The 56,907-nt window shown below is 57.0% G+C and carries 56 protein-coding genes (2 of these 56 running past the window's edge); 27 read left to right on the top strand and 29 right to left on the bottom strand.

Annotated elements, in window-relative coordinates; genetic code table 11:
- The 7 genes from panF to msrP form a co-directional block, all read right to left on the bottom strand.
- Positions 1-486 carry the beginning of a sodium/pantothenate symporter gene (panF, locus tag AC6CWS_RS18300; protein ID WP_065882600.1) on the bottom strand. It extends 966 nt beyond the left edge of the window, so the window shows 486 of its 1,452 coding nt (coding positions 1-486); its start codon is at positions 484-486; its stop codon lies beyond the left edge, outside the window.
- Positions 476-718, bottom strand: coding sequence for a DUF997 family protein (locus AC6CWS_RS18295; protein ID WP_004206253.1), 243 nt, complete (start codon positions 716-718; stop codon positions 476-478). Before AC6CWS_RS18295 ends, panF begins: the two co-directional genes overlap by 11 nt.
- A 110-nt stretch (positions 719-828) precedes the next feature.
- Positions 829-2,178: an acetyl-CoA carboxylase biotin carboxylase subunit gene (gene accC, locus AC6CWS_RS18290; RefSeq protein ID WP_004174096.1), complete on the bottom strand. Its 1,350-nt coding sequence runs from the start codon at positions 2,176-2,178 to the stop codon at positions 829-831.
- Positions 2,179-2,188: 10 nt separating this feature from the next.
- Positions 2,189-2,656: an acetyl-CoA carboxylase biotin carboxyl carrier protein gene (gene accB / locus AC6CWS_RS18285; RefSeq protein ID WP_004206250.1), complete on the bottom strand. Its 468-nt coding sequence runs from the start codon at positions 2,654-2,656 to the stop codon at positions 2,189-2,191.
- A 22-nt stretch (positions 2,657-2,678) separates the two neighbouring features.
- Complete coding sequence (gene aroQ / locus AC6CWS_RS18280) at positions 2,679-3,131, bottom strand: type II 3-dehydroquinate dehydratase (protein ID WP_023291159.1); 453 nt, start codon at positions 3,129-3,131, stop codon at positions 2,679-2,681.
- 232 nt (positions 3,132-3,363) lie between these two features.
- The gene (gene msrQ, locus AC6CWS_RS18275) at positions 3,364-3,963 is read right to left on the bottom strand and encodes a protein-methionine-sulfoxide reductase heme-binding subunit MsrQ (RefSeq protein ID WP_023291158.1); all 600 of its coding nucleotides are present in this window, start codon (positions 3,961-3,963) and stop codon (positions 3,364-3,366) included.
- The gene (msrP, locus tag AC6CWS_RS18270; protein ID WP_032454192.1) at positions 3,963-4,964 is read right to left on the bottom strand and encodes a protein-methionine-sulfoxide reductase catalytic subunit MsrP; all 1,002 of its coding nucleotides are present in this window, start codon (positions 4,962-4,964) and stop codon (positions 3,963-3,965) included. The genes msrQ and msrP overlap by 1 nt, the downstream gene beginning before the upstream one ends.
- Before the next feature lie 230 nt (positions 4,965-5,194).
- On the opposite strand from msrP, the gene AC6CWS_RS18265 reads away from it, so the two are divergent.
- From AC6CWS_RS18265 to tldD, 9 genes are all read left to right on the top strand, one after another.
- Positions 5,195-5,386 carry a hypothetical protein gene (locus AC6CWS_RS18265; protein WP_032429221.1) on the top strand — a complete coding sequence of 64 codons (192 nt, stop codon included), beginning with the start codon at positions 5,195-5,197 and terminating at the stop codon, positions 5,384-5,386.
- A gap of 79 nt (positions 5,387-5,465) precedes the next feature.
- Positions 5,466-7,406, top strand: coding sequence for an RNase E specificity factor CsrD (csrD, locus tag AC6CWS_RS18260; protein ID WP_044524921.1), 1,941 nt, complete (start codon positions 5,466-5,468; stop codon positions 7,404-7,406).
- A gap of 305 nt (positions 7,407-7,711) precedes the next feature.
- A complete protein-coding gene (gene mreB, locus AC6CWS_RS18255; protein WP_002918653.1) occupies positions 7,712-8,755 on the top strand; it encodes a rod shape-determining protein MreB in 1,044 nt (347 codons plus the stop codon).
- 70 nt (positions 8,756-8,825) lie between these two features.
- Positions 8,826-9,818, top strand: coding sequence for a rod shape-determining protein MreC (gene mreC, locus AC6CWS_RS18250; protein WP_004206242.1), 993 nt, complete (start codon positions 8,826-8,828; stop codon positions 9,816-9,818).
- Entirely contained in the window at positions 9,818-10,306 is a 489-nt protein-coding gene (mreD, locus tag AC6CWS_RS18245) for a rod shape-determining protein MreD (protein ID WP_002918648.1), read from the top strand. Before mreC ends, mreD begins: the two co-directional genes overlap by 1 nt.
- Positions 10,307-10,313: 7 nt before the next feature.
- A complete protein-coding gene (locus AC6CWS_RS18240; RefSeq protein WP_023291155.1) occupies positions 10,314-10,895 on the top strand; it encodes a Maf family protein in 582 nt (193 codons plus the stop codon).
- A gap of 2 nt (positions 10,896-10,897) precedes the next feature.
- Complete coding sequence (rng, locus tag AC6CWS_RS18235) at positions 10,898-12,367, top strand: ribonuclease G (protein ID WP_004206239.1); 1,470 nt, start codon at positions 10,898-10,900, stop codon at positions 12,365-12,367.
- 37 nt (positions 12,368-12,404) lie between these two features.
- Positions 12,405-16,202 (top strand): AsmA2 domain-containing protein YhdP, encoded by a 3,798-nt coding sequence (gene yhdP, locus AC6CWS_RS18230; protein ID WP_102004656.1) that lies wholly within the window; start codon positions 12,405-12,407, stop codon positions 16,200-16,202.
- 88 nt (positions 16,203-16,290) lie between these two features.
- Positions 16,291-17,736: a metalloprotease TldD gene (gene tldD / locus AC6CWS_RS18225; protein WP_004206236.1), complete on the top strand. Its 1,446-nt coding sequence runs from the start codon at positions 16,291-16,293 to the stop codon at positions 17,734-17,736.
- Positions 17,737-17,771: 35 nt separating this feature from the next.
- Here tldD and aaeR read toward each other — a convergent pair whose 3' ends face one another.
- On the bottom strand, positions 17,772-18,701 hold the full coding sequence (gene aaeR / locus AC6CWS_RS18220; protein ID WP_002918641.1) for an HTH-type transcriptional activator AaeR: 930 nt from the start codon (positions 18,699-18,701) through the stop codon (positions 17,772-17,774).
- Between the two features lie 131 nt (positions 18,702-18,832).
- Between aaeR and aaeX the strand changes: the two genes are divergently transcribed.
- The 4 genes from aaeX to AC6CWS_RS18200 all read left to right on the top strand — a co-directional run bounded on the left by aaeX (position 18,833) and on the right by AC6CWS_RS18200 (position 22,304).
- Complete coding sequence (gene aaeX, locus AC6CWS_RS18215; RefSeq protein WP_002918640.1) at positions 18,833-19,036, top strand: p-hydroxybenzoic acid efflux pump operon protein AaeX; 204 nt, start codon at positions 18,833-18,835, stop codon at positions 19,034-19,036.
- Between the two features lie 7 nt (positions 19,037-19,043).
- A complete protein-coding gene (gene aaeA, locus AC6CWS_RS18210) occupies positions 19,044-19,976 on the top strand; it encodes a p-hydroxybenzoic acid efflux pump subunit AaeA (protein ID WP_023291152.1) in 933 nt (310 codons plus the stop codon).
- A gap of 5 nt (positions 19,977-19,981) precedes the next feature.
- Entirely contained in the window at positions 19,982-21,949 is a 1,968-nt protein-coding gene (gene aaeB, locus AC6CWS_RS18205) for a p-hydroxybenzoic acid efflux pump subunit AaeB (RefSeq protein WP_023291151.1), read from the top strand.
- 79 nt (positions 21,950-22,028) lie between these two features.
- On the top strand, positions 22,029-22,304 hold the full coding sequence (locus tag AC6CWS_RS18200) for a barstar family protein (RefSeq protein ID WP_002918629.1): 276 nt from the start codon (positions 22,029-22,031) through the stop codon (positions 22,302-22,304).
- Between the two features lie 50 nt (positions 22,305-22,354).
- Here the strand turns inward: AC6CWS_RS18200 and yhcN-B are convergent, their stop codons facing one another.
- The 3 genes from yhcN-B to argR all read right to left on the bottom strand — a co-directional run bounded on the left by yhcN-B (position 22,355) and on the right by argR (position 23,828).
- Positions 22,355-22,621 carry a DUF1471 family stress response protein YhcN-B gene (gene yhcN-B, locus AC6CWS_RS18195; RefSeq protein ID WP_002918627.1) on the bottom strand — a complete coding sequence of 89 codons (267 nt, stop codon included), beginning with the start codon at positions 22,619-22,621 and terminating at the stop codon, positions 22,355-22,357.
- A gap of 99 nt (positions 22,622-22,720) precedes the next feature.
- Complete coding sequence (gene yhcN, locus AC6CWS_RS18190; RefSeq protein WP_017899932.1) at positions 22,721-22,984, bottom strand: peroxide/acid stress response protein YhcN; 264 nt, start codon at positions 22,982-22,984, stop codon at positions 22,721-22,723.
- A 373-nt stretch (positions 22,985-23,357) separates the two neighbouring features.
- On the bottom strand, positions 23,358-23,828 hold the full coding sequence (gene argR, locus AC6CWS_RS18185) for a transcriptional regulator ArgR (RefSeq protein WP_002918625.1): 471 nt from the start codon (positions 23,826-23,828) through the stop codon (positions 23,358-23,360).
- A gap of 414 nt (positions 23,829-24,242) precedes the next feature.
- Here argR and mdh point away from each other — a divergent pair, with 414 nt between their 5' ends.
- Complete coding sequence (gene mdh / locus AC6CWS_RS18180; RefSeq protein WP_023291150.1) at positions 24,243-25,181, top strand: malate dehydrogenase; 939 nt, start codon at positions 24,243-24,245, stop codon at positions 25,179-25,181.
- A gap of 136 nt (positions 25,182-25,317) precedes the next feature.
- Here the strand turns inward: mdh and degS are convergent, their stop codons facing one another.
- The 3 genes from degS to zapG form a co-directional block, all read right to left on the bottom strand.
- Positions 25,318-26,376 (bottom strand): outer membrane-stress sensor serine endopeptidase DegS, encoded by a 1,059-nt coding sequence (gene degS, locus AC6CWS_RS18175; RefSeq protein WP_002918568.1) that lies wholly within the window; start codon positions 26,374-26,376, stop codon positions 25,318-25,320.
- Between the two features lie 87 nt (positions 26,377-26,463).
- The gene (gene degQ, locus AC6CWS_RS18170) at positions 26,464-27,831 is read right to left on the bottom strand and encodes a serine endoprotease DegQ (protein WP_017899931.1); all 1,368 of its coding nucleotides are present in this window, start codon (positions 27,829-27,831) and stop codon (positions 26,464-26,466) included.
- A gap of 174 nt (positions 27,832-28,005) precedes the next feature.
- The gene (gene zapG, locus AC6CWS_RS18165) at positions 28,006-28,404 is read right to left on the bottom strand and encodes a Z-ring associated protein ZapG (protein WP_012540461.1); all 399 of its coding nucleotides are present in this window, start codon (positions 28,402-28,404) and stop codon (positions 28,006-28,008) included.
- A 190-nt stretch (positions 28,405-28,594) separates the two neighbouring features.
- Between zapG and zapE the strand changes: the two genes are divergently transcribed.
- The 7 genes from zapE to AC6CWS_RS18130 all read left to right on the top strand — a co-directional run bounded on the left by zapE (position 28,595) and on the right by AC6CWS_RS18130 (position 33,101).
- Entirely contained in the window at positions 28,595-29,722 is a 1,128-nt protein-coding gene (zapE, locus tag AC6CWS_RS18160; protein ID WP_023291141.1) for a cell division protein ZapE, read from the top strand.
- A gap of 265 nt (positions 29,723-29,987) precedes the next feature.
- Positions 29,988-30,416, top strand: a complete 429-nt coding sequence (rplM, locus tag AC6CWS_RS18155; protein ID WP_002918559.1) for a 50S ribosomal protein L13 — start codon at positions 29,988-29,990, stop codon at positions 30,414-30,416.
- Between the two features lie 15 nt (positions 30,417-30,431).
- Positions 30,432-30,824, top strand: coding sequence for a 30S ribosomal protein S9 (rpsI, locus tag AC6CWS_RS18150; RefSeq protein ID WP_000829818.1), 393 nt, complete (start codon positions 30,432-30,434; stop codon positions 30,822-30,824).
- 57 nt (positions 30,825-30,881) lie between these two features.
- The gene (locus tag AC6CWS_RS18145) at positions 30,882-31,166 is read left to right on the top strand and encodes a hypothetical protein (RefSeq protein WP_136070768.1); all 285 of its coding nucleotides are present in this window, start codon (positions 30,882-30,884) and stop codon (positions 31,164-31,166) included.
- Positions 31,136-31,774, top strand: a complete 639-nt coding sequence (gene sspA / locus AC6CWS_RS18140) for a stringent starvation protein SspA (RefSeq protein WP_002918467.1) — start codon at positions 31,136-31,138, stop codon at positions 31,772-31,774. The genes AC6CWS_RS18145 and sspA overlap by 31 nt, the downstream gene beginning before the upstream one ends.
- A gap of 3 nt (positions 31,775-31,777) precedes the next feature.
- The gene (gene sspB, locus AC6CWS_RS18135; RefSeq protein WP_002918465.1) at positions 31,778-32,272 is read left to right on the top strand and encodes a ClpXP protease specificity-enhancing factor; all 495 of its coding nucleotides are present in this window, start codon (positions 31,778-31,780) and stop codon (positions 32,270-32,272) included.
- 124 nt (positions 32,273-32,396) lie between these two features.
- The gene (locus AC6CWS_RS18130) at positions 32,397-33,101 is read left to right on the top strand and encodes an N-acetylmannosamine-6-phosphate 2-epimerase (protein WP_050534396.1); all 705 of its coding nucleotides are present in this window, start codon (positions 32,397-32,399) and stop codon (positions 33,099-33,101) included.
- Between the two features lie 55 nt (positions 33,102-33,156).
- Here AC6CWS_RS18130 and gltD read toward each other — a convergent pair whose 3' ends face one another.
- A complete protein-coding gene (gene gltD, locus AC6CWS_RS18125; RefSeq protein WP_032454181.1) occupies positions 33,157-34,575 on the bottom strand; it encodes a glutamate synthase subunit GltD in 1,419 nt (472 codons plus the stop codon).
- A gap of 9 nt (positions 34,576-34,584) precedes the next feature.
- A complete protein-coding gene (gltB, locus tag AC6CWS_RS18120) occupies positions 34,585-39,045 on the bottom strand; it encodes a glutamate synthase large subunit (RefSeq protein WP_065882602.1) in 4,461 nt (1,486 codons plus the stop codon).
- 673 nt (positions 39,046-39,718) lie between these two features.
- On the opposite strand from gltB, the gene mnmL reads away from it, so the two are divergent.
- A complete protein-coding gene (mnmL, locus tag AC6CWS_RS18115; RefSeq protein ID WP_065882603.1) occupies positions 39,719-40,654 on the top strand; it encodes a tRNA modification radical SAM protein MnmL/YtqA in 936 nt (311 codons plus the stop codon).
- A gap of 52 nt (positions 40,655-40,706) precedes the next feature.
- Here mnmL and AC6CWS_RS18110 read toward each other — a convergent pair whose 3' ends face one another.
- Together AC6CWS_RS18110 and AC6CWS_RS18105 are read right to left on the bottom strand one after the other, a co-directional pair.
- Positions 40,707-41,990 carry an MFS transporter gene (locus tag AC6CWS_RS18110; RefSeq protein WP_023291136.1) on the bottom strand — a complete coding sequence of 428 codons (1,284 nt, stop codon included), beginning with the start codon at positions 41,988-41,990 and terminating at the stop codon, positions 40,707-40,709.
- A 76-nt stretch (positions 41,991-42,066) separates the two neighbouring features.
- Entirely contained in the window at positions 42,067-43,083 is a 1,017-nt protein-coding gene (locus AC6CWS_RS18105; RefSeq protein ID WP_023291135.1) for a Zn-dependent oxidoreductase, read from the bottom strand.
- Positions 43,084-43,380: 297 nt separating this feature from the next.
- On the opposite strand from AC6CWS_RS18105, the gene uxuA reads away from it, so the two are divergent.
- From uxuA to mtgA, 4 genes are all read left to right on the top strand, one after another.
- Entirely contained in the window at positions 43,381-44,445 is a 1,065-nt protein-coding gene (uxuA, locus tag AC6CWS_RS18100) for a mannonate dehydratase (RefSeq protein ID WP_044524869.1), read from the top strand.
- A gap of 148 nt (positions 44,446-44,593) precedes the next feature.
- On the top strand, positions 44,594-46,933 hold the full coding sequence (gene arcB, locus AC6CWS_RS18095; RefSeq protein ID WP_032454177.1) for an aerobic respiration two-component sensor histidine kinase ArcB: 2,340 nt from the start codon (positions 44,594-44,596) through the stop codon (positions 46,931-46,933).
- A gap of 233 nt (positions 46,934-47,166) precedes the next feature.
- A complete protein-coding gene (gene elbB / locus AC6CWS_RS18090; RefSeq protein WP_023291132.1) occupies positions 47,167-47,820 on the top strand; it encodes an isoprenoid biosynthesis glyoxalase ElbB in 654 nt (217 codons plus the stop codon).
- Positions 47,817-48,542 (top strand): monofunctional biosynthetic peptidoglycan transglycosylase, encoded by a 726-nt coding sequence (mtgA, locus tag AC6CWS_RS18085; protein WP_065882604.1) that lies wholly within the window; start codon positions 47,817-47,819, stop codon positions 48,540-48,542. The genes elbB and mtgA overlap by 4 nt, the downstream gene beginning before the upstream one ends.
- Before the next feature lie 63 nt (positions 48,543-48,605).
- Here mtgA and npr read toward each other — a convergent pair whose 3' ends face one another.
- The 11 genes from npr to AC6CWS_RS18030 form a co-directional block, all read right to left on the bottom strand.
- A complete protein-coding gene (npr, locus tag AC6CWS_RS18080) occupies positions 48,606-48,878 on the bottom strand; it encodes a PTS phosphocarrier protein NPr (RefSeq protein ID WP_002918431.1) in 273 nt (90 codons plus the stop codon).
- Positions 48,875-49,729 carry an RNase adapter RapZ gene (gene rapZ, locus AC6CWS_RS18075; protein WP_004206208.1) on the bottom strand — a complete coding sequence of 285 codons (855 nt, stop codon included), beginning with the start codon at positions 49,727-49,729 and terminating at the stop codon, positions 48,875-48,877. The genes npr and rapZ overlap by 4 nt, the downstream gene beginning before the upstream one ends.
- A gap of 45 nt (positions 49,730-49,774) precedes the next feature.
- Entirely contained in the window at positions 49,775-50,263 is a 489-nt protein-coding gene (gene ptsN / locus AC6CWS_RS18070) for a PTS IIA-like nitrogen regulatory protein PtsN (RefSeq protein WP_004144926.1), read from the bottom strand.
- A 70-nt stretch (positions 50,264-50,333) separates the two neighbouring features.
- Positions 50,334-50,621 (bottom strand): ribosome hibernation promoting factor, encoded by a 288-nt coding sequence (hpf, locus tag AC6CWS_RS18065; protein WP_004206206.1) that lies wholly within the window; start codon positions 50,619-50,621, stop codon positions 50,334-50,336.
- A gap of 22 nt (positions 50,622-50,643) precedes the next feature.
- Positions 50,644-52,077: an RNA polymerase factor sigma-54 gene (gene rpoN / locus AC6CWS_RS18060; RefSeq protein WP_004206204.1), complete on the bottom strand. Its 1,434-nt coding sequence runs from the start codon at positions 52,075-52,077 to the stop codon at positions 50,644-50,646.
- A 47-nt stretch (positions 52,078-52,124) separates the two neighbouring features.
- Positions 52,125-52,850, bottom strand: a complete 726-nt coding sequence (gene lptB, locus AC6CWS_RS18055) for an LPS export ABC transporter ATP-binding protein (RefSeq protein WP_004206203.1) — start codon at positions 52,848-52,850, stop codon at positions 52,125-52,127.
- Between the two features lie 6 nt (positions 52,851-52,856).
- A complete protein-coding gene (lptA, locus tag AC6CWS_RS18050) occupies positions 52,857-53,402 on the bottom strand; it encodes a lipopolysaccharide ABC transporter substrate-binding protein LptA (RefSeq protein ID WP_065882605.1) in 546 nt (181 codons plus the stop codon).
- The gene (lptC, locus tag AC6CWS_RS18045; protein ID WP_002918413.1) at positions 53,371-53,946 is read right to left on the bottom strand and encodes an LPS export ABC transporter periplasmic protein LptC; all 576 of its coding nucleotides are present in this window, start codon (positions 53,944-53,946) and stop codon (positions 53,371-53,373) included. Before lptC ends, lptA begins: the two co-directional genes overlap by 32 nt.
- Entirely contained in the window at positions 53,943-54,509 is a 567-nt protein-coding gene (gene kdsC, locus AC6CWS_RS18040; protein WP_065882606.1) for a 3-deoxy-manno-octulosonate-8-phosphatase KdsC, read from the bottom strand. The genes lptC and kdsC overlap by 4 nt, the downstream gene beginning before the upstream one ends.
- A gap of 14 nt (positions 54,510-54,523) precedes the next feature.
- On the bottom strand, positions 54,524-55,528 hold the full coding sequence (kdsD, locus tag AC6CWS_RS18035) for an arabinose-5-phosphate isomerase KdsD (protein WP_369707981.1): 1,005 nt from the start codon (positions 55,526-55,528) through the stop codon (positions 54,524-54,526).
- Positions 55,525-56,502 carry a calcium/sodium antiporter gene (locus AC6CWS_RS18030; RefSeq protein WP_023291127.1) on the bottom strand — a complete coding sequence of 326 codons (978 nt, stop codon included), beginning with the start codon at positions 56,500-56,502 and terminating at the stop codon, positions 55,525-55,527. The genes kdsD and AC6CWS_RS18030 overlap by 4 nt, the downstream gene beginning before the upstream one ends.
- Before the next feature lie 209 nt (positions 56,503-56,711).
- Here AC6CWS_RS18030 and mlaF point away from each other — a divergent pair, with 209 nt between their 5' ends.
- On the top strand, positions 56,712-56,907 hold the 5' end (the start) of the coding sequence (gene mlaF, locus AC6CWS_RS18025) for a phospholipid ABC transporter ATP-binding protein MlaF (protein WP_004206196.1). 617 nt of this gene lie beyond the right edge of the window; 196 of the gene's 813 nt are visible here — the first part of the coding sequence; it begins with the start codon at positions 56,712-56,714; its stop codon lies beyond the right edge, outside the window.

The following is a 56,907-nucleotide window of genomic DNA, read 5'->3' as shown; positions in this document are numbered from 1 at the left end:
CAGACCGGTATCGTAGGGAATACCCGCAGCCGTCTCCAGCAGGCGGGCGCCGCCAATAAACTGGACGGTCATGGCGCCAACGAAGGCTACCAGCAGGCTCAGGCTGGCCAGCCAGACCAGCAGACGGCTCTGGTAGCGCGCAAACAGCATGTCATTGAGGGTGACGGCATTGTAACGACGCGCAAGGATGGCGAATTTTTTTCCCAGTACGCCCAGCGACAGCCAGATGGCGGGGAGCTGGATCATCGCCAGCAGCACCCAGCCCAGGCCGTATTTATAGGCGGCGCCGGGTCCGCCTATAAATGAGCTGGCGCTGATATAGGTGGCGGTTAGCGTCATGGCCAGCACGAAGCCGCCCATCGAGCGGCTGCCGAGAAAGTACTCATTAAGAAAGCTTCCTGAGGCGCGTTTTCTCATGGCGTAAAGGGATAAGCCGAACACCACCACCAGATAGGCGATCAGGGGAATAATGACCTCAAACTGCATCATCGTCCTCCAGAGGAATGTCGCGGAAAACCAGTTTGACCATCGCCCAGCACAGCAGAATAAACAGCAGCGGAACCAGCAGGCAGGCCATTTCAAACCAGTGGGGCAGGCCGGTAAAACCGATAGCCACCCCCGGCAGATAGGCGGCGGCCAGCCAGGCGGCAAGATAGAGAAGGGTCAGCCACAGCGCCCAGCGCGCTTCTTTGTGGGCCTGAACAAAGCGTTTGTCCATTTTTTGTCCCTTGAGGATAAAGAAAGCGGGGATTGTACCGCATGGTATAGATGAGGAGAGAGAAAAAGAAAAAAGGCCGGAAAATCCGGCCTTTTGCTGAGAGAGCAGAATTATTTTTCCTGCAAGCCGAGTTTTTTCTCCAGATAGTGGATGTTGGTGCCACCATGCTGGAAGTTCTCGTCGCTCATAATGCGCATCTGCAGATCGACGTTGGTCTTGATGCCATCGATGATCAGCTCCTGCAGCGCATTCTTCATGCGGGCAATCGCCACGTCACGGCTTTCGCCGTAGCAGATCAGTTTGCCGATCATGGAGTCATAGTACGGCGGTACGGTGTAGCCGGCGTAAATATGGGACTCCCAGCGCACGCCAAAGCCGCCCGGCGCGTGGAAACGGGTAATTTTACCCGGGCTCGGCAGGAAGGTGTTCGGGTCTTCGGCGTTGATACGGCATTCCACCGCATGGCCGCGAACCACCACTTCATCCTGCTTGATGGACAGCGGCTGGCCGGCTGCGATACGCAGCTGCTCTTTGATCAGGTCAACGCCGGTGATCATTTCAGTTACCGGATGCTCTACCTGGATACGGGTGTTCATTTCAATGAAGTAGAACTCGCCGTTTTCGAACAGGAACTCAAAGGTACCCGCCCCGCGGTAGCCGATATCGACACAGGCTTTCGCGCAACGCTCGCCGATGTAGCGACGCAGTTCCGGAGTGATGCCCGGCGCCGGCGCTTCTTCGACCACTTTCTGGTGACGACGCTGCATGGAGCAGTCACGTTCAGCCAGATAGATAGCGTTGCCCTGACCGTCCGCCAGTACCTGAATTTCAATATGACGTGGGTTTTCCAGGTATTTCTCCATGTAGACCATATCGTTGTTGAAAGCCGCTTTGGCTTCCGCTTTGGTCATGGAGATGGACTGGGCCAGTTCAGCGTCGCTGCGCACAACGCGCATACCGCGACCGCCGCCGCCGCCGGAGGCCTTGATGATCACCGGATAGCCGATGCGTTTAGCATGGGCGCGGTTAGCGTCCATGTCGTCGGTCAGCGGGCCGTCAGAACCAGGTACGGTCGGGACGCCGGCTTTTTTCATGGCGGTGATCGCGGACACTTTGTCGCCCATCAGGCGGATAGTGTCGGCTTTCGGGCCGATGAAGATAAAGCCGGAGCGCTCAACCTGCTCAGCAAAGTTGGCGTTCTCGGAGAGGAAGCCATACCCCGGGTGAATCGCTACCGCGCCGGTGATCTCAGCGGCGCTGATGATAGCTGGGATGTTCAGATAGCTTTTTACGGACGGAGCCGGACCGATACAGACCGTCTCATCCGCTAACAATACGTGTTTTAGATCGCGATCCGCGGTGGAATGCACAGCAACGGTCTTGATGCCCAGTTCTTTACAGGCACGCAGGATGCGCAGTGCGATCTCGCCACGGTTAGCGATGACAATTTTATCCAGCATGTTCGCCTCGTTACTCGATAACTACCAGCGGCTCGTCGAATTCTACCGGTTGGCCGCTTTCGATCAGAATGGCTTTCACCACGCCGGCTTTGTCGGCTTCGATCTGGTTCATCATTTTCATCGCTTCGACGATGCACAGGGTGTCGCCCACGTTAACTTTCTGGCCAACTTCCACAAACGCTTTCGCGTCCGGGCTTGGCGTACGATAGAAAGTACCAACCATCGGGGAACGTACGATGTGACCACTGATTTCCGCTTTTGCCGGCGCTTCTGCTGCTGCAGCTGGCGCGGCAGCCGCGGCGGCAGGTGCCTGAGGCTGCATCATCGGCGCAGCATAAGCCTGCTGCATAACCGGATAGCTTGCGGCCGGTGCAGAGCGGCTGATGCGAACAGACTCTTCGCCTTCAGAAATTTCCAGTTCGGAGATACCTGATTCTTCAACCAGCTCGATCAGTTTTTTAATCTTACGAATATCCATGAGTGGGTTCCGTACTCTTTGTTTAGTGTGATTGTGACAGGCGTTTTACCGCCGTCTGTAAAGCGTATGAATAGCCGTCCGCCCCCAGTCCGCAGATGACGCCAGCGGCGACATCTGACAGATACGAATGCTGGCGGAAGGGTTCGCGTGCATGCACATTGCTCAGGTGAATCTCGATAAACGGGATGTTCACGGCAAGCAAAGCGTCACGGATTGCTACGCTGGTATGCGTGAACGCGGCCGGATTAATCAGGATATAGTCCACGTTGTCTTTAGCCTGATGAATTCGGTCGATTAACGCATGCTCCGCGTTGGACTGCAGGTGATCCAGGCTCACATTCAGCGCCGCCGCTTCAGATGTTAAATGGTTAACAATCTCCGCCAGCGTGAGCGGACCATACTTCTCAGGCTCGCGGGTACCGAGCATGTTAATGTTTGGACCATTCAAAAGCAAAATGTGAAACTTCTTTGCCATCGTGTGGCGATCTCCTGCCATTTTCGGGTAAAAAACAACATATACCTTCAATGCGCCCTTGTCACCTTTTCAGGGTCAGAAAACCCCGTCAGGAAAGCCAAAGTCGCACATTATAACGATTTCGTAGCAATTGGCAGCTAAATACTGGTCTTATCAGGGAAGATTATCAACCGCTATCTTAAAAAGAGTCGCGGTTGATAAAGGATCTGCGGGAAACTGCACATTACGGGATTCAGCGCCACCACTGGCGGAACTTCTTGTAACGCCATGCCAGCAGCGCCACTGCCAGCAGGGCATAAATGATGGGCTGCGGCGAGAGGATCTTCACTGACCACAGGTAGTGAATCGGCGCGAGGATCGCCACCAGATAGACGAAGTTGTGTAAAAGTTGCCAGCGGCGGCCCAGTTTTCGCTGCATCGCCTGCGTCGATGTCACCGCCAGCGCCAGCAGGATCGCCCAACTGACCATGCCTAACGTCAGATAGGGGCGGTTGATAATCTCCGAGCCCAGCAGCGCCAGATTGTTAATACCCAGCTCCAGCAGGGTATAGCTGGTCAGGTGCAGCGTCGCCCAGGCGAAACACCATAAACCTAACAGGCGACGAACGCGAATCAATAATGGTTGTTTCGCATAGCGCGCCAGCGGGGAGACCAGCAGCGTCGCCAGCAGAAACTTCAGCGCCATCCTGCCGGTAAAATGCTGGATATCCTTGGCCGGATCGGCGCTAAAGTAGCCCTGATGTCCGGCCCAGAATAGCCAGACCAGCGGCAAAAAACCCGCCAGATGAAGTAAAACCTTCAGCCAGGCGATCTGTTTGACGGTGAAACGCACTAGAAGTTCTCCCGCAGATTCATGCCGCGATACAACGACGCCACTTCGTCGGCATAGCCGTTAAACAGCAGGGTTGGCTGACGCTTGACATCGAGTACGCCGCCGGCGCCGATAAACCGCTCGCTGGCCTGCGACCAGCGGGGGTGATCGACGTGCGGATTGACGTTGGCGAAGAAGCCGTATTCGTCCGGTGCCGCCAGGTTCCAGGTGGTCGGCGGCCGCTCGCGGGTCAGTTCAATGCTGACGATGGATTTAATGCCTTTGAAACCGTACTTCCACGGCACAGTAAGGCGGACCGGCGCGCCATTTTGCGGCGGCAGCGCTTTGCCATACACCCCGACGGTGAGCAGCGTCAGCGGATGCATCGCTTCATCCAGCCGCAGCCCCTCCACGTAAGGGTAAGCCAGCCCCCCGCCGATAAACCGATCTTTCTGCCCGGGCATTTGATCCGGAGCATAGAGGGTTTTGAAGGCCACATAGCGCGCATTGCTGGTGGGCTCCACCAGCGCCAACAGCTTATGCAGCGGGAAGCCGACCCAGGGGACCACCATCGACCAGGCTTCCACGCAGCGCATACGATAAATACGCTCTTCCAGCGGGAAGCGTTTGGTCAGATCGTCATGGTCGAGAGTCAGCGGCTTCGCCACCTCACCGCCGATGGTCAATGTCCAGGGATCGGTGCGCAGGCTACCCGCGTTCGCCGCCGGATCGGCTTTATCGAGGCCGAATTCATAAAAGTTATTGTAGCCGGAGACTTTATCTTCCGGGGTAAGCGTCAGCTTAGCCTGCCATTCAGCGGGTTTAGCAAAGTCCAGGGCTTTGCCCGCCGGGGCTGGTGGACGGTCATGGCCTTTAAACCAGTCCAGCAGGTCGGCCTGCGCGGCGGCGGGAAGCGAAAGGGCGGTCGCGCTGATGCCCAGCATTTTCAGCACCTGGCGCCGCTGGAGCATAAAAACGGATTCGGCCGTGACGTCGGCTTCCGTCAGTTTTTTTCTTTTCATGGTGTCCTCCGTCATGCGTTTCCTTAAGCATGACGGAGGCGGCGATGAATCGCGAATATGTCACGAAAAATTGCACATTAGGAGCATGAGCCGCCGCCGAAGCAGGGGCGCGGTCGTCCAGGAATCATCGGAAAGTGGCGCAAGACGTTTCCTTTACCGCGCCTGACCCGGCATCTTTAGCAGGGAAAAAAGCGGACGGGAGGCTGGCAGGACGGAAAATCGGCAATAATGTGCGCCGCTGGCGCGGGTTTGCCATCCAGCGTCTAAAATTAAAGCGCTTCTGGCGCAGGCCGCAGGCGGGCGGCGATTGGCAAATTTTTTCTGCCGACTATACTCGCTATCGGCATACTTTCGCCGATAATACGCATTCCATTGCCAGACTCGCCATCTTTGATAGTATGCGTCGCGCTTTAAAAGGTTAATGCTAGCGTCAAGGCGCGCGCCGGCACGGGAGCCTGATGGTTCATCGGGCAGTCATTCACTCGCGGAGTTAACACAGGGATGCGATTAACGACGAAGTTCTCAGCCTTTATCACGCTGCTAACTAGCCTGACCATCTTTGTCACGCTGATTGGCGCTTCGCTGAGTTTTTACAACGGCATTGAGAACAAGGTCGAAAACCGGGTTCAGGCGGTGGCGACCATGCTGGATAACCGGCTCATCACCACCTCTTTTGATAAGCTTGAGCCGCAGCTGGATGAGCTGATGACGCCGATAGAGATCGTGCATATCGATTTCATGCTTAACGGTAAACCGCTCTACAGCCACTCCCGAACCGACAGCTATCGCCCGCTTGGCAGTCATGAGCAATTCCGTGAGATCACGGTCCCGTCGTTGAAACATCCCGGTATCTCTCTGCATCTGGTCTACGTTGACCCGATGGTGAACTATTTCCGTTCGCTGTCGATTACCGCCCCGCTGTCGATCTCCATTGGCTTCATGGTGGTGATTATTTTCTTCGCCGTCCGCTGGATCCGCCGCCAGCTGGCGGGTCAGGAGCTGCTTGAGCTTCGTTCCACGCGTATCCTGAGCGGCGAGCGCGGGCCGCAGGTGCGCGGCTCAGTCTATGAATGGCCTGCCAGCACCAGTAGCGCGCTGGATATGCTGCTGTCGGAGCTGCAGTTTGCCAGCGATCAGCGCAGCCGGATGGATACGCTGATTCGCTCCTATGCGGCACAGGATTCTAAAACCGGGCTGAATAATCGCCTGTTTTTTGACAATCAGCTGGCCACGCTGCTGGAAGATCAGGAGAAGGTGGGGGCGTACGGCATCGTGATGATGATCCGTCTACCGGAGTTTGATCTGCTACGGGACAACTGGGGGCGGGCGGCGGCCGAAGAACATTACTTCACGCTTATCAACCTGCTCTCTACCTTTATTATGCGTTACCCTGGCGCGCTGCTGGCGCGCTATCACCGTAGCGACTTCGCTGTGCTGCTGCCGCACCGCACGTTAAAAGAGGCGGATAGTATCGCCGGGCTGCTGCTGAAAGCCATGGACGCGCTGCCTCCGACGCGGATCCTCGATCGTGACGATATGATGCATATCGGCATCTGTTCTTTCCGCAGCGGACAATCGGCGGCGCAAGTGATGGAACATGCCGAAGCGGCAACGCGCAACGCGGTGCTGCAGGGCAGCAACAGCTGGTCGGTCTATGACGATACCCTTCCGGAGAAAGGCCGCGGCAACGTTCGCTGGCGGACGCTGATCGAACAGATGCTGAGCCGCGGCGGGCCGCGGTTGTACCAGAAGCCCGCCGTCACCCGCGACGGTCGGGTGCATCACCGTGAACTGATGTCGCGGATGTACGACGGTAAAGAAGAGGTAATTGCCGCCGAGTACATGCCGATGGTGCTGCAGTTTGGCCTGGCGGAGGAGTATGACCGCCTGCAGGTGACGCGCCTGCTGCCGTTTTTAGGCTTCTGGCCCGAGGAGAATCTGGCGCTGCAGCTGTCGGTGGAGTCGCTGATCCGTCCGCGTTTCCAGCGCTGGCTGCGCGATGCTCTGATGCAGTGTGAAAAATCGCAGCGTCAACGGATTATTTTTGAACTTGCTGAGGCAGATGTTTGTCAATATATCGGCCGTCTGCAGCCGGTTATGCGGTTGGTTAACGCGCTTGGCGTTCGGGTGGCGGTGGTTCAGGCAGGGTTAACCCTGGTGGGAACCAGCTGGATCAAGCAGCTGGATGCGGAGCTGATCAAACTGCATCCGGGCCTGGCGCGCAACATCGAAAAGCGCAGCGAGAACCAGCTGCTGGTGCAAAGCCTGGTGGAAGCCTGTAAAGGCATGCCTATGCAAGTTTTTGCGACGGGCGTACGCAGCCGCAGCGAGTGGCTGGTACTGTCCCAATGCGGTGTCACGGGCGGGCAGGGGGAATTTTTTGCCGCCTCACAGCCACTTGACACAAATGTGAAAAAATATTCGCAAAGATACTCGGTTTGATCTGCCGTTTAGCGTGATTTCACGTAGAATAACGCGCGCCATCGTGAAGGGGGTGTGCTTGTCTACCTGCCGGATCATCGCAATGTAAATGCCAGTGACCCTCCTTTGACAGGTTACAAATTCAGGCGTGGAGCGCTGCTGAAGATTTCAGCAATGAACGGAGTCGGAAAAATTTGTAACAAAGGAAATGAACTGCACTAATTTTCACCGCAGCAGGTGATTTTTGCGCCTTGTCGCTGCTGCGTGTGGTTGGTAAAGTAAGCGGATTTTGTTTTCCGCCCCAGCTTTCAGGATTATCCCTTAGTATGTTAAAAAAATTTCGTGGCATGTTTTCCAATGACCTGTCCATTGACCTGGGTACCGCGAATACCCTTATTTACGTAAAAGGACAAGGCATCGTATTGAATGAGCCTTCCGTGGTGGCCATTCGTCAGGATCGTGCCGGATCGCCGAAAAGCGTCGCCGCCGTGGGTCATGAAGCGAAGCAGATGCTCGGCCGTACCCCGGGTAATATCGCGGCGATTCGCCCGATGAAGGACGGCGTTATCGCTGACTTCTTCGTGACGGAAAAGATGCTGCAGCACTTTATCAAACAAGTGCACAGTAACAGCTTTATGCGCCCGAGCCCGCGCGTACTGGTCTGCGTGCCGGTTGGCGCCACCCAGGTTGAGCGTCGTGCTATCCGTGAATCCGCGCAGGGCGCTGGCGCTCGCGAAGTGTTCCTGATTGAAGAACCGATGGCGGCCGCGATCGGCGCTGGCCTGCCGGTTTCTGAAGCGACCGGTTCCATGGTGGTGGATATCGGCGGCGGTACCACTGAGGTAGCGGTTATCTCCCTGAACGGCGTGGTTTACTCTTCTTCCGTGCGTATCGGCGGCGACCGCTTCGACGAAGCCGTCATCAATTACGTGCGTCGTAACTACGGCTCCCTGATCGGTGAAGCAACCGCTGAGCGTATCAAACATGAAATCGGTTCGGCTTACCCGGGCGATGAAGTGCGTGAAATTGAAGTGCGCGGCCGTAACCTGGCGGAAGGCGTTCCACGCGGCTTCACCCTGAACTCAAACGAAATTCTTGAAGCGCTGCAGGAGCCGCTGACCGGCATCGTGAGCGCGGTCATGGTTGCCCTTGAGCAGTGCCCGCCGGAACTGGCGTCTGATATCTCCGAGCGCGGGATGGTTCTCACCGGCGGTGGTGCGCTGCTGCGCAACCTGGACCGTCTGTTAATGGAAGAAACCGGTATTCCAGTCGTGGTTGCTGAAGATCCGCTGACCTGCGTAGCGCGTGGCGGCGGCAAGGCGCTGGAAATGATCGACATGCACGGCGGCGACCTGTTTAGCGAAGAGTAGTCAGCCTGAAGGTCCGGGGTGGCTTCCGCGCTGCCCCTGGTCTTTACTGACACGAGAATACGCATAGCCTATGAAGCCAATTTTTAGCCGTGGCCCCTCGCTACAGATTCGCCTTATTCTGGCGGTGCTGGTGGCGCTTGGCGTGATTATCGCCGACAGCCGCCTGGGTACGTTCAGTCAAATCAGAACGTACATGGATACAGCCGTCAGCCCTTTCTACTTTGTCTCTAATGGTCCCCGGGAACTGCTCGACAGCGTATCGCAGACGCTGGCTACCCGTGACCAGCTCGAACTGGAAAACCGCGCGCTGCGTCAGGAGCTGTTGCTGAAAAACAGCGATCTGCTGATGCTGGGCCAGTACAAGCAGGAGAATGCGCGCCTGCGTGAACTGCTTGGCTCGCCGCTGCGCCAGGACGAGCAAAAAATGGTGACCCAGGTCATCTCAACGGTCAACGACCCCTACAGCGATCAGGTGGTTATCGATAAGGGCAGCGTCAACGGCGTCTACGAAGGCCAGCCGGTTATCAGTGATAAAGGCGTGGTGGGGCAGGTCGTAGCCGTGGCGAAAATGACCAGCCGGGTACTGCTGATCTGTGATGCCACCCATGCGTTGCCAATCCAGGTCCTGCGGAACGATATTCGCGTCATTGCCGCCGGTAACGGCTGCACCGACGACCTCCAGCTTGAGCATCTGCCGGCAAATACCGATATTCGCGTCGGCGATGTGCTGGTGACCTCCGGTCTGGGCGGTCGTTTCCCGGAAGGGTACCCGGTTGGGGTTGTCTCTTCAGTGAAACTGGACACCCAGCGCGCCTACACGGTGATCCAGGCGCGTCCGACGGCCGGTCTGCAGCGTTTGCGCTATCTGCTGCTGCTGTGGGGCGCCGATCGCAATGGCGCTAACCCGATGACCCCGGAAGAGGTCCATCGGGTGGCTAACGAACGCCTGATGCAGATGATGCCGCAGGTGTTGCCTGCGCCGGATGCGATGGGGCCGCAGATGCCGGCGCCCGCCACCGGGCTGACGCCGTCTCAGCCGTCGCAGCCTGCAGGGGGGCAATAGTGGCAAGTTACCGTAGCCAGGGACGCTGGGTTATCTGGCTCTCGTTTCTTATCGCGCTATTGCTGCAAATTATGCCCTGGCCGGCGGACATCAGCGTTTTCCGGCCCAACTGGGTATTATTGATCCTGCTGTACTGGATCCTCGCGCTGCCGCACCGGGTGAATGTGGGAACGGGCTTCGTGATGGGGGCTATTCTTGATCTCATCAGCGGCTCGACGCTGGGCGTTCGCGCGCTGTCCTTAAGCATCGTCGCCTATCTGGTGGCGCTGAAGTATCAGCTGTTCCGTAACCTGGCGCTGTGGCAACAGGCGCTGGTAGTCATGCTGTTATCCCTCGCCGTGGATATCATTGTTTTCTGGGCAGAGTTTTTAGTGATCAACGTCTCTTTCCGTCCGGAAGTATTCTGGAGTAGTGTAGTAAACGGTATCCTCTGGCCATGGCTCTTCCTGCTGATGCGTAAAGTGCGTCAGCAATTTGCAGTGCAATAAGGTTGATATGACAACTCTGTATCTTGCTTCTGGTTCCCCGCGTCGGCAGGAACTGCTGACTCAGCTTGGTCTCGCGTTCGAGCGTCTGGTTCCTGGTATCGAGGAGCAGCGCCAGCCGCAGGAGAGCGCGCAGCACTATGTCGTGCGCCTGGCGCGCGAAAAGGCGCAGGCCGGGGTGGCGCTGGCATCGCGGGATTTGCCGGTTTTGGGAGCGGATACGATTGTTATTTTGAACGGCGAAGTGCTGGAAAAACCGCGCGACGCCGAACACGCTGCAGCGATGCTGCGCCTGCTTTCCGGCCAAACCCATCAGGTCATGACCGCGGTGGCGCTGGCGGATAAGCAGCAGACGCTGGATTGTCTGGTGGTCACGGAAGTGACCTTCCGGCCGCTCAGCGAGCAGGATATCGCCGATTATGTGGCCAGCGGCGAGCCTTTAGATAAAGCAGGTGCATACGGTATTCAAGGGTTGGGTGGCTGTTTCGTCAGGAAGATTAATGGCAGCTATCACGCCGTAGTCGGCTTACCGCTGGTGGAAACGTATGAGTTGCTCAGTAACTTTAACTCACTGCGTAAAGAAAAGGGATAAAGATGACGGCTGAATTATTAGTGAACGTAACGCCATCCGAAACGCGCGTTGCGTATATTGATGGCGGTATTCTGCAGGAAATCCATATTGAGCGTGAAGCGCGACGCGGAATAGTAGGCAATATCTACAAAGGTCGTGTTAGCCGAGTGCTGCCGGGAATGCAGGCGGCTTTTGTAGATATTGGTCTGGATAAGGCGGCGTTCCTCCACGCCTCCGATATCATGCCGCATACCGAGTGCGTTGCCGGTGAGGAGCAAAAGCAGTTTACCGTGCGCGATATTTCGGAGCTGGTGCGCCAGGGCCAGGACCTGATGGTCCAGGTGGTTAAAGATCCGCTCGGTACCAAAGGCGCGCGTCTGACCACCGATATTACCCTGCCTTCCCGCTATCTGGTCTTTATGCCGGGCGCCTCCCACGTGGGGGTCTCTCAGCGCATTGAAAGCGAAGCCGAGCGCGAGCGGCTGAAAAAGGTCGTGGCAGAGTACTGCGACGAGCAGGGCGGATTTATCATTCGCACCGCCGCGGAAGGCGTTCACGAGCAAGAGATGGCCGCCGATGCCGCCTATCTTAAGCGCGTATGGACCAAGGTGATGGAGCGCAAAAAGCGCAACCAGACCCGCTATCAGCTGTACGGCGAGCTGGCCCTGGCTCAGCGCGTGCTGCGTGATTTTGCCGACGCGCATCTCGACCGGATTCGCGTCGATTCGCGGCTGACCTACGAGGCGCTGCTCGAATTTACCGCCGAATATATCCCGGAAATGACCAGCAAGCTGGAACACTACAGCGGCCGTCAGCCGATATTCGATCTCTTTGACGTTGAGAACGAAATTCAGCGCGCGCTGGAGCGTAAAGTCGAGCTCAAGTCCGGGGGGTATCTGATCATCGACCAGACCGAGGCGATGACCACCATCGATATCAACACCGGGGCGTTTGTTGGGCACCGCAATCTTGACGATACTATCTTCAATACCAATATCGAAGCCACCCAGGCGATAGCCCGCCAGCTGCGTTTGCGTAATCTCGGCGGCATTATCATCATTGATTTCATCGACATGAACAATGAAGACCATCGCCGGCGGGTGTTGCACTCCCTGGAGCAGGCCCTCAGTAAAGACCGGGTGAAGACCAGCATCAACGGTTTCTCTCAGTTGGGTCTGGTGGAGATGACCCGTAAACGCACCCGCGAAAGCGTGGAGCATGTGCTGTGCAACGAATGCCCGACCTGCCACGGACGCGGAACGGTAAAGTCCGTGGAAACGGTATGCTATGAGATTATGCGTGAGATCGTTCGCGTGCATCATGCTTATGATTCCGATCGCTTCCTGGTCTATGCTTCCCCTGCGGTGGCGGAAACCCTGAAAGGGGAAGAGTCGCATGCGCTGGCGGAAGTGGAGATCTTTGTCGGCAAGCAGGTGAAGGTACAAATTGAGCCGCTCTATAATCAAGAGCAGTTCGATGTGGTTATGATGTAAAACACTGCGTCATTGTGCGGCTGACAAGGAGAGAGGCGTGAGGCGACTGCCCGGGATTTTATTGCTCACCGTGGCAACACTGATTGTTATCGTCGCGCTGCTGGTGAGTGGCTTGCGTCTCGTGTTGCCGCAGCTCGATGCCTGGCGTCCGCAGCTGCTGGAGAAGATCTCCTCTCTCACCGGCACGCCGGTGGATGCCTCGCAGATCGCCGCCAGCTGGCAAACTTTTGGCCCAACATTAGATGTCCGCGATATTCATGTCGGGCTGAAAGATGGCGGGACAATGGCGGTCAAGCGCGTGACCCTGGCGCTGGACGTCTGGCAGAGTCTGTTGCATATGCGCTGGCAGTTCCGCGATCTCACCTTCTGGCAGCTGCAGATCCATACCAATACCCCTATTCAGACCAATGACGGCGGCGAAAGCCTGAAAACCGACCGCGTCAGCGATCTCTTTTTACGTCAGTTCGACCACTTTACTCTGCGCGACAGCCATCTGAGCTTCCTGACGATTTCCGGTCAGCGGGCGGAGCTGGCGGTCCCGCAGCTGACCTGGCTTAACGGCAGGAACCGTCACCGCGCCGAGGGGCAGCTCAGCCTTTCCAGTCTCACCGGCCAGCATGGCGTCATGCAGGTGCGGATGGATCTCCGCGATGAGGATGGCCTGCTGAACAAAGGCCGGGTCTGGCTGCAGGCTGACGATATTGACGTCAAGCCCTGGCTGGGCCGCTGGATGCAGGACAATATCGCCCTGAAAAGCGCCCGCTTCAGCCTCGAAGGCTGGATGACCATTGAAAAAGGCGATGTGGCCAGCGGCGACGTATGGCTGAAAAAAGGGGGCGCCAGCTGGCAGGGGGATAGCGAGGTTCATCACCTGTCAGTGGATAACCTGACGGCGCATCTCTTCCACGACAAGCAGAGCTGGGGCTTCTACATTCCCGATACGCGGATCGCGATCGACGATAAACCCTGGCCAAGCGGCGCGCTGGCGATGGCGTGGATCCCGGCGCAGGATGTCGGTGGCGACGGTCATCAGCGTAGCGATGAATTACGTATTCGCGCCAGCAACTTAGCCCTCAGCGGTCTGAGCGGACTGCAGCCGTTTGCCGATAAGCTGGCGCCTTCATTGGGCGAACTCTGGCGCACCACGCAGCCCAGCGGCAAAATCAACCTGCTGGCTCTCGATATTCCCCTGCAGGCGACGGAGAAAACGCGCTTTCAGGCGCAGTGGAGCGATCTGGCGTGGAAGCAGTGGAAACTCCTGCCGGGAGCGGAACACTTTTCCGGCAGCCTGAATGGCAGCGTTGAGCATGGGGAACTGCGCGCGCGCATGACGAAGGCGCTGATGCCGTATACCGGTGTTTTCCGGGCCCCGCTGGAGATCGCCGCTGGCGAAGCCACCCTCAGCTGGGTGAAAAATGACAAAGGGTTTATGCTTGATGGCCGCGATATTGACGTGCAGGCGACGGGGGTACGCGCCCGCGGCGGCTTCCGCTATCTGCAACCGCAGGGGGACGATCCCTGGCTGGGTATTCTGGCGGGGATCAGCACCAACGATGGCGGCCAGGCGTGGCGTTACTTCCCGGAAAACCTGATGGGCAAAGCGCTGGTGGACTATCTCAGCGGCGCGATTAAAGCCGGACAGGCACGCGATGCGACGCTGGTGTATGGCGGCAACCCACATTTGTTCCCGTATCCGCACAACGAAGGCCAGTTCCAGGTTTACGTCCCGCTGAAGAATGCCACTTTCGCTTTTCAACCGGACTGGCCGGCGCTGACCGGGTTGAATATCGACCTTAATTTTATCAACAGCGGCCTGTGGATGCGGGCGGAGAAAGCGATGCTCGGCAACGTGACCGCCAGCAATCTCGATGCCGCGATCCCGGATTACGCGCAGGAAAAACTGCTGATTGATGCCGATATCAAAGGCCCGGGGAAAGAGGTGGGACCTTATTTCAACACCACGCCGCTGAAAGAGACCCTGGGAGCGGCGCTGGATTCCCTGCAGCTGGATGGTGATGTAAGCGCTCGCTTACATCTGAACATTCCCCTCGATGGCGAAATGACCACCGCGAAAGGCGATGTGCATCTGCAGAATAACGATCTGTTTATCAAGCCGTTAGATACCACGCTGCAGAACCTGAGCGGTAATTTCAGCTTTGTGAATGGCGATCTTAATAGTCAAACGTTGAGCGCGACCTGGTTTAATCAGCCGCTGAACCTCAATTTTTCCACCCGCGAAGGCGAAAAAGCGTTTCTGGTGGATGTCGGGATGAACGCCAGCTGGCAGCCGTCGCGCACCGGGCTGCTGCCGAAAGCGGTTAATGAGGCGCTGAGCGGTAGCGTTCCGTGGGAGGGTAAAGTCGCTATCGAACTGCCGTACCATGGCAATGCCAGCTATAAGGTTGATATCAATGGCGATCTGAAGAATGTGAGCAGTCACTTACCTTCACCGGTCAACAAGTCCGCTGGCGAACCCCTGCCGGTCAAAATTAACGTTGCCGGCGGTCTGAGCAGCTTCGACCTGACCGGATCCGTTGGCGCGAAGAATCATATCAACAGCCGCTGGTTGCTGAACCGTAAGCTGACGCTGGACAGAGCGATCCTCACGACGGACAGCAAAGGCCCCTCTCCGCTGCCCGACCAGCCCGGCGTTGAGCTCAATCTGCCGCCGATGGATGGCGCGCAGTGGCTGGCGCTGTTCCAGAAGGGCGCGGCGAATGAAGTCAGCAGCAGCGTCCTCTTTCCACCGCGCATTGTGCTGCGTACGCCGTCGCTGGCGCTGGCCGGCCAGCAATGGAACAACGTGAGTCTGATGTCGCAGCCGGTCACCGGCGGTTCACAGGTTGAGGCGCAGGGGCGCGAGATCAACGCCACCCTGACGATGCGCGACAATGCCCCGTGGCTGGCAAATGTGCGTTATCTCTATTTCAACCCGGCCAGCGCCAGCGGCAAGGGCGGAACGGAGAACGTGGCCCCGCAGGCGGAGACGCGGCTGGATTTCCACGGTTGGCCCGATCTGCAGCTGCGCTGCGCGGAATGCTGGCTGTGGGGGCAAAAATATGGCCGTATCGACGGCGATGTGGCGATCAAGGGCGATACCTTAACGCTCTCCAACGGCCTGGTGGATACCGGGTTTGGCCGGCTGACGACCGACGGCGTGTGGGTTAACGCCCCTTCCGGGGTGCGCACCTCGCTGAAAGGCAGACTGCATGGCAATAAAACGAATGAATTTGCGGATTTCTTTGGCGTTTCCACACCGGTGAAGGATTCGCCGTTTGATATCGACTACGATCTGCACTGGCGCGCGCCGCCCTGGTCACCCGATGTCGCGTCGCTCAATGGGATCATTAAAAGCCACCTCGGCAAGGGTCAGTTTACCGACCTGAGTACCGGACACGCAGGCCAGCTGCTGCGTTTGCTGAGCGTCGATGCCCTGCTGCGCAAACTGCGCTTCGACTTCAGCGATACCTTTAGCGAAGGATTTTACTTCGACTCGATTAACAGTACGGCCTGGATTAAGGATGGTGTACTGCATACCGATGATACGCTGGTGGATGGCCTGGAGGCGGACATTGCCATGAAAGGGTCGGTCGATCTGGTGCGTCGTCATCTGGACCTGCAGGCGGTGGTGGCGCCGGAGATCTCCGCGACCGTCGGCGTGGCGGCGGCCTTCGCCGTCAACCCAATTGTCGGCGCGGCGGTGTTTGCCGCCAGCAAGGTGCTGGGGCCGCTGTGGAACAAAGTCTCGATACTGCGCTATCGCATCACCGGCCCGATTGACCAGCCGCAGATCAATGAAGTGCTGCGCCAGGCGCGCAGCAACAAAAAGCAATGATTTGACGATTGCCGGGAATTGCCGCAATCTCAATAGATAGCCTTCTGTATTTCCGCCTGTCAGGCGGCAACAAACGAGTAGCATAACGATGAGTCTGAACCTGGTAAGTGAACAATTACTGTCGGCAAATGGCCTGAATCATCAGGACCTGTTTGCCATTCTTGGTCAACTGACCGAGCGCCGCCTCGATTACGGCGATCTCTATTTTCAGTCGAGCTATCACGAATCCTGGGTTCTGGAAGACAGCATCATTAAAGATGGGTCGTACAATATCGACCAGGGCGTAGGCGTGCGCGCCGTCAGCGGCGAAAAAACGGGCTTTGCCTACGCTGACCAGATCAGCAAGCTGGCGCTGGAGCAGAGCGCCCAGGCGGCGCGGACCATTGTGCGCGAGACTGGCAATGGCAAAGTACAGACCCTCGGCGCCGTAGAGCACAGCGCCCTCTATACCAGCATCGACCCGCTGCAGAGTATGAGCCGGGAAGAGAAGCTGGATATTCTCCGCCGGGTAGACAAAGTCGCCCGCGCGGCGGACCAGCGCGTGCAGGAGGTTTCGGCCAGCCTGAGCGGGGTCTATGAGCTGATTCTGGTGGCCGCCACCGACGGCACTCTGGCCGCCGACGTTCGTCCGCTGGTGCGCCTCTCGGTCAGCGTGCTGGTGGAAGAGGACGGCAAACGCGAGCGCGGCAGCAGCGGCGGCGGCGGGCGTTTTGGCTATGACTATTTCCTCGCCTCTCAGGAGGGCGAAGTACGGGCCGACGCCTGGGCGAAAGAAGCGGTGCGCATGGCGCTGGTTAACCTCTCGGCGGTCGCCGCCCCGGCGGGGATGCTGCCGGTGGTGCTCGGCGCCGGCTGGCCTGGCGTTCTGCTGCACGAAGCGGTCGGTCACGGCCTGGAAGGCGATTTCAACCGTCGCGGCACCTCGGTCTTTAGCGGCCATATGGGGGAATTAGTCGCCTCTGAGCTGTGCACCGTCGTGGACGACGGCACCATCGTCGACCGTCGTGGCTCGGTGGCCATCGATGACGAAGGCACGCCGGGTCAATACAATGTGCTGATCGAAAACGGCATCCTGAAAGGCTACATGCAGGATAAACTCAATGCGCGTCTGATGGGCGTCGCGCCGACCGGCAACGGCCGCCGTGAATCCTATGCCCATCTGCCGATGCCGCGTATGACCAACACCTATATGCTGGCGGGCCAGTCCACGCCGCAGGAGATTATCGAGTCGGTGGACTACGGTATCTTCGCGCCTAACTTCGGCGGCGGGCAGGTGGATATCACCTCCGGTAAGTTTGTCTTCTCCACCTCCGAGGCCTATCTGATCGAAAAAGGCAAGGTCACGAAGGCGGTGAAAGGCGCTACCCTGATCGGCTCCGGGATTGAGACTATGCAGCAGATTTCGATGGTGGGTAACGATCTGCGTCTGGATAACGGCGTCGGCGTCTGTGGCAAAGAGGGCCAGAGCGTGCCGGTGGGCGTTGGCCAGCCGACCCTGAAGGTCGATAACCTTACCGTCGGCGGCACTGCCTGATCCTGAGCGGGTTCCCGGCGTCGCCGGGAACCGCTTCAGCGGGCGATCCCTCTGCCGTGCATCCCCTGATAGATCTTCGCCACGTCGACAAAATACTCCGTCAGATAATTGATACAGACCTGCACTTTCAGCGGCAGTTTATCCTTTTCGGTGTACAGGGCGTAGACCGGACGCGGATCGGACTGGTAGCTCGGCAGCAGGATCTCAAGCTCACCGCGATTGATCTCTTCGATCGCCCACATCAACGGCACATAGGCGATACCCACCCCGGCGGTCAGCCAGCGCACCAGCGTCATGGGGTCATTGGTCACAAAGCGCCCCTGCGGGGTCAGGCGGGTTGAGATCCCTTCCGGCGCGATAATGACAAACTCATTGTCCGGCCGCACGCTATATTCCAGCCAGGCATGCCCGGCAAGATCGGCCGGTTTCTCCGGATTGCCAGCCTGCGCCAGATAGCTTTTCGCGGCGCATAACACCATCGGCATTGAGCCCAGACGGCGGGAAAAAAGACTGGAATCCTGCAGGGCGCCCACGCGGATCACCACGTCAAGACCGTCGGCGATCAGGTCCGGCGCAGGTATGCCGGTGACCAGATTGACGGAGAGCCCGGGGTATTCTTTCAGCATTTTCGCCGTTATGCGCGCCAGAACATTCTGTGCCATAGTTGAAGAGCAGCCGATACGCAGCGTTCCGATGGGGGTGTTGTTAAATGCGTATAATTGCTCATGGACATCCTGTGCTTCAAACAGCATCCTACGGCAGCCCTGATAGTAAATTTTACCTGCTTCCGTTAAGCCAAGGCTGCGGGTGCTGCGGTTGAGCAGCTTCACCTGCAGTTCATCTTCCAGTTTGGCGACGGTCTGACTGATCGAGGAAACGCTCATCTGAAGCTGGCGGGCCGCTGCGGTGAAGGAACCTAATTCGACCACTTTGGCGAAAACGGACATGCGCTTTAATCGTTCCATTATTCACTCTGGCTTAAAAGTGATTTAGATCACACATTGTAGATAATGCGGCAATCGTTACGTTAATATATTGTTAGCTACATAATAAACGCATCTGCTCACTACCTGTACGCTTCTTATTCAAGGTCATCATGAGTCTGTTTCCTGTCATCGTGATTTTCGGCTTATCGTTTCCGCCGATCTTCTTCGAGTTGCTTTTGTCGCTGGCCATCTTCTGGCTGGTGCACCGATTGCTGGTTCCGACCGGCATTTACGATTTTGTCTGGCACCCTGCACTGTTTAATACGGCGCTATATTGCTGCCTTTTTTATTTGATATCGCGCTTGTTCGTTTGAGGTTGATGTGAAAACACTAACAAGAAATATCCTCCGTACCGCTATTACCGTGATACTGGTCATTTTGGCCTTCGTGGCGATTTTCCGCGCCTGGGTTTACTACACCGCCTCGCCGTGGACGCGGGATGCGCGCTTTAGCGCCGACATTGTGGCCATTGCTCCCGACGTCTCCGGGCTGATTTCCCAGGTAAACGTCAAGGATAACCAACTGGTTAAGAAAGACCAGGTATTGTTCGTTATTGACCAACCTCGTTACCAAAAAGCGCTGGCGCAGGCGGAAGCCGATGTCGCCTACTATCAGACCTTAGCCCAGGAAAAACGTGTCGAAGCCGGTCGGCGTAATAAGCTTGGCGTCCAGGCGATGTCGCGGGAAGAGATTGACCAGGCGAACAACGTGCTGCAGACCGTTGAGCATCAGCTGGCGAAAGCGGTGGCCAGCCGCGACCTGGCCAGACTGGACCTGCAGCGCACGGAGATTCGCGCCCCCGCGGATGGCTGGGTGACCAACCTTAACGTCTATACCGGTGAATTTATCACCCGCGGCTCCACGGCGGTGGCGCTGGTCAAAGAGAATACATTTTACGTCATGGCCTATCTGGAAGAGACCAAACTGGAAGGCGTCCGCCCTGGATACCGGGCGGAAATTACCCCGCTTGGCAGCAGCAAAACCATTAAAGGCACGGTGGACAGTATCGCTGCGGGGGTAACCAACGCCAGCAGCAGCAGCGACTCGAAAGGGATGGCTTCGGTGGATTCCAACCTTGAATGGGTGCGTCTGGCGCAGCGTGTGCCGGTTCGTATTCGCCTTGACCACCAGCAGGGGAATCTGTGGCCATCGGGCACGACGGCGACGGTGGTGATCACCGGTAAAGAAGACCGTGATACCAGCCAGGCCAACTTCTTCCAGAAACTGGCTATGCGCCTGCGCGAATTCGGTTAATCGCTATGGGGACATATACTATTGCTCCCCAGCATCTCCGCTTTGCTATTAAGCTTGCATGCGCGGTGGTGTTGGCGCTGTTCGTCGGCTTCCATTTTCAGCTCGAAACGCCGCGCTGGGCGGTGCTGACCGCGGCGATTGTCGCCGCTGGCCCGGCCTTTGCCGCCGGGGGAGAGCCGTACTCCGGCGCGATCCGCTATCGCGGCATGTTGCGTATTGCCGGGACCTTTATTGGCTGTATTGCGGCGCTGGTCATCATCATCCTGATGATCCGCGCCCCTCTGCTGATGATGCTGGTCTGCTGCCTGTGGGCCGGGTTTTGTACCTGGGTTTCGTCGCTGGTCAAGGTCGAAAACTCCTATGCCTGGGGGCTGGCCGGATACACCGCGCTGATTATCATTATTACCATCCACACCGATCCAATGCTGGCGCCGCAGTTTGCCGTTGAGCGCTGCAGCGAAATCGTCATCGGGATTGTCAGCGCCATCGTCGCCGATCTGCTGTTCTCCCCGCGTTCGATTAAAAAAGAGATCGACCTTGAGCTGGATAACCTGCTGATTGCACAGTATAAGCTGATGCAGTTATGCGTTGCGCACGGCGAAAAAGATGAAGTGGATCAGGCCTGGGGAGCGCTGGTGCGTCGCACCACGGCGCTGGAAGGAATGCGCAGTAACCTGATTATGGAGTCCTCTCGCTGGGCTAAGGCGAATCAACGCCTGAAGGCGATCAATACCCTCTCGCTAACGCTTATCACCCAGGCTTGCGAAACCTACCTGATTCAGAACTCGCGCCCGGAAATGGTGACGGACGACTACCGCGAGCTGTTCGCTGAGCCGGTTGAGACGGTGCAGGATGTTCACCAGCAGCTGAAGCGTATGCGTCGCTTCCTGACCTGGAAAGGCGAGCATAATACGCCGGTCACCATCTACAGCTGGGTAGGCGCAGCCACCCGTTACCTGCTGCTTAAGCGTGGCGTGGTGGGCAACACCAAAATCAGCCGCATCGAAGACGGTGTATTGCGCGGCGAAACGGTGGTTAAAGTGGAGTCCGCCGAGCGTCACCACGCGATGGTGAACTTCTGGCGTACCTCTGTCTCCTGTATCCTTGGGACGCTGTTCTGGCTGTGGACGGGCTGGACCTCAGGCAGCGGCGCGATGGTGATGATTGCCGTGGTTACCGCGCTGGCGATGCGCTTGCCTAACCCGCGAATGGTGGCGATAGACTTCCTCTACGGTACTCTGGCGGCGTTACCGCTGGGTACCCTGTACTTTCTGGTGATCATGCCGGCGACGCAGCAGAGTATGCTGTTGCTTTGTATCAGCCTGGCGGCGATGGCGTTTTTTATCGGTATCGAAGTGCAGAAAAGGCGCCTCGGATCGCTGGGGGCGCTGGCGAGCACCATCAACATTCTGGTGCTGGATAACCCGATGCAGTTCCAGTTCAGTCAGTTCCTCGATAGCGCGCTGGGGCAGATCGTCGGTTGTTTCCTCGCCCTGATGGTTATTCTCATTGTCAGGGATAACTCCCGGGCAAGAACCGGTCGGGTGCTGCTGAACCAGTTTGTCTCCGCGGCGGTCTCTTCGCTGACCACCAACTCGGCGCGTCGCAAAGAGAATCATCTGCCCGCGCTCTATCAGCAGCTGTTTTTATTGCTCAACAAATTCCCTGGCGATGTCGCCCGTTTCCGTCTGGCGTTGACGTTAATCATTGCCCACCAGCGCCTGCGCGATGCGCCCGTGCCGGTGAATGAGGATCTGTCGGCGTTCCATCGCCAGCTGCGACGTACCGCGGATCATGTGATCTCCGCCGGGAGCGATGATAAGCGTCGGCGCTACTTTACCCGGCTGCTGGCGGAGCTTGATGTTTATCAGGAGAAGCTGCGGGTCTGGGAGGCTTCGCCGCAGGTGACCGAGCCGGTACGGCGACTGGTTGAGATGTTGCACAAGTACCAGCATGTGCTGACCAGCAGTTAACCCATAAACCGACGCCCAGGCGTCGGTTTTTTTATCGCTATACTTAACGGCGACAGGAAGAGAAGCGGGAGGGGCTGCCATGACCACCTATACGTTTGATTTTGACGAAATCGCCGAGCAACAGGATTTCTACCGGGAGTTTTCCCGCACCTTCGAGCTGGCACAGGATAAGGTCAACAACCTTGATTCGCTATGGGACGCGGTGACCGGTGGGCTGCTGCCGCTGCCGCTGGACATTGAGTTCATCCATTTAAATGACAAGCAGCGTCGGCGCTTTGGGGCGTTAATTTTATTATTTGATGAAGCAGAGGAAGAGCTGGAGGGGGAGTTACGTTTTAACGCCCGGCAGGCATAAAAAAGCCCCCGGCAGGCGGGGGCAAGTCGTCGAAATAAGACGACGAGGGTTTATTTGTACAGCTCAGCGGTGGCGTGCCAGCTATCGCCGGTACGTGCTTCAATAATACGGTAGCTGCTGGCGCCTTCTTTCTCGGCTTTAGCGGCCAGTTCCTGACGCATGTCCATTGGCGCACTACCTACCTGGGAAACCGAGATGGTGCCCATGGACTGCAGGTTCTGGGCTTGCTCAGCGTTCACTTGCTGAACGGCCGCGCTAGCGCCGAAAGAGAGAAGGGAAGCCAGGCCAAGGGATGCGATGATCATTGCGCGTTTCATAATCTTTACTCCAGTCTTTGTTTTGCCGCGGCGGGGCGATGAATGAGGCCGGGCCGCGGTAGAGAATTTTTGTCGGGTTAATCGTTGACGATCTAAAACTTATTTATACAGCTCAGCAGTGGCATGCCAGTGGTCGCCAGTGCGGGCTTCGATAATGCGGTAAGAAGAAGCCCCTTCTTCCTGCGCTTTTTTGTTCAGCATTTCATGCATATCCATCGGGGAAGAGGCTACCGCGCCGACGGAAACTGTACCGATGGCCTCGCGGCCCTGGGCTTGCTCGCTGTTGATAACATCAGCGGCGAAAGCGCCAAACGACATGACGGACAGGATGCTGAGAGCTGCTACAGTGGTTTTGATTTTCATGATGTTCACCTCGTCGAATCTTTTTGTTGAGGGTCTTTGTTTCGTGACCCTCATCACAAAAACAAGTATACACTAATCACCAAAAATATTAATACCATGCTAATTGTTTTGTGCGTTAATAGTTACAATAAATTGCGCTTTTTATAACCGATAAGAATTAAAAATGACGCGTCACAGACGGAGATAAGTTTTATTTCTAATAAAATCATAAAGGTATACGATTTTGATCTTTCGTGCGTTTTAGGCGTTTCCCTTACGTAAAAGAACGTATAGACAGGCTAAATCACACAAAATGTTAAATTTTTGTTGAGTTGAAAGGGGGGAGGGAGAGAAGAGGGGGAATCACCCTCTGACGGTTGCCAGAGGGGAATGCTCAGAGTTCCTGTTCGAACAGCACCAGGATAGCGTCGTGCAAATCTTTTACTGTGAAACCGCGCGCTGGCGTGGTGAAGATTGTGTCATCCCCGGCGATGCTGCCAAGAATACCTTCCGCCTTGCCCAGCGAGTCGAGAAGACGGGCGATCAGCTGCGCTGCCCCGGGGCTGGTGTGAATCACCACGACGGCATCGTTATAATCGATATCCAGCACCAGATTTTTCAGCGGGCTGGAGGTGGTCGGCACGCCAAGCTCGGCAGGCAGGCAATAGACCATTTCCATTTTGGCGTTACGGGTACGAACCGCGCCAAATTTGGTGAGCATGCGGGAAACCTTCGATTGGTTGATATTCTCGAAGCCTTCTTCCTGCAGCGCCTGGACGATCTCTCCCTGCGAGCTGAATTTCTCTTCTTTAAGCAGCGCTTTAAACGCTTTAACCAGTTCTTCTTGTTTTGCCGAACTTCGCATAAGTCACCCAGATTATGGTGGTAAAATCAACATCATTATGCATAACCGTGAATTTTTATGCAAATAATCCGCGAGGGGATAGGTCAATAATGTTATGAAGGGGGCATATTTTAGCAAAAAAACCGTATAAGGAACATGTTCTCATCACAACGCTTAAAGGCATGTAAAAGTAAATGAAATGTTATTGAGTTGGTGTTGTTTTGCGCAACTGGCTGGGTGTATTGTAACCAATAGTCGATCCGGTACTTCGCTTTGCTGGATGGTCAGTCAGGAAGCATAAAGTGCGCCGCTGTTCTATTGCTATGCACAATAATGCATTCTTCAGCCATAATCATTGTAATTGTTCATCTTGTGAATTAAGGTCCAGGCGACGGAATAACGAAAGACTAAATTAACCATAATAAGGAGTTTAGGATGAAAGTTGCAGTCCTTGGCGCTGCCGGTGGTATCGGCCAGGCGCTTGCCCTACTACTTAAGACCCAACTGCCTTCAGGTTCAGAGCTCTCGTTGTACGACATCGCTCCGGTTACGCCGGGCGTGGCGGTAGATCTAAGTCATATCCCCACAGATGTAAAAATTAAAGGATTTTCCGGTGAAGATGCTACCCCGGCGCTGGAAGGCGCTGATGTGGTGCTGATCTCCGCGGGCGTAGCGCGTAAGCCCGGCATGGATCGTTCCGACCTGTTTAATGTGAATGCGGGTATCGTTAAGAACCTCGTGCAGCAGATAGCCAAAACCTGCCCGCAGGCCTGTATCGGCATTATTACCAACCCGGTGAACACCACCGTGGCCATCGCCGCCGAAGTGCTGAAAAAAGCCGGCGTGTACGATAAAAACAAACTGTTCGGCGTGACTACGCTGGACATCATCCGCTCCAATACCTTTGTGGCGGAGCTGAAAGGTCAATCGGCAACCGAGGTGGAAGTCCCGGTTATTGGCGGTCACTCCGGGGTCACCATTCTGCCTTTACTGTCACAGATCCCGGGCGTCAGCTTTAGCGATCAGGAAGTGGCCGATCTGACTAAACGCATTCAAAACGCCGGTACCGAGGTCGTGGAAGCGAAAGCGGGCGGCGGGTCGGCGACCTTGTCGATGGGTCAGGCGGCTGCGCGCTTTGGCCTTTCTCTGGTTCGCGCCATGCAGGGAGAAAAAGGCGTAGTGGAGTGCGCCTACGTGGAAGGCGACGGCCAGTATGCGCGTTTCTTCTCTCAGCCGCTCCTGCTGGGGAAAAACGGCGTAGAAGAGCGTCAGTCTATCGGCAAACTCAGCGCCTTTGAGCAGCAGGCGCTGGAAGGCATGCTGGACACCCTGAAGAAAGATATCGCGCTCGGCGAAGACTTCGTCAACAAGTAACCTCGCACGCTCAAAAAAGCCGGAACCGTTGTTCCGGCTTTTTATTGTCTTGCATTCATGATGACCGGGTTTTTGGTCAGATTCCCGGCCGGTCCGGTATTTAGCGATTAACGTGGCTCCCCAAACGGGGAGCCGCTTAGTTGGTGGCCGGGTATTCCTGGACGGCGATATGGAGCGTGATTTTCTTATCATCACGCATGATGACCACCGGTATTTCCGAACCCGGGCGGATCTCGGCCACCTGATCCATTGTCTCCAGCGCGGAGACTGCGGGTTTGTCATTCACGGAGATGATCACGTCGTTGGCGCGGATCCCCGCCTGCGCGGCCGGTCCGTCCGGCGCGACATCGTTAACGACGATCCCCTGGATCTGATCGATCCCGCCGCCCTGCGCGTGCAGCGGGGCGATCTCCCGGCCGCTAATGCCGATATAGCCGCGGATCACACGGCCATCCCGGATCAGCTTATCCATAATTTTGGTCGCTAACTGGAACGGGATCGCAAAGCCAATGCCTTCAGGCGTTTCGCCGTCGTTGCTCTTATCAAAGGAGAGGGTGTTAATCCCCATCAGCTCGCCGAGGGAGTTCACCAGCGCTCCGCCGGAGTTACCGTGGTTGATCGAGGCGTCAGTCTGCAGGAAATTCTGGCGGCCGGTGGGGTTGAGGCCAATGCGCCCTGTGGCGCTGATGATCCCCTGGGTGATGGTCTGTCCCAGGTTATAGGGGTTGCCAATCGCCAGCACCACATCGCCGATGTGCGGCGTGCGTTTCGGGTTGATCGGGATCACCGGCAGCCCGCCGGTAGCGTTGATCTTCAGCACCGCGAGGTCGGTCAGGGAATCGGAGCCTACCAGCAGCGCTTCGAAGACCCGGCCGTCCTGCAGAGCGACGATAATCTGGTCGGCATCGTTAATCACATGCTTGTTGGTCAGGATATAGCCGCGCTGGTCCATGATCACCCCGGAGCCAAGCGTCAGCTGATTATGGCTGGTGCTGTTCAGGGCGCGGTTATAGACGTTCACTACGGCGGGCGCGGCGCGGCGTACGGCGGCGTTATAGCTCGCCGGGGAGTCGTCTGCCGTATCATTCTGGGTGGTCGGCGCTAGCTGCCACTGGCGCAGCGAGGGCATCAGGGCCAACAGCAGGCCCCCGACAAGCAAACCGATGAGTACTGAACGTAATAACTTTCCAGGCATGATGCAGATATCGTTAATGAATGGTCAGGCGCAGCATAGCATGAGTTGCCCGGACATCGCACATGGCGGCGATGTCCGGGGAGACAATCAGCGCAGCAGCAGATAGATGCTTTCGTTGCCGCGGATCACGTTCAGGGCGATGACCGGCGGTTTGCCTTCGAGCACTTTGCGTAATTCGGCAATCGAATGAATACGCTCGCGGTTAAGGCCAATGATAATGTCATCCTTATGCAGGCCGACCTGGGCGGCGGCGCTGCCTTTATCGACATTATCGATCACCACCCCTTTGGTGCCATCTTTCATCTGACCGTCGCTGAACGAGGCACCCTGCAGAGCCGGGATAATCAGCTCAGCGCTGGCGGTGGAGGAGGTGCTCTTATCCAGCGTCACTTCGACATCGACCGGTTTTCCATCGCGCAGCAGGCCCAGTTTGACTTTGGTCCCCGGCTCGGTGGTGGCGATCCGCGAGCGCAGTTCGGCAAAACTATTCAGCGGTTTGCCGTTCAGGCTAACAATGACGTCGCCGGATTTGATCCCCGCTTTGGCGGACCCGGAGTTTGGCAGCACTTCACTGACGAAGGCGCCGCGTTGAACGTTGAGGTTCATCGCCTTGGCGATATCGGCGCTCATTTCCATGCCTTTAATGCCCAGCAGGCCGCGCTTGATTTCGCCAAACTGAATGAGCTGGTCGGCGAGGGTTTTCGCCATGTTGCTCGGGATGGCGAAGCCGATGCCGATGCTGCCGCCGCCCGGCGCCAGGATCGCGGTGTTGATCCCGATAAGCTCGCCGTTGAGGTTCAACAGCGCGCCGCCGGAGTTGCCGCGGTTGATGGAGGCATCGGTCTGGATGAAATTCTCCAGCCCTTCAAGGTTCAGGCCGCTGCGGCCAAGGGCAGAGATAATGCCGGAGGTGGCGGTCTGACCAAGGCCGAATGGGTTGCCGACGGCGACGGCGAAGTCGCCGACGCGGAGTTTATCGGAGTCAGCAATGGCGATTTGCGTCAGGTTTGACGGCTTAATCAGCTGCAGCAGAGCAATGTCGCTCTGTTCATCGCTACCGACCAGTTTGGCATCAAATTCACGACCATCGTTCAGCTGGACGCTGATCTTCTGCGCCTGATTGATGACGTGGTTATTGGTCAGCACGTAGCCTTTCGCTGCGTCGATAATGACGCCGGAGCCAAGCCCTTCGAACGGCTGCGCCTGTTCTTGCGGGGCGTTATCGCCAAAATATTTCTTCAGCTCTTCCGGCATATTGAGCGTCGGCGAGGCAGTGCCTTCCACCTGGACGCTGACTACCGCCGGCAGGACCTTTTCCAGCATCGGCGCCAGGCTTGGTAACGCGCCCTGGCCGGGCACCTGAGTCGGTAAGGATGCTGCTGCCGGAGGCAGAACCGACAACGATAACCCAATGCTTAACGCTAACGCACTCAACAGCAAAGTCTGTTTCTTCATTAGATGCTGGCTCTCGTAACCTGAGGTGTATGGAAAAATGTCCTGAATAACCTGATGTTATTGAATTTTTGCGCAGGTAACAATGTGGGGACTGGTTTAAATTGTAGCCGGGAAGTGGGGGAAGGAGCGGGCGCGATGGGCGCGCCCGGAGAATATTTTATCAGAGGCGATTGTTTAATCGCGTTTTGCGCCACCGCGCAGTAAACCGGATGCGCCTTCGGAGTAGTCGCGCGGCATCTGGACCGGCGCCTGATCGTTGCTGGCTTCAGACTCTTCCAGGCGGTTGCGGAACGGGTTGGCGTCTGCCATGGAATCCGGCAGCAGGTTGTTAGAGCTTTTCGCCATATGCTGATACAGCTGACGGTAGTCGTGCGCCATGTTATCCAGCAGCTCGGCGCTGCGCGCAAAATGGCTGACCAGCTCTTCACGGTACTCTTCAAGCTCGGCTTTATTCTTTTCCAGTTCGAACTGCAGCGCCTGCTGCTGGCGCAGTTTGCGGTTGCCGAAACGCATGGCGACGGCACCAATGATGATACCGACGACTAACCCAATTAGCGCGTATTCCCAGGTCATGAACATCTCCCGTTGTATTGTGGTTCCGTAGGGTGGCTCTTAGGCTCTCCGCCTGCGCCCGATAGTGCCACTATAACCGCTAATTCCACAGAAGTGGAATCCTGGCGTATCATCGCGTAGTGTAGAACGGCCTTTTTTTCGTCAATCGTGAGCTTCGACATCACGGTTTTCAAGGAATAACAATTAGATCATGCAAAGCCTGTCTCCAACATCGCGTTACCTTTCAGCCCTGAAAGAGGGCAGCCATCAACCCGACGACGTCCAGCAAGAAGCGGTGAGCCGCCTCGATACCATTTACCAGGAACTGCAGACTCAGCCCGCGCCCGTCGCGTCAGGCGGCGGTTTGCGCGCGAAATTCGGCAAACTGCTGGGTAAGCGCGAACCAGCAGCCGAGGCGGCGCCCGTCCGCGGCCTGTATATGTGGGGCGGCGTGGGGCGGGGGAAAACCTGGCTGATGGACCTGTTTTACCAGAGCCTGCCGGGCGAGCGTAAGCAGCGCCTGCATTTCCATCGCTTTATGCTGCGGGTGCACGAAGAGCTGACCACCCTGCAGGGCCATAGCGACCCGCTGGACATTGTCGCCGACCGCTTTAAAGCGGAAACCGACGTGCTCTGTTTCGACGAGTTTTTTGTCTCCGATATAACCGACGCCATGCTGTTGGGCGGGCTGATGAAGGCCCTGTTCGCCCGCGGCATCACGCTGGTGGCGACCTCCAATATTCCGCCGGATGAGCTCTATCGCAATGGCCTGCAGCGCGCCCGTTTTCTGCCCGCTATCGACGCCATCAAGCAGCATTGCGATATTATGAACGTCGATGCCGGCATCGATTATCGCTTGCGTACCCTGACCCAGGCGCACCTGTGGCTGTCGCCGCTGAATAACGACACCCGCGAACAGATGGATAAACTGTGGCTGGCGCTGGCCGGCGCGCCGCGCGCTGCCGGGCCGACGCTGGAGATCAACCATCGCGAGCTGCCGACCCTCGGCGTGGAAAACCAGACGCTGGCGGCGTCGTTCGCCACGCTGTGCGTGGATGCCCGTAGCCAGCATGACTATATCGCGCTCTCCCGCCTGTTCCACACCGTGATGCTGTTCGATGTGCCGGTGATGACCGCGCAGCTGGAGAGCGAAGCCCGGCGCTTTATCGCCCTGGTGGATGAGTTCTATGAGCGCCACGTGAAGCTGGTGGTCAGCGCGGCGGTGCCGCTGTACGACATTTATCAGGGAGAGCGGCTGAAGTTTGAGTTTCAGCGCTGTCTGTCGCGTCTGCAGGAGATGCAGAGCGAAGAGTACCTCAAGCGCCCGCATATGCCCTGACAGGATACTTTTCCCGGTGAATTCAGGGCCGCAGGGCCGCCCCGGGAGCTGCCTGAAAAATCTCATAAAGGGGTCGATCTTTGACCCCGACTTCTCTATAATCTTGCGACCCCACGTTACGAGAAGGTTTTTTTCCCGAAACTTTCTATGTGCCGGCATAGGCTATTCGAAGGGGTAGGTTTGCTGGACAATGTCGTGTGAACCTCAACTGACTAAACGTTTGGGTGTTCACCAACGTGTAACTTATTATTTGGGTAAGCTTTTAATGAAAACTTTTACAGCTAAACCAGAAACCGTAAAACGCGACTGGTATGTTGTTGACGCGACCGGTAAAACTCTGGGCCGTCTGGCTACTGAACTGGCTCGTCGCCTGCGCGGTAAGCACAAAGCGGAATACACTCCGCACGTTGATACCGGTGATTACATCATCGTTCTGAACGCAGAAAAAGTTGCTGTTACCGGCAACAAGCGCGAAGACAAAATGTACTACCACCACACCGGCCACATCGGTGGTATCAAAGAAGCGACCTTTGAAGAGATGATTGCCCGCCGTCCTGAGCGTGTGATTGAAATCGCGGTTAAAGGCATGCTGCCAAAAGGCCCGCTGGGTCGTGCTATGTACCGTAAACTGAAAGTTTACGCGGGTAACGAGCACAACCACGCGGCACAGCAACCGCAAGTTCTTGACATCTAATCGGGATTATAGGCAATGGCTGAAAATCAATACTACGGCACTGGTCGCCGCAAAAGTTCCGCAGCTCGCGTTTTCATCAAACCGGGCAACGGCAAAATCGTTATCAACCAGCGTTCTCTGGAACAGTACTTCGGTCGTGAAACTGCCCGCATGGTAGTTCGTCAGCCGCTGGAACTGGTCGACATGGTTGAGAAACTGGATCTGTACATCACTGTTAAAGGTGGTGGTATCTCTGGTCAGGCTGGTGCGATCCGTCACGGTATCACCCGCGCTCTGATGGAGTACGACGAGTCCCTGCGTTCTGAACTGCGTAAAGCTGGCTTCGTCACTCGTGACGCTCGTCAGGTTGAACGTAAGAAAGTCGGTCTGCGTAAAGCACGTCGTCGTCCGCAGTTCTCCAAACGTTAATTGTTTTCTGCTCACGCAGAACAATTTGCGAAAAAACCCGCTCCGGCGGGTTTTTTTATGGATAAAACGGCTGTTATCCACAAGCTTACCGCCGGTTCTTGTCACTTTTTCAGCATTTCCAGAATCCCCTCACCACAACGTCTTCAAAATCTGGTAAACTATCATCCAATTTTCTGCCCAAATGCTGGTGATTGTTCATTTTTTGTTTTATTCGTGAACGAAGGTGACATCGCGCTACTGGGGTTTTTACATCTGGCCGGCCATGAGTGGCTGGCAGCAGTACAAAATTCTGAATATACCTGGAGGTTTTCATGGCTGTCGCTGCCAACAAACGTTCGGTAATGACGCTGTTTTCTGGTCCTACTGACATCTATAGCCATCAGGTCCGCATTGTGCTGGCCGAGAAGGGTGTCAGTTTTGAGATAGAGCACGTGGAGAAGGACAACCCGCCTCAGGATCTGATTGACCTCAACCCGAATCAAAGCGTACCGACGCTGGTGGATCGTGAGCTCACTCTGTGGGAATCCCGCATCATTATGGAATACCTGGATGAGCGTTTCCCGCACCCGCCGTTAATGCCGGTTTATCCGGTGGCGCGTGGCGAAAGCCGTCTGTATATGCAACGTATCGAGAAGGACTGGTATTCGCTGATGAACACCATCCAGAGCGGTACCGCAGCGCAAGCTGATGCTGCGCGTAAGCAACTGCGTGAAGAACTGCTGGCCATCGCGCCGGTGTTCACCCAGAAACCTTACTTCCTGAGCGATGAGTTCAGCCTGGTGGATTGCTACCTGGCGCCGCTGCTGTGGCGTCTGCCGGTTCTCGGTGTGGAGCTGGTTGGCGCAGGCGCGAAAGAGCTCAAAGGCTATATGACTCGCGTATTTGAGCGTGATTCCTTCCTCGCCTCTTTAACTGAAGCCGAGCGTGAAATGCGCCTCGGTCGGGGCTAAATAATGGATGTATCACAGCTGACGCCGCGTCGCCCGTATCTGCTGCGGGCGTTTTATGACTGGCTGCTGGATAACCAGCTGACGCCGCATCTGGTGGTGGATGTCACGCTCCCGGGCGTGCTCGTGCCGATGGAGTATGCGCGCGACGGGCAAATCGTTCTCAATATTGCCCCGCGTGCGGTAGGTAATCTTGAGCTGGCGAACGACGAAGTGCGCTTCAACGCGCGCTTTGGCGGCGTGCCGCGCAACGTATCTGTCCCGCTGGCTGCGGTACTCGCCATCTATGCCCGTGAGAACGGCGCCGGCACGATGTTTGAACCGGAAGCGGCCTATGACGAAGACGTCAGCAGCCTCAACGATGATGACGTCGCGCCTGAGAGTGAAAGCGAAACGGTGATGTCGGTGATTGATGGCGATAAGCCCGATAATCACGACGACGATCCTGACGACACGCCGCCGCCGCGCGGCGGTCGCCCGGCGCTGCGCGTGGTGAAGTAAATCCCTTCTCTGACAGGCCCTGCGGGGCCTGTTTTTTTGTCTGTCCGCTTTGTTAACTCTGCCACAAACGAGGCGCCCCATGGCTGGTACTGTCATCGCCACAGGTAGCTTTCAGGGAGCCGACATGTCTTTACTCGCACAACTGGACCAGCATATCCGTCATCATGGCGGATTAATTGTCTCCTGCCAGCCGGTGCCGGGCAGCCCGCTGGATAACCCCGCCATCGTCGCGGCGATGGGGCTGGCGGCGGAGCAGGCGGGGGCGGTGGCGCTGCGCATCGAAGGTCTGGCCAACCTGCAGGCCGTTCGTCCGTTAGTGACGGTGCCTGTTATCGCGCTGATTAAGCGCGATCTGCATGATAGCCCGGTGCGTATTACGCCGTGGCTTGAGGATGTGAATGCCCTGGCGCAGGCAGGGGCCGATATCATTGCGGTTGACGGCACGCGGCGTCAGCGTCCGGCCTCTGTCGCATCGTTGTTGGCGGCAATTCACCGCCAGGGGAAAAATGCGATGGCAGATTGTTCCTCTCTCGACGATGCCCTTGAATGCTGGCAATTGGGCTTCGATATGGTTGGCACCACCCTCTCAGGCTATACCGCAGAGGAGACACCGGTCGAGCCGGATCTGGCGCTGGTGAAAAGCCTGAGCGCCGCGGGCTGCAGAGTGGTCGCTGAGGGACGCTACAATACGCCTGCGCAGGCGGCTGAGGCAATGCGCTGCGGCGCGTGGGCGGTGACCGTCGGCTCGGCGATCACCCGCTTAGAACATATCTGTGGCTGGTATAATACGGCGCTGAAAGCGGCGGTCTGCCCGGCGAATGGGCAATAAAAAAGCCCGATGGCGTTAACCATCGGGCTTTTATGCGCTGAGACTCCGGGCCTAATTAGACTTCAAGGTAGTTGAGGATCCCGTCAGCCGCTTTACGTCCTTCCGCAATCGCGGTGACCACCAGGTCGGAACCGCGAACGATATCGCCACCGGCGAAGATTTTCGGGTTGCTGGTCTGGAAGGCGTTCTCGCTGCCTTCCGGCGCAATGATGCGGCCCTGGGAGTCCAGCTCGACGCTGTGCTTCGCCAGCCACTCCATGCTGTGGGGACGGAAGCCAAACGCCATGACGACGGCGTCTGCCGGCACCACGTGCTCAGAGCCGGCGACGATCTCCGCGCGACGGCGGCCTTTCGCATCCGGCTGGCCCATCTCGGTGCGCGCCATCTTCACGCCGCACACTTTGCCGTTGGCATTCACTTCCACGCCCAGCGGCTGGACGTTGAACTGGAACTCAACGCCTTCCTCACGCGCGTTTTTCACTTCGCGTTTTGAACCCGGCATGTTCTCTTCGTCACGACGATAGGCGCAGATCACGTGCGCCGCATTCTGGCGGACGGAGGTACGTACGCAGTCCATCGCGGTATCGCCACCGCCGAGCACGACCACGCGTTTGCCTTCCATGCTGACGTAGGGCTCATCGGCGGTTTCGCCAAAGCCCATGATCTGCTTGGTGTTGGCGATCAGGAACGGCAGCGCGTCGTAGACGCCCGGGGCGTCTTCATTGTCCAGCCCGCCGCGCATCGACTGATAGGTGCCGACGCCGAGGAACACGGCATCGTACTCTTTCAGCAGGTCGTCGAGCTGCACGTCGCGGCCCACTTCGGTATTGAGTTTGAACTCAATGCCCATGCCGGTGAAGATCTCCCGGCGGCGGGTCATCACCTCTTTTTCCAGCTTGAACGCCGGGATACCGAAGGTCAGCAGGCCGCCGATTTCCGGATGGCGGTCAAACACCACCGCCTTGACGCCGTTGCGGGTCAACACGTCGGCACAGGCGAGGCCCGCCGGGCCAGCGCCGATGATCGCGACGGTTTTACCGGTCGGTTTCACACCGGAGAGATCCGGACGCCAGCCCATCTCGAATGCCTTATCATTGATATAGCGTTCGATGTTGCCGATGGTCACCGCGCCGAACTCATCGTTCAGCGTACAGGAGCCTTCACACAGGCGGTCCTGCGGGCAGACGCGCCCGCAGACTTCCGGCAGGGTGTTGGTCTGGTGCGACAGCTCAGCCGCCTCAAAAATACGCCCCTCGTTGGCCAGCTTCAGCCAGTTCGGGATGTAGTTATGCACCGGGCACTTCCACTCGCAGTACGGGTTGCCGCAGGAGAGGCAGCGATCCGCCTGCGCCTTGGCCTGGCCTTCTGAAAACGGCTCGTAAATTTCCACAAATTCAATTTTACGGATCTTCAGCGGTTTCTTTGGCGGATCAACGCGCTGCAGGTCGATAAATTGATAAACGTTCTGACTCATCTTAACCCCTTACTGCGCCTGCACCCGCAGCTCAGCTGCGGAACGACTACGGTGACCCAACAGTGCTTTAACATCGCTGGACTTCGGTTTAACCAGCGCAAACTTCGCGGAGAAGGCCGGCCAGTTGGCGAGGATCTCTTCGCCGCGTTGCGAACCGGTAAGCTGCACGTGCTCGGTGATTAAACCGCGCAGGTGCTCTTCATGGATGGCCAGAGAGTCAACGTCCAGCACTTCCACCAGCTCCGGGTTCACGCGTTTACGGAAGTCGCCATCTTCATCCAGGACATAGGCAAAGCCGCCGGTCATCCCTGCGCCAAAGTTGACGCCGGTTTTACCGAGCACGCAGACGATACCGCCGGTCATGTATTCACAGCCGTTGTCGCCGATGCCTTCCACCACGGTGATGGCGCCGGAGTTACGCACCGCGAAACGCTCACCTGCGCGGCCTGCGGCGTACAGACGACCACCGGTCGCGCCGTACAGGCAGGTGTTGCCGATAATGCTGGCTTCGTGGCTGCGGAAAGCGGAGCCCACCGGCGGACGAATGGCCAGCAGACCGCCCGCCATGCCTTTGCCGACATAGTCGTTGGCGTCGCCCGTCAGATGCAGTTCCACGCCGCCGGCGTTCCACACGCCGAAGCTCTGGCCCGCGGTGCCGCTAAAGTGAGCGACGATCGGGTCGCCCGCCAGTCCCTGGTCGCCATGGGTCTGGGCGATATACCCGGACAGCGAGGCTCCCACGGAGCGGTCGGTATTGCGGATATCGAACCAGAACGTTTTGCTCTGCTTTTCATCCACGTACGGTTTCGCCTGCTGCAGCAGCTGGGCGTTGAGCACGCCGTTATCGAACGGCGGGTTATTTTCGGTGCAGTACAGCGCTTTGCCAGGATGCGGCTCTGCGGTCTCCAGCAGTTTACCCAGATCCAGTTTCTGCTGCTTGGCGGTGAACCCATCCAGCTCTTTGAGCAGATCGGTGCGGCCAATCAGATCCACCAGGCGCTTGACGCCCAGCTGGGCCATCAGCTCGCGGGTTTCACGGGCGATAAATTCAAAGTAGTTGGTCACTTTGAACGGCAGACCGTGATAGTGGTTCTTACGCAGTTTGTCATCCTGGGTCGCCACGCCGGTCGCGCAGTTGTTCAGGTGGCAAATACGCAGGTATTTACAGCCCAGCGCCACCATCGGGCCGGTACCGAAACCGAAGCTTTCCGCGCCGAGGATCGCCGCTTTGATGATATCGAGGCCGGTTTTCAGGCCGCCATCCACCTGCAGACGGATCTTATGACGCAGGCCGTTAGCGACCAGCGCCTGCTGGGTTTCCACCAGACCAAGCTCCCACGGACAGCCGGCATATTTCACGGAAGAGAGCGGGCTCGCCCCGGTGCCGCCGTCGTAGCCGGCGATGGTGATCAGGTCGGCATAAGCTTTGGCTACGCCGGTGGCGATGGTGCCCACGCCCGGTTCAGAAACCAGTTTGACCGAAATCATCGCTTTCGGGTTGACCTGCTTGAGGTCGAAAATCAGCTGCGCCAAATCCTCGATAGAGTAGATATCGTGGTGCGGCGGCGGGGAGATCAGCGTCACGCCCGGTACCGAATAGCGCAGTTTGGCGATGTACGGAGTGACTTTATCACCCGGCAGCTGGCCGCCTTCACCCGGCTTCGCGCCCTGGGCGACTTTGATCTGGATAACGTCGGCATTGACCAGATAGGCTGGGGTGACGCCGAAGCGGCCGGACGCCACCTGCTTGATGCGCGACACTTTATTGGTGCCGTAGCGCGCCGGGTCTTCACCGCCTTCACCGGAGTTAGAGAAGCCGCCGATGCTGTTCATCGCTTCCGCCAGCGATTCGTGCGCTTCCGGACTCAGGGCGCCGATCGACATCGCTGCGGTATCGAAGCGTTTGAACAGCTCCTTCGCCGGCTCCACGTCGTCGATGCTGATGGCGTCTTCGCCCGGATTGAGCGCCAGCAGATCGCGCAGCGTGGCCGCCGGACGTTCGTTAACCAGCTTCGCGTATTGTTGATAATCGCTGTACTCGCCGCTCTGCACAGCCTGCTGCAGGGTACGCACCACGTCCGGGTTGTAGGCGTGATATTCGCCGCCGTGAACGTACTTCAGCAGACCGCCCTGAGCCAGCGGCTTGCGCGCCAGCCAGGCGCGTTTCGACAGATTCAGCAGGTCCTGCTGGAAATCGTCGAAGCCGGCGCCGCCGATGCGGCTGACCACGCCCTGGAAGCAGAGCTCGGAGACATCGCGATGCAGACCGACCGCTTCGAACAGCTTCGAGCAGCGGTAGGAGGCGATGGTCGAGATCCCCATCTTGGACATGATCTTATACAGACCTTTATTGATACCGTTGCGATAGTTCAGCATCACCGCACGGTACGGTTTATCGATAGCTTTGCTGTCGACCAGCTTCGCCAGCGTTTCATAGGCGAGGTACGGATAGATAGCTGTCGCGCCGAAGCCCAGCAGCACGGCGAAGTGATGCGGATCGCGGGCGCTGGCGGTTTCAACGATGATGTTGGCATCGCAGCGCAGACTTTTATCGACCAGACGGGTCTGGATCGCGCCAACGGCCATCGGCGCCGGCACCGGCAGGCGGTCTTTGGCGATGTTGCGGTCAGAAAGAACCAGCAGCACGGTACCATCGCGTACCATTTGCTCCGCTTTGTCGCACAGGGCCTTCACCGTCTCGCTGAGGGAAGCCTCTGCCGGGTTGTAGGTGATGTCGAGGACGTCGGCACGATAGTGCTCTTCTTCCATCGTCGTCAGCTGTTTGAAATCGGAGTACAGCAGGATCGGCGATTTGAAGCTCAGACGATGCGCCTGGCCTTCCGCTTCGCAGAAGACGTTCATTTCGCGACCGATGCTGGTGGCCAGCGACATGACGTGCGCTTCACGCAGCGGATCGATAGGCGGGTTCGTCACCTGGGCGAACTGCTGACGGAAATAATCGTAGATAATGCGCGGCTGGCTGGAAAGGACGGCGAAAGGCGTGTCATCGCCCATTGAGCCGACCGCTTCCTGGCCATTTTCGCCGAGCACGCGCAGCACCGAGTCCAGCTCTTCCGCGCTGTAGTTAAACTGTTTCTGGTAGCTGGCCAGCAGATCGTCGTCCAGCTGGCGGCTGCCAACCTCTTCGTCCGGCAGATCTTCAAATGGCACCAGGCGACGAACGTTTTTCTCCATCCACTCTTTATACGGATGGCGGCTCTTCAGATCGTCATCGGTTTCCGCTGAGTGCAGAATGCGTCCGGCACGGGTATCGATAACCATCAGCTCACCCGGACCCACGCGGCCTTTCTCAACCACTTCGTCCGGCTGGTAGTCCCAGATGCCGACTTCAGAGGCGCAGGTGATGAGCTTATCTTTGGTAATGACGTAGCGCGCCGGGCGCAGGCCATTACGGTCGAGGTTACAGGCCGCGTAGCGACCATCGGACATAACGATGCCCGCCGGGCCGTCCCATGGCTCCATATGCATGGAGTTAAAGTCGAAGAACGAACGCAGCTCCGGATCCATATCCGGGTTGTTCTGCCAGGCTGGCGGCACCAGCAGACGCATGGCGCGCACGATGTCCATCCCGCCGGCCAGCAGCAGCTCCAGCATGTTGTCCATTGAACTGGAGTCGGAGCCGGTTTCGTTAACGAACGGCGCGGCGTCGTGCAGGTCCGGGATCAGCGGGGTCTGGAACTTATAGGTACGGGCGCGAGCCCACTGGCGGTTGCCGGTGATGGTGTTGATTTCACCGTTGTGCGCCAGGTAGCGGAACGGCTGCGCCAGCGGCCAGCGTGGTACGGTGTTGGTGGAGAAGCGCTGGTGGAACAGGCAGATAGCCGACTCCAGGCGCAGGTCCGCGAGGTCCAGGTAGAAGCGCGGCAAATCCGCCGGCATACACAGACCTTTATAGATGTTGACCAGGTTGGACAAGCTACAAACGTAGAAATCTTTGTCTTCCTGCAGGCGTTTTTCAATGCGACGACGCGCAATAAACAGACGACGCTCCATATCGCGCGGGCGCCAGCCAGCCGGGGCGTTAACAAAGATTTGCTCAATACGGGGCAGCGAGGAGAGGGCGATTTCACCGAGCACGCCTTCGTTGGTCGGCACATCGCGCCAGCCAACAATCGACAGGGTCTCAAGCTGAAGTTCTTCTTCAACGATGCGGCGTGCCGCTTTCGCCAGTTCAGGATCTTTATTCAGGAACAGCATCCCAACGGCGTAGTTTTTGGCTAAACGCCAGCCGCGCTCTTCGGCAACGATGCGGAAGAAACGATCGGGTTTTTGCAGCAGCAGACCGCAACCGTCGCCGGTTTTACCATCGGCAAGGATTGCGCCACGGTGCTGCATGCGGGCCAGTGCGTGTATCGCGGTTCGCACTACCTTGTGGCTAGGTTCGCCTTCTATGTGGGCGATCAGGCCGAAACCACAGTTATCCCTCTCAAGGGATTTGTCGTACAACATATCAGTGAACCTCCCCAGGCTCTACGGACCCCCTCCGATACCGATTGCGCACAGGCACAGAAAGAGCATGGCGACGGGGTTTGCACCTCGCATTCGCCCTCTTTAAATCCTTTTTGCATCGGTACACAAGTTTGAGGACTTGCTGTTAAGAGGGAATCTCAATTACTGCATAAATATGATGAGCAGAGTGCTCATCCAGAAAGCTTCCAGCGGATTCCCAACTTATCGGGAATCCACACTTACGTCAAATGGCAATCTTATTAATACAAAAATGTGCTATACAGGTGTTAACTTTTTGTTTTTAAAATAAATAATGCCTTTTTTTATGCTTTGGATACGTCCGTAGAGGGTAAGACTAGTGTGATCTGTCTCACTGTGCGCGCGGCTTTGCATTACCGATCTGCGCTGAAATATAATTCATTATTAGCATATTTGACTGCTATTAATTTATGTGGTGGATATTAATACTGTTTTTTACCATAAAGTAGATTAGGGCCGCGCGATGAAGAAATATAAGGAAAACTCATTACCCTGCGGATGAATGAAATTGCAGTAATCATGATTGTTTATGCAATGAAGCGGGGCGCCGCGCTGACGATTGATCCAGGTCATCGCCGTCGGTGACGAAAAGTGGCAGGCTTGGCCCCCTTTGTTGAGGCCGGTCTATCAGATTATGCAGTTACAGAAATTAGTCAATATGTTTGGTGGGGATCTTCTGCGCCGCTATGGCGAAAAGGTCCATAAGCTAACGCTGCACGGCGGTTTTAGCTGCCCGAACCGCGACGGTACGCTGGGCCGTGGCGGCTGCACTTTCTGTAACGTGGCCTCGTTTGCGGATGAAGCCCAGCAGCATCGATCCATCGCCGAACAGCTCGCCCATCAGGCGCAGCTCGTTAACCGGGCAAAGCGCTATCTGGCCTATTTTCAGGCCTATACCAGCACCTTTGCTGAAGTGCAGGTGCTCCGCTCGATGTATCGCCAGGCCGTCAGCGAGGCGAATATCGTTGGCCTTTGCGTCGGCACCCGCCCGGACTGCGTGCCGGAGGCGGTTCTCGACCTGCTCAGTGAATACCACCAGCAGGGGTATGAGGTATGGCTGGAGCTGGGGCTGCAGACCGCGCATGATAAGACCCTGCATCGCATTAACCGCGGGCATGATTTCGCCTGTTACCAGCGTACCGCGCGTCTGGCGCGTGAGCGCGGACTGAAGGTTTGCGCGCATCTCATTGTCGGCCTGCCCGGGGAGACCCTGGAGCACGGCCTCGAGACACTGGAGCGGGTCGTGACCACCGGCGTGGATGGCATCAAGCTGCACCCGCTGCATATCGTTAAAGGCAGCATTATGGCAAAAGCATGGCAGGCCGGTCGTCTCGATGGCATCGAACTGGAGGCGTATACCGTCACCGCCGGGGAGATGATCCGCCACACCCCGCCGGAGGTGATCTACCATCGCATATCGGCCAGCGCCCGTCGGCCCACGCTGCTCGCGCCGCTGTGGTGCGAAAATCGCTGGACCGGAATGGTTGAACTGGATCGCTATCTGAATGAGCAGGGCGCTCAGGGTTCGGCGCTGGGCCGCAGCTGGGTCGCGCCCCAGGCGGTGAAATAGTCTCAGAGGATGCCCGGCGTGATGACTGCGCCGGGCATGGTATTGCTGTCGACTATGCCTGACTGGCTTTCATTGTCACGCGTGGCGTTTTGATCACGAACAGTACCAGCAGGGCGCCGAGCGCGGCGATAGTGCCGGCGAGGACAAAGGCGCTGTCGAATTTACCGGTAGACTGCACGATATAGCCGGTGACAATCGGCCCCACGATGCCGGAGACGCTGCCGATAAGGTGGATAAAGCCGCTGGTGCCGCCGACGCGGGATTTATGCACCACGTCCTGGATAATCGCCCAGTAGATCGCGCCGGTGACATAGAGGAAAAAGATGGAGACCGACATCAGCAGAACGGCAGGAACGACGCTGCTGACGGTACCGGCAAGCCCCACACAGATGGCGGCCATCAGCAGACATACCACCAGCACAATTTTGCGCGACAGCAGCAGGCGTCCGGTGAGTTTAAAAATTTTATCAGAAATATAGCCTCCCAGCGCCAGGCCGACAAAGCCGACTATCCATGGGATCATGGTGGTGAGGCTCATCTGTTTAATATCCAGATGGTGCTGCTGAACCAGATAGGACGGGAACCAGCTGAGGAAGAAAAACAAAATATAGTTGTAGCAGAAGAACGCAAAGGCCGTTACCAGAATAATAGGCTGCTTGAGATAATAACCCAGTGAGTGAGCGGTTTGATTTTCTACGGTTTCCAGGGCGTCCTCCTCTTGCTTCATTTTATTAATGAGCATGAGCTCTTCCTGACTGACATGCTTATGTTTGTCAGGCGAGTTGGCGGCAATAAAAAACCACACGACCATCCACACAATACCGATGGCGAAAATAATCATAAACGCCGGGCGCCAGCCGAATGCGAGGGCCAGATAACCGACGATGGGGCCGGCAACCGCGCCGCCCAGCGGAGAGCCGGCGCTGAGCAGCCCTACGGCGGTAGCCGCTTGCTTCTTAGGAAACCAGCCGTTGATCATCTTGTTCGCCGACGCGCAAATCGGGCCTTCAGCCATCCCGAAGAGGACGCGCAGCATCAGCATGGAATAAAAGCCGGTGGCAAAGGCGGTTAAGCCGCAAAATAGCGACCACATCCCCACCGCCAGCCCCAGGACCAGCGTTGCGCCAAACTTATCCACGGCCAGACCGCCAATAAAATTAAATACCGCGTAGCCGAAGAAAAAACTGCCGAAAATAATACCAAACTGTTCGGCGTTTAGCGCCAGATCCTTTTCAATCATCGGTACCGTAATGGATAACGCCACCCGGTCCAGATAATTAATCATATATACTAAAAATAATAACAGGACGATAATCCAGCGGATATTTTTTCCCATGATGACACCGTGATGAGTATGTTATTGAGCTCTGGCGCGACGGATATCAATATTCACGTCGCCCGTTATTTAGCATTTACCCCAGCTGCAGCAATACCTTGCAGCAGGTTTTCCGATCGTTGGCAAAAATCTCCATAGCCTCTTTTACCTGCTCCAGCGGCATGCAGTGGGTGATTAACGCCTCAGGCTGGATAAGGCCTTTCTCCATCCAGTCGATGACCAGCGGAAAACGTCCGCTGTTCAGCCGGGAGGAGAAAATGGAGATCTCTTTACTGGTGATGCTTTGCTGGGTGAGGGTGGACGCCTCGCCGGAGAAGCCGAGTATGCCGATGCGTGCGGCGGGAGAGGCGAGGAGAATGGCCTCCTGAAGGATCGCCGGGTGGCAGGCGGCATCGATGACCAGCGTGGGGGCTATCTGCCGCTGCGCCAGCTGTTCCGCCAGCGGCTGGTGAGTGTTATCCAGCGTCAGATCGGCGCCATTGTCCCGCGCCATCTGCAGACGTTCGGCAATGCGGTCCACAACGATCACCTGCTTAACGCCATACACCCCCTTCAGCGCCTGGATCACCGTCAGACCCATCGGACCTGCGCCGTAGATCAGGGCGATATCCTGCGCCATGGGCTGCAGCTGGGCGGTAATGTTTGCCGCAATGGTAAAAGGCTCAACCATCGTCGCCTGACGATCGCTGATGGCTTCCGGAATGCGCCAGGCGTTTTTCGCCGGCACGCAGGCGTAGTCGCTGAATCCGCCGTCGCGGTGAACCCCGATGACCTGGAGCTGCGCACAGACATTCGGCCGCCCCACCGAGCAGGGATAACACTGGCCGCAGCTGACGACAGGGTCGACTGCGACGCGCTCGCCGATGCGTGCCGGAGAGACCTGTTCGCCGACGGCATCGATGATGCCGAAGAATTCATGGCCGATCACGCGGGGATATTTCGCGAAGGGGTTGTGGCCCTGATAGATATGCACATCGGAACCGCAGATCCCGGCAAAGGCGATTTTCACCCGGACTTCGTGGGCGCCCGGAGCGGGAACCGGACGTGATTCGATGTTCAGTTGGCCTGGCTCTTTGACAACGACGCTTCTCATTTCTGTTCCTTCCCTTGTCTATTTTCTGAACAAATATCGTGACTTTTATTACCATACAAGTATGCAATTGATCATAACTAGCTCTGGATCACATTTGGCGAAGGTCGTCAGTAAAAGCCCGGCAATGATTAATCTATTGAAATAAATTGAGAAAAATTATGAATGTAGCGAAAGCGACCTCACCGGCGAGCCGGTCAGCAGGAATGTGATCGCCATCACGACAGTTAAGGCTCAATCAATTATGATTACTGGTATGGTAGTAGGGTGAAATTAAACTATGTTGAGCAGGTGATGACGATGCAGATGACAATGCGCTGGTTTGGACCAGAGGAAGATAAGGTTTCATTAGAGCATATACGCCAGGTCCCCGGCGTGGAGGGGGTGGTCGGCGCGCTCTATGACGTCGCGGTGGGCGAGGTATGGCCGGAGGATAAAATTGAGCGTCTGGTCAGCCAGGCCCATGCCGCAGGCCTGAAAATGGAGGTAATAGAGAGCGTCAACATCCATGACGATATCAAAATCGGCCTCCCTTCTCGTGACCGCTATATTGCCAACTATCAGCAGACCATTCGCCACCTTGCCCGCTTCGGCGTCAAAGTCATCTGCTATAACTTCATGCCGGTGTTCGACTGGATGAAGACGGATATGAACTACGTCCTGCCGGATGGCTCGTTGACGATGGCTTTTGAGAAGAAAGATATCGATAAGCGGCTGGAAGACGTGGTGAAGGAGGTGCTTGAGAATTCAAACGGCTTCGCGTTGCCGGGCTGGGAGCCGGAACGGCTGGCGGAAGTGCAGACCCTGTTTGCCAAATATAGCGCGGTGGATGACCATAAGCTGCGGGAGAACCTGGTCTATTTTCTGCGGGCGGTGATCCCGGTTTGCGAAGAGGTGGGCGTGAAAATGGCGATCCACCCTGACGATCCGCCGTACTCGATATTTGGCCTGCCGCGGGTGGTCAAAAACCGCGACGATCTGGACTGGATCTGCCGGGCTGTCGATTCACCCGCCAACGGCATCACCCTCTGCACCGGCTCGATTGCCGAAGATCCGGATAACGACGTATACGCTATTCTGGCTGAGTTTACCCGCCGCAAGCGGATCCATTTTGCCCACGTCCGCAATATTAAACTGATGCAGGATAAAGACTTTTACGAGTGCGCCCATCCGTCAGAATACGGCTCCCTGGATATGTATAAGGTGATGCAAGCGTTGCACGACAACGGCTTCGACGGCTATATACGCCCGGATCATGGCCGCTTTATCTGGGGAGAGACCGGACGCCCGGGCTATGGTTTATACGATCGCGCACTCGGGGTGACCTACCTCAAAGGTCTCTGGGAGGCGCTAAGCAAGCGCTAACCCCCTCCTGACCATGCCTCTTTTTCGCGGCTGGTTCGCCTCAGCGGCCAGCCGTCATATCGGCTCCTTCCCGCATTTTTTGCACAACTTACAGCGCATTGCTCAGAATTGAGTATTATTGTGCGGAGTTGTCGTGAAGGAATCCCCTATGAAGCAAATTCGTATGCTGGCGCAGTATTATGTCGACCTGATGATGAAGCTGGGTCTGGTCCGCTTTTCAATGCTGTTGGCACTTGCGCTGGTGGTGCTGGCCATCGTGGTACAGATGGCGGTCACCATGGTGCTGCATGGCCAGGTTGAAAGCATCGACGTTATCCGCTCGATCTTCTTCGGTCTGCTGATCACCCCGTGGGCGGTCTATTTTCTCTCGGTGGTGGTGGAGCAGCTTGAAGAGTCCCGCCAGCGTCTTTCGCGGCTGGTGGAGAAACTGGAGGAGATGCGTGAGCGCGATCTGAAGCTGAACGTGCAGCTGAAAGACAATATCGCGCAGTTGAATCAGGAGATTGGCGAACGTGAAAAGGCGGAAGCCGAGCGTGAGACCACCCTCGAGCAGCTGAAGATCGAGATGAAAGAGCGTGAAGAGACGCAGATCCAGCTCGAACAGCAATCCTCCTTTCTGCGCTCTTTCCTCGATGCCTCCCCGGACCTGGTCTTCTACCGCAATGAGGATAAAGAGTTTTCCGGCTGTAACCGGGCGATGGAGCTGCTGACCGGCAAAAGCGAGAAACAGCTGATCCACCTCAAACCGCAGGATGTCTATAGCGAAGAGGCGGCGGAAAAGGTGCTGGAAACCGATGAGAAGGTGTTCCGCCACAATGTATCGCTGACCTATGAGCAGTGGCTGGACTATCCCGATGGCCGTAAAGCGTGCTTCGAAATCCGCAAGGTCCCGTACTACGATCGCGTCGGTAAGCGTCGTGGTCTGATGGGCTTCGGACGCGATATCACCGAACGAAAACGCTATCAGGACGCCCTCGAACGCGCCAGCCGGGATAAAACCACCTTCATCTCCACCATCAGCCATGAGCTGCGTACCCCGCTGAACGGGATTGTCGGGCTGAGCCGAATTTTGCTGGATACCGAACTGACCAGCGAGCAGGAAAAATACCTGAAAACCATCCATGTCTCAGCGGTGACGCTGGGGAATATCTTCAATGATATTATCGACATGGATAAAATGGAGCGCCGTAAGGTGCAGCTCGATAACCAGCCGGTGGACTTCACCAGCTTCCTTGCCGACCTGGAAAACCTTTCCGGTCTGCAGGCGCAGCAGAAGGGACTGCGCTTTGTGCTGGAGCCGAGCCTGCCGCTGCCGCACAAGGTGATCACCGATGGCACCCGCCTGCGGCAAATCCTGTGGAATCTTATCAGCAACGCCGTGAAGTTTACCCCACAGGGCGGAGGGGTGAACGTCCGCGTGCGCTATGACGAAGGCGATATCCTGCACTTCGAAGTGGAAGACTCCGGGATTGGTATTCCTGAAGCGGAGCAGGACAAAATATTCGCCATGTATTACCAGGTCAAAGACAGCCACGGCGGCAAACCCGCCACCGGCACCGGGATTGGCCTCGCCGTATCGCGTCGCCTGGCGCGCAATATGGGCGGCGATATCAGCGTCACCAGCCAGCCGGGTAAAGGGGCGACCTTTACGCTCACCGTCCATGCGCCTGCCATTGCGGAAGAAGTGGAAGATACGCTGGCGGAAGACGACATGCCATTACCGGCGCTCAACGTCCTGCTGGTGGAAGATATTGAGCTCAACGTCATTGTGGCGCGCTCGGTGCTGGAAAAGCTGGGCAACAGCGTGGATGTCGCGATGACCGGCAAAGCCGCGCTGGAGATGTTTGAGCCTGGCGAGTACGACCTGGTGCTGCTGGATATCCAGCTGCCGGATATGACGGGACTGGATATTTCTCGTCAGCTAAAACAGAATTTTGCCGCGGATGAGCTGCCGCCGCTGGTGGCCCTGACCGCCAACGTGCTGAAGAATAAGAAAGAGTATCTGGATGCCGGCATGGACGATGTGCTGAGCAAGCCGTTATCGGTGCCGGCGCTGACAGCCATGATTAAAAAATTCTGGGATGCGCCGGAAGAGGAGGCGCAGGAAGCGCCGGCGGCCGATCGGCATAAAGCCGATGCGGTGCTGGATACCGATATGCTGGAGCAATATATCGAACTGGTGGGACCGAAGCTTATCAACGATGGCCTCGCGGTATTTGAAAAGATGATGCCGGGCTATATGTCCGTCCTTGAGTCTAATCTCACCGCCCGGGATCAAAAAGGGATCGTCGAAGAGGGGCATAAGATCAAAGGGGCTGCGGGCTCTATTGGCCTGCGCCACATCCAGCAGCTGGGTCAGCAGATCCAGACGCCGGACCTGCCTGCCTGGTCTGATAATGTCGCTGAATGGGTTGAAGAGATGAAATCCGAGTGGCAAAACGACGTGGCGGTTCTGAAGGCGTGGGTGGCGAAGGCCGGGAAAAAATGACCCCGGACAGACCGGGGTGCGCGAATACTGCGCCAACACCAGGGAACTGGTGGTTGAGCCAGTGTGATTTGAGTGATGTTGTTACGTGGCGCAACCTGAGAAGTGGATTGCTCGCTCATTAAGATAGCAAAGCTTAACTAATTTGTTACATGAATCAGTAAAATATGTGAAGCATAGCGAGTAAATCGACATTTTTGACTGGTTTCAGCGAGTTGCATGGAGGAGCGAAGGCGATGAAAAAAATTGGTGTGGTACTGAGCGGCTGCGGCGTGTACGACGGCAGTGAAATTCATGAGGCAGTGATTACCCTGCTGGCGATCGCGCGCAACGGCGCGCAGGCGGTCTGCTTTGCGCCCGATAAACCACAGCGCGACGTCATCAACCATCTGACGGGCGAACCGTTGACCGAGCAACGCAACGTGCTGGTTGAAGCGGCGCGCATCGCCCGCGGCGACATCCTGCCGCTGGCGCAGGCGCGTGAGGAGACGCTGGACGCGCTGATCGTCCCCGGCGGCTTCGGCGCGGCGAAAAACTTAAGCAGCTTCGCCGCCGAGGGCAGCGAATGCGAGGTGGACCGCGACCTGCGGGCCCTGACGCTGGCGATGCATCAGGCCGGCAAGCCGCTGGGCTTTATGTGCATCGCTCCGGCGCTGCTGCCGAAGATCTTTGCGTTTCCGCTGCGGATGACTATCGGGACCGATCTCGACACCGCCGATGTGGTGGAGGAGATGGGGGCGGAGCATGTGCCTTGCCCGGTCGACGACATCGTGGTGGATGAAGAGAACAAAGTGGTTACCACTCCGGCGTATATGCTGGCGGAGAATATTGCGCAAGCCGCTACCGGGATCGAAAAACTGGTCGCCCGCGTGCTGGCGCTGAGCGCATGAAGTTCCGCATTGCGCCCTTCGCGCTGCTTAAACGACTGGCGCTGCGTCTGCTGCTGATCGCCGCCGTCTTCTGGGGCGGGGGGATCGCGCTGTTTAGCGTGCTGCCGGTGCCCTTTTCGGCGGTCATGCTTGAGCGGCAGGTTAGCGCCTGGCTGTCCGGAGATGTCCACTATCTGGCGCACTCCGACTGGGTCGCCATGGATAACATCTCCCCGTGGATGGGGCTGGCGGTGATTGCCGCCGAAGATCAGAAGTTCCCGGAACACTGGGGGTTTGACGTCCCGGCGATAGAAAAGGCGCTGGCGCACAATGAGCGTCACGATACCCGCATTCGCGGCGCATCAACGCTGTCGCAGCAGACGGCGAAAAACCTGTTTCTGTGGGATGGACGTAGCTGGCTGCGCAAGGGGCTGGAAGCCGGGTTGACCGTCGGCATAGAAACCGTGTGGAGTAAAAAGCGGATCCTGACCGTCTACCTGAATATTGCCGAGTTTGGCGATGGGATTTTTGGCGTGGAAGCGGCCGCCCAGCGCTATTTTCATAAGCCCGCCAGCCAGTTGACGCCGGGGGAAGCGGCTCTGCTGGCCGCGGTGCTGCCAAACCCGATCCGCTATCGCGCCGACGCGCCTTCGGGCTATGTGCGCAACCGCCAGGCCTGGATCTTACGTCAGATGCGACAGCTGGGTGGGGAAGGGTTCATGCGTGAGCATAAGCTCTATTAGCGGGTTAATCCGGCGCCGGGGCTGGTACAGTCGCCAGTCGTCCGTCGCCGGGAAGCATCACGTTTAATCTTCGTCAAACCCGGCATTAAACAGGGCAATCACCGCGGCGAGGGCTTCCACTTCCTGCGGACCGCTGGCCTCCACCTCTATCTGCCGTCCTTTCGCCGAGTCCAGCATCAGCAGGGCAATGACGCTGTTGGCTTCCGCCTCCGTGCCTTCATCGTTGCGCAGCAACACCTCGGCATCGAAATTCTGCATTAGTTCGAACAGCTTCATCGCCGGGCGGGCGTGCATGCCCAGCTTATTGGTGATTTCAACGGTCTGCTTTACGGTCATGATTTACGTTTTTCCAGCGTCCGATGACGAGACTGTACGTTTTTGCCGCGCGAGCGGAAGTAGTCAGCCAGTTGTTCAGCAATATAAACCGAACGATGTTTACCGCCGGTACAGCCAATGGCCACCGTCAGATAGCTGCGATTGTTGGTCTCCAGCATCGGTAACCATAGCTCAAGATAGCTCCGGGTCTGGTAAATAAAGTTGTGCACTTCGGTGTGCCGATCGAGGAAGGCGGCCACCGGTTTATCCAGACCGGTCATAGGACGCAGCTTCGGATCCCAGTGCGGGTTTGGCAGAAAGCGCACGTCAAAGACGTAATCGGCATCGATCGGGATACCGTGCTTAAAGCCGAAGGATTCGAAGACCATGGTCAGTTCGCGTTCACGTTTACCCAGCAGCCGGGTGCGCAACATTTCCGCCAGCTCGTGAACCGACATCTCCGAGGTATCGACAATCAGGTCGGCCCGCGAGCGCAGGGGCTCCAGCAGATCGCTCTCTTCGTCGATGGCGCTTTCCAGCGACAAATTCTTGCTCGACAGCGGATGCAGGCGACGGGTGTCGCTGTATCGACGGATCAGCGTGTTGCGATCGGCATCGAGAAACAGCAGCTGCGGCGAAAAGCACTCCGGCAGGTTTTTCATGGCCTGCTCGAAGATCTCCGGTGATTCCGGCATGTTCCGCACGTCGATGCTGACGGCCGCCGAAATATTGCGGTCAGCCAGCGACCGTGCCAGATCGGGCAGCAGCACGACCGGCAGGTTATCCACGCAGTAAAAGCCCATATCTTCCAGCGCTCGCAGAGCGACGGATTTACCCGAGCCCGAGCGGCCGCTGACGATCATCAGTACCATGTACCGTTTCTCCTCAGTACGATAAAGGATAAGGTGCGACTGCCGTTATGCGTCATCGCTGCTTCCTGCTTCGGTGATGATCTCATACAACTCTTCATCGCTCTGCGCCGCGCGCAGGCGACGACAAATCGCTTTGTCGGCCAGCCGTTTGGCCACCAGGGAGAGCGTATGCAGGTGGGTTTTTGTCTGATCGGCCGGCACCAGCAGCGCGAACAGCAGGTCGACAGGCTGATTGTCGATCGCGTCGAAGGCGATGGGGGTTTCCAGCTGGACAAAAACGCCGACAGCACGCAGCGTATCCTCTTCCAGTTTTCCGTGGGGAATGGCGATACCATTGCCAATCCCGGTACTGCCCATTTTTTCACGGGTGAGGATCGCTTCGAACACCACCTGCGGCGGCAAACTTAACTGTTTGGCGGCCAGTTCGCTAATGATTTCCAGAGCACGCTTCTTGCTCTGGCAGTGAACCTGGCTACGGGTACATTCCTGGTTCAGGACGTTGCTCAGTTGTAGAGCCGAATCGTTGTTCATCATAATTTCACCTGAGCGCCCCCGCGCCCGTCGCCGATGTTAACTGACGGCGGACGCAGGGGGGCCCGGACAATTAGTGTTGTTTTAGTTTATCTTTATGCTTCGTTAACTGCCTTGCCAGCTTGTCGATAAGACCATCGACAGCCGCATACATATCCTGCCCTTCCGCACTGGCATGGATTTCGCCACCGTTGACATGCAGATTCGCGTCCGCAATTTGCGTCACTTTCTCTACTTTTAACACAATATAGACCTGATTGATCCGGTCGAAAAATTGTTCCAGCTTGCTGAACTTCGCCGTGACGAAGTCGCGCATCGCGGGAGTGATCTCGACGTTGTGTCCTGTAATGTTGAGCTGCATAGTGTCTTCCTTATCGGTTGTGTCAGACCAGTTGTTTACGCTGGTTTGACGGCGGGATGGATAAAGACTCTCTGTACTTCGCGACAGTGCGGCGCGCGACCATGATACCCTGCTCGGACAACATGGAGGTGAGCTTACTGTCGCTCAACGGCTTCGCGGGGTTTTCCGCGGCGATGAGTTTCTTCACCAGCGCGCGAATCGCCGTCGACGAGGCTTCGCCGCCGCCTTCGGTATTAACATGGCTGGAGAAGAAATACTTCAGTTCAAAAATACCGCGCGGACTGTGCAGATATTTTTGCGTGGTGACACGGGAAATCGTCGATTCATGCATCTCGACGGCCTGGGCGATATCGGCCAGCACCATCGGCTTCATATACTCTTCACCCTGTTCGAAAAAAGCCTGCTGCTGTTCTACGATGCAGCGGCTGACGCGAAGCAGGGTGTCGTTGCGGCTTTCAAGACTTTTGATCAGCCAGCGGGCTTCCTGAAGATTGCTGCGAATGAACTGGCCGTCGGCGTCATTGCGGGCGCTGTTGCCCATTGCCGCATACTGCTGATTAATTTTCAGCCGTGGAATGCTGTCGGCGTTGAGCTCCACGGTCCAGCGGCCGCTGACCTTGCGCACCAGCACGTCGGGAATGACATATTCCGGTTCGCTGGTTTGAATGGACTGGCCAGGACGGGGATCCAGGGACTGGATCAGATTTACCGCCTCTTTCAGCACCTCTTCTTTCAGGCGGGTCACCCGCATCAGGGTGCGGAAATCATGGTTGGCCAGAAGATCGAGATGATCGCTGATAATCAGCCGGGCCTCCTCCAGCCATGGCGTCTCTTTGGCGAACTGCGAGAGCTGGATCAGCAGGCAGTCGCGCAGATCTTTCGCCGCGACGCCAACCGGATCGAAACGCTGGATGCGCTTCAGGACGGCTTCCACTTCTTCGAGGCCGATCTCCTCATCGCCGATGCTGTCGACGATATCTTCAATCTGAACGGTGAGGTAGCCCGTATCGTCGACGGCGTCGACAATGGAGGTGGCGATGGCGCGGTCGGTATCGGTGAAGGGCGTCAGCTCGACCTGCCACATCAGGTAATCCTGCAGCGTCTGGGTGGTCTCGCCTTGATAAACGGGGAGTTCGTCGTCCTGGTAGTCCACGCCGTTGCCTGACGGCGTACCGGCGGTATAGATTTCATCCCAGCTGGCATCGAGAGGAAGCTCGTCGGGCATCTCTTTTTGCTCAAGCGCGTCGACGGTATCGAGAGACTCGCGGTCCTCCACCTCTTTCGCCTCTACCTCGTCGTGAAGATCGGTTTGCTCAAGCAACGGGTTACTTTCCAGCGCTTGCTGGAGCTCTTGCTGGAGTTCTAACGTGGACAACTGCAGCAAACGAATCGCCTGCTGTAGCTGCGGCGTCATGGCAAGCTGTTGGCTAAGCCTTAATTGCAAACCTTGCTTCATGTTCAGGGTAAATATCTCCGGCTAAAACGTCTGTAACCTCTACCCTATCAGAGTCTGAAGTCTTCCCCAAGATACACGCGCTTAACCTGCTCATCTTCGAGGATCTGCTGCGGTGTACCATGAGCGATAAGGTGTCCCTGACTGACAATATACGCGCGTTCGCAGACGGCGAGCGTCTCTCTGACGTTATGATCGGTAATCAGTACGCCGAGGCCGCTGTCGCGCAAATGCTCAATGATGCGTTTGATATCGATAACCGAGATCGGATCCACGCCGGCAAAGGGTTCATCCAGAAGAATAAATTTCGGGTTTGCCGCCAGCGCGCGGGCGATTTCGACGCGGCGGCGTTCGCCACCGGAGAGCGCCTGACCGAGGCTGTCGCGCAGGTGCTCAATATGAAACTCTTCCATCAGCTCTTTGGCGCGATCTTCCCGCTGTTCGCTGCTCAAATCGTCACGGATCTGCAGGACCGCCATCAGGTTGTCATAGACGCTCAGGCGACGGAAAATCGAGGCTTCCTGCGGCAGATAGCCGATCCCCCGGCGCGCGCGCGCGTGCAGTGGCAGCAGGCTGATGTCTTCGTCATCAATGATGATATTGCCCGCGTCGCGCGGCACAATCCCGACCACCATGTAGAAGGTGGTGGTTTTACCGGCGCCGTTGGGGCCGAGCAAGCCGACAATCTCCCCCGAGTTAACGGTGAGACTGACATCTTCCACCACGCGGCGGCCTTTATACGCTTTAGCGAGATTCTTCGCAGTTAAGGTTGCCATAACGGATTAGTTACTCTTCTTTTGCTGGTTGCCGCTTTTGTCCTGCAGCTCGGACGGCACCAGAACGGTGGTGACGCGTCGACCTTTGTCGCTGAAGGCCTGCATTTTTTGTTCTTTCACCAGATAGGTGATCTTGTCGCCCTTGATGTTGCTGTCGAGCTGTTCAAGGTACGCGTTGCCGGTCAGCACGACGTAATCGTTCTGCAGCTCATAGCGCATTTTCGACGCCCGGCCTTTTACCGGTTTGCCGTTATCCTGCATCTGGTAGAAGTTGGCCGGGTTACCGAAACCTTCGATCACCTCTTTGCCTTTTTCATTGCCCGGACGGGTGACTACCACTTTATCAGCGTTAATCTTGATCGTCCCCTGAGTGACGACCACGTTACCGGTGAAGGTGACGACGTTGCCCTGCATATCCAGCGACTGCTGATCGGATTCGATATGGATCGGCTGATCGGTATCGCCCGTCTTGGCGAGGGCCGGCAGGCTGGCGGCCAGTAACGCGCCGGCGAGCGCAATCTTAAGGCTGAGTTTGTTTGTTCTGAATTTCATAAGAGGTTCTCACCTTTTCAATCAGCTCGGCATTTTTGCTGCGAAGGTTTCCACGCATTTTCAGGCCGCTGGAATTAAATGTGGTGCCGTATAACGTCACCATGTCATCGGAGGTAACGTCCTGCGTTACCAGATTTATCTGGGCGTTATCCGTCGTAATTTTGCGCAGTTGAGAGTCTGGCGCGAGCGCATTCACCTCAACGTGCCCGTAAAGATAGAGCATCCGGTCATTTGTCAGCTTCGCTTTATCAGCCCTGACTGACCAGGTCGGCACCTTATTGGTATCAAAGGTAGTCATCACCGGTTTGGTAAACCAGGAGACCTCCTGATCGGAAAAATACTCCACGTGCTCGGCGATCAGCCGATAGCTCAGGGCGCCTTCCGGACTGTACACCACGGTGTCAGTGTGTTCGCTTTTATACGTCGGGTCGTTGGGATTGACCTCCGGCTGGGCCGTGTCGTCCGTATTCGCCAGATTCAGTCCGATGAGGATCAGCGCAAGCAGCGACAGTAAAATGATAACCCAACGTCTGGTTTTACTCATATTGATTGCCCTTTGGCCTCATCCAGCTTGCCCTGCGCCAATAGTAACAAATCGCAGACTTCGCGTACCGCGCCGCGTCCGCCATTAATCCGGGTGATGTAATCGGCGCGCGGCAGCAGCAGCGGATGCGCATCCGCGACGGCGACGCTGAGGCCCACTTCGGCCATCACCGGCCAGTCAATCAGATCGTCGCCGATGTAGGCGACTTCCTCTGGCCGCACGCCCAGTTTGTCAATGAGATCGCGGAACGCCAGCAGCTTGTCCGACTGCCCCTGATACAAATGCGTAATGCCCAGCGTCTGACAGCGATCTTCTACCAGTTTAGCTTTTCGTCCGGTAATAATCGCCACTTCAATGCCAGAGGTCAGCGCGCAGCGGATACCATAGCCATCGCGGACATTGAACGCTTTCAGCTCCTCGCCGTGATTACCCATATAGATAAGCCCGTCGGATAATACACCGTCGACATCGAGGACCAGTAGACGGATCTTAGCCGCGCGATCGAGAAACGTCTGGCTTACCGGCCCATAGCAGGTCGCTAACTGAGCATCAGCATTATTCATTATTTTTTCCTTACTTACACTACGCCCGCGCGCAGGAGATCGTGCATATGTACCACACCCAGCAGATGGTCGCCATCGGCAACCAGCACGCAGGTGATATGACGGGATTGCATCAGGTTTAGCGCATCCACCGCCAGAGTGCCGGGACGGATGCGGATCCCTCCCCGGGTCATGACGTCGGCAATGCTGGCATCGCGCATATCGACGCCGGTGTCGAAGACCCGGCGCAGGTCACCGTCGGTAAAGATACCGATGATGTTCATGTCGTCATCGCAGATAGCGGTCATACCTAAATTTTTACGAGTGATTTCCAGCAGCGCATCGCGCAGGGTGGCCTGCAGGCCGACGTGCGGGATCTCATCACCGGTATGCATAATATCATTGACGCGCAGCAACAGCTTACGACCGAGTGCGCCGCCCGGATGCGAGAGAGCGAAATCCTCAGCGGTAAAGCCGCGAGCCTCCAGCAGGGCGACGGCGAGGGCATCGCCCATCACCAGCGCGGCGGTGGTGCTGGAGGTGGGGGCCAGCCCTAATGGACAAGCCTCTTTCGGCACTTTCACGCACAGATGGATATCCGCCGCGCGCGCCATGCTGCTTTCAGGCCGGCTGGTGATGCAGATAAGCTTCACCTGCTGGCGTTTCAGGACCGGGATCAGCGCGAGGATTTCGTTCGATTCGCCGGAGTTCGACAGCGCAATCACCACGTCCTGCGGCGTAACCATGCCCAAATCGCCGTGCGCGGCTTCGCCAGGGTGGACAAAAAATGCCGACGTGCCGGTACTGGCGAAGGTTGCCGCCATTTTGCGGCCGATATGACCGGATTTGCCCATCCCCATCACCACGACTTTCCCGCCGCAGCGGAAAATCGTTTCGCAGGCGCGGGTGAAATCTTCATTTATATATTGATCGAGCTGGGCCAGACCTTCACGTTCAATTTCCAGCACCTGACGGCCGGCCTGTTGAAAGTCAAAATCCGTGGGCAAATCTATTTGCGACATGATGTTATCCCGAGTCATTCAACGAAGAGCGGCGCTGTCCAGAACAGCATCGCCAACCAAACCACAAAACCACCGACCAGCAGCGCGCCAACCAGTCGTCCCGGCTGCTGCCTACGGCGCCAGCACAGCACCGCGAAGATCAGGCTGACCAGCAACATCACGCCATAGTCGCGGGTAAAGGCTTCCGCCGCAAAGGCTCCCGGCGCGATCAGCGCCGGCAAACCCAGCACCAGCGCAATATTGAGGATATTCGCGCCGATGATATTGCCGATGGCAATGTCATCTTCCCCTTTGCGCGCCCCGGCGATGGCGGTGGCCAGCTCCGGCAGGCTGGTGCCTATCGCCACTACCGTCAGGCCGACGGTCAGTTCGCTGATAGCAAAATAGTTTGCCAGCACCGTGCTGTTATCCACCACCATGCGGGTGGCCATCGGCATGACGATCATCGCCACCCCTAACCACAGCAGAGCGACCGGCAGCGACCCTTCACGCGGCAGTTCCGCCAGCTGTTCGCGGGTCAGGCTATCGCTTCCCTGGCGTTCCGCCAGACGGGCGATCTTGATGGTGAACAGCAGCCATAGCAGCGCCAGCGCCAGTAAAAACAGGCCGTCGAGACGGGACAGTTGACCATCATAGAGCACCAGCCCCGCCAGCACGCTGACCAGCAACATTAGCGGTAATTCGCGGCGCAGAATATCAGAATGCACGGTAAATGGCCTGAGTAAGGCAGCCAGACCGAGGATCAGGAGAATATTGGTGATATTGGAGCCGAGCGCGGTGCCCACCGCCAGATCGGTCTGCCCATGCAGCGAGGCCGCGGTGGAAACCATGATCTCTGGCAGGCTGGTGCCAATACTCACCACCGTCATACCGATGATCAGCGGCGGGATCCCCAACATGCGACAAAGGATGGAGGCGGCATAGACCAGACGATCGGCGCTGTAGACAACCAGCAATAAACCAATAATTAACAGAGCCGTCGCTAAGAGCATCTAAAGTCCTTTCTTCAGGTATAATCGTCGCCTCGCTGGGTTATCCCTACGCAGCGTAACGAATTCTTAATTTTGACTTTATGCGTGCCAAAAGTAAAACAAATGCCAGCTTTCGCTAACCTGTGCAGGTAAGATTCTGTAAAAATGTTGTGATTGTGGCGTAAGAAAGGGCGATGCTTGCCCATCAGGTGCTTAGTAAGGATGATTTTATGAGCCAAACTCAGGCGAATTTAGTTGAAGTGCGCGGTATCCGCTTTTCTCGCGGCGATCGCGTGATCTTCGACGACATCTCGCTGTCGGTGCCGCGCGGTAAAATTACTGCGATTATGGGACCTTCGGGGATCGGCAAGACTACCCTGTTACGCCTGATCGGCGGACAGATCCCGCCGGACAGGGGAGAGATCC

Source organism: Klebsiella sp. M041, assembly GCF_059759695.1.
Note: the sequence above shows the minus strand (reverse complement) of the source record. Positions and strands in the feature narration are given on the sequence as shown.

Excerpts from the sequence above, each read along its gene's own strand:
- AC6CWS_RS18295 (WP_004206253.1), bottom strand. The coding sequence starts at position 718 with ATGGACAAACGCTTTGTTCAGGCCCACAAAGAAGCGCGCTGGGCGCTG.
- accC (WP_004174096.1), bottom strand. The coding sequence starts at position 2,178 with ATGCTGGATAAAATTGTCATCGCTAACCGTGGCGAGATCGCACTGCGC.
- accB (WP_004206250.1), bottom strand. The coding sequence starts at position 2,656 with ATGGATATTCGTAAGATTAAAAAACTGATCGAGCTGGTTGAAGAATCA.
- aroQ (WP_023291159.1), bottom strand. The coding sequence starts at position 3,131 with ATGGCAAAGAAGTTTCACATTTTGCTTTTGAATGGTCCAAACATTAAC.
- msrP (WP_032454192.1), bottom strand. The coding sequence starts at position 4,964 with ATGAAAAGAAAAAAACTGACGGAAGCCGACGTCACGGCCGAATCCGTT.
- csrD (WP_044524921.1), top strand. The coding sequence starts at position 5,466 with ATGCGATTAACGACGAAGTTCTCAGCCTTTATCACGCTGCTAACTAGC.
- mreB (WP_002918653.1), top strand. The coding sequence starts at position 7,712 with ATGTTAAAAAAATTTCGTGGCATGTTTTCCAATGACCTGTCCATTGAC.
- mreC (WP_004206242.1), top strand. The coding sequence starts at position 8,826 with ATGAAGCCAATTTTTAGCCGTGGCCCCTCGCTACAGATTCGCCTTATT.
- AC6CWS_RS18240 (WP_023291155.1), top strand. The coding sequence starts at position 10,314 with ATGACAACTCTGTATCTTGCTTCTGGTTCCCCGCGTCGGCAGGAACTG.
- rng (WP_004206239.1), top strand. The coding sequence starts at position 10,898 with ATGACGGCTGAATTATTAGTGAACGTAACGCCATCCGAAACGCGCGTT.
- tldD (WP_004206236.1), top strand. The coding sequence starts at position 16,291 with ATGAGTCTGAACCTGGTAAGTGAACAATTACTGTCGGCAAATGGCCTG.
- aaeR (WP_002918641.1), bottom strand. The coding sequence starts at position 18,701 with ATGGAACGATTAAAGCGCATGTCCGTTTTCGCCAAAGTGGTCGAATTA.
- aaeX (WP_002918640.1), top strand. The coding sequence starts at position 18,833 with ATGAGTCTGTTTCCTGTCATCGTGATTTTCGGCTTATCGTTTCCGCCG.
- aaeB (WP_023291151.1), top strand. The coding sequence starts at position 19,982 with ATGGGGACATATACTATTGCTCCCCAGCATCTCCGCTTTGCTATTAAG.
- AC6CWS_RS18200 (WP_002918629.1), top strand. The coding sequence starts at position 22,029 with ATGACCACCTATACGTTTGATTTTGACGAAATCGCCGAGCAACAGGAT.
- yhcN-B (WP_002918627.1), bottom strand. The coding sequence starts at position 22,621 with ATGAAACGCGCAATGATCATCGCATCCCTTGGCCTGGCTTCCCTTCTC.
- yhcN (WP_017899932.1), bottom strand. The coding sequence starts at position 22,984 with ATGAAAATCAAAACCACTGTAGCAGCTCTCAGCATCCTGTCCGTCATG.
- argR (WP_002918625.1), bottom strand. The coding sequence starts at position 23,828 with ATGCGAAGTTCGGCAAAACAAGAAGAACTGGTTAAAGCGTTTAAAGCG.
- mdh (WP_023291150.1), top strand. The coding sequence starts at position 24,243 with ATGAAAGTTGCAGTCCTTGGCGCTGCCGGTGGTATCGGCCAGGCGCTT.
- degS (WP_002918568.1), bottom strand. The coding sequence starts at position 26,376 with ATGCCTGGAAAGTTATTACGTTCAGTACTCATCGGTTTGCTTGTCGGG.
- degQ (WP_017899931.1), bottom strand. The coding sequence starts at position 27,831 with ATGAAGAAACAGACTTTGCTGTTGAGTGCGTTAGCGTTAAGCATTGGG.
- zapG (WP_012540461.1), bottom strand. The coding sequence starts at position 28,404 with ATGACCTGGGAATACGCGCTAATTGGGTTAGTCGTCGGTATCATCATT.
- zapE (WP_023291141.1), top strand. The coding sequence starts at position 28,595 with ATGCAAAGCCTGTCTCCAACATCGCGTTACCTTTCAGCCCTGAAAGAG.
- rplM (WP_002918559.1), top strand. The coding sequence starts at position 29,988 with ATGAAAACTTTTACAGCTAAACCAGAAACCGTAAAACGCGACTGGTAT.
- rpsI (WP_000829818.1), top strand. The coding sequence starts at position 30,432 with ATGGCTGAAAATCAATACTACGGCACTGGTCGCCGCAAAAGTTCCGCA.
- AC6CWS_RS18145 (WP_136070768.1), top strand. The coding sequence starts at position 30,882 with ATGGATAAAACGGCTGTTATCCACAAGCTTACCGCCGGTTCTTGTCAC.
- sspA (WP_002918467.1), top strand. The coding sequence starts at position 31,136 with ATGGCTGTCGCTGCCAACAAACGTTCGGTAATGACGCTGTTTTCTGGT.
- sspB (WP_002918465.1), top strand. The coding sequence starts at position 31,778 with ATGGATGTATCACAGCTGACGCCGCGTCGCCCGTATCTGCTGCGGGCG.
- AC6CWS_RS18130 (WP_050534396.1), top strand. The coding sequence starts at position 32,397 with ATGTCTTTACTCGCACAACTGGACCAGCATATCCGTCATCATGGCGGA.
- gltD (WP_032454181.1), bottom strand. The coding sequence starts at position 34,575 with ATGAGTCAGAACGTTTATCAATTTATCGACCTGCAGCGCGTTGATCCG.
- gltB (WP_065882602.1), bottom strand. The coding sequence starts at position 39,045 with ATGTTGTACGACAAATCCCTTGAGAGGGATAACTGTGGTTTCGGCCTG.
- mnmL (WP_065882603.1), top strand. The coding sequence starts at position 39,719 with ATGCAGTTACAGAAATTAGTCAATATGTTTGGTGGGGATCTTCTGCGC.
- AC6CWS_RS18110 (WP_023291136.1), bottom strand. The coding sequence starts at position 41,990 with ATGGGAAAAAATATCCGCTGGATTATCGTCCTGTTATTATTTTTAGTA.
- AC6CWS_RS18105 (WP_023291135.1), bottom strand. The coding sequence starts at position 43,083 with ATGAGAAGCGTCGTTGTCAAAGAGCCAGGCCAACTGAACATCGAATCA.
- uxuA (WP_044524869.1), top strand. The coding sequence starts at position 43,381 with ATGCAGATGACAATGCGCTGGTTTGGACCAGAGGAAGATAAGGTTTCA.
- arcB (WP_032454177.1), top strand. The coding sequence starts at position 44,594 with ATGAAGCAAATTCGTATGCTGGCGCAGTATTATGTCGACCTGATGATG.
- elbB (WP_023291132.1), top strand. The coding sequence starts at position 47,167 with ATGAAAAAAATTGGTGTGGTACTGAGCGGCTGCGGCGTGTACGACGGC.
- mtgA (WP_065882604.1), top strand. The coding sequence starts at position 47,817 with ATGAAGTTCCGCATTGCGCCCTTCGCGCTGCTTAAACGACTGGCGCTG.
- npr (WP_002918431.1), bottom strand. The coding sequence starts at position 48,878 with ATGACCGTAAAGCAGACCGTTGAAATCACCAATAAGCTGGGCATGCAC.
- rapZ (WP_004206208.1), bottom strand. The coding sequence starts at position 49,729 with ATGGTACTGATGATCGTCAGCGGCCGCTCGGGCTCGGGTAAATCCGTC.
- ptsN (WP_004144926.1), bottom strand. The coding sequence starts at position 50,263 with ATGATGAACAACGATTCGGCTCTACAACTGAGCAACGTCCTGAACCAG.
- hpf (WP_004206206.1), bottom strand. The coding sequence starts at position 50,621 with ATGCAGCTCAACATTACAGGACACAACGTCGAGATCACTCCCGCGATG.
- rpoN (WP_004206204.1), bottom strand. The coding sequence starts at position 52,077 with ATGAAGCAAGGTTTGCAATTAAGGCTTAGCCAACAGCTTGCCATGACG.
- lptB (WP_004206203.1), bottom strand. The coding sequence starts at position 52,850 with ATGGCAACCTTAACTGCGAAGAATCTCGCTAAAGCGTATAAAGGCCGC.
- lptA (WP_065882605.1), bottom strand. The coding sequence starts at position 53,402 with ATGAAATTCAGAACAAACAAACTCAGCCTTAAGATTGCGCTCGCCGGC.
- lptC (WP_002918413.1), bottom strand. The coding sequence starts at position 53,946 with ATGAGTAAAACCAGACGTTGGGTTATCATTTTACTGTCGCTGCTTGCG.
- kdsC (WP_065882606.1), bottom strand. The coding sequence starts at position 54,509 with ATGAATAATGCTGATGCTCAGTTAGCGACCTGCTATGGGCCGGTAAGC.
- kdsD (WP_369707981.1), bottom strand. The coding sequence starts at position 55,528 with ATGACTCGGGATAACATCATGTCGCAAATAGATTTGCCCACGGATTTT.
- AC6CWS_RS18030 (WP_023291127.1), bottom strand. The coding sequence starts at position 56,502 with ATGCTCTTAGCGACGGCTCTGTTAATTATTGGTTTATTGCTGGTTGTC.